The sequence below is a fragment of the Rhizobium sp. YJ-22 genome (assembly GCF_029601685.1).
Lineage (GTDB): Bacteria > Pseudomonadota > Alphaproteobacteria > Rhizobiales > Rhizobiaceae > Metarhizobium.
Genome location: NZ_JARRIR010000007.1, coordinates 1 through 55,157, shown reverse-complemented (window position 1 = coordinate 55,157; position 55,157 = coordinate 1). Strand labels below are relative to the sequence as shown.

The following is a 55,157-nucleotide window of genomic DNA, read 5'->3' as shown; positions in this document are numbered from 1 at the left end:
GGACGCCGCGCACCTCGATCATCGGACGGATATCGTTCATCGCGAAAGCTCCACTTTCCGTTCGATCCCCCTGAGGATCGCTTCGAGGACGAGATTGAGAACGTAATACAGGGCGGCCGCCGTCAGGTAGAATTCGAAGGGCCGGTAGGTCTCGCTGATGACGAGCTGGGCGCTATGCACCAGTTCGGCAATGCCGATCATCGAGACGATCGAGGATTCCTTCAACAGCGCGATCATCATGTTGCCGATGGCCGGCACCGTATTGCGCAGCGCCTGCGGCACGAGGATGTAGACCCGCGTTCGCCAGGCCCCGAAGCCGAGCGAGCGCGCCGCCTCCGTCTGCCCCTTGTCCAGGGAGGCAATGCCGGCGCGAAAAATGTCGGCATTGTAGACGGCGAAATGCAGGCTGAGGCCGATGATCCCCGACCAGAGCGCGGGAATGTCGATGCCGACCTGCACGAGGCCGAAATAGATGAGGAAGAGTTGCAGAAGCAGAGGCGTGCCCATGAACAGCCACATGAAGGCACGAACCGGATAGCGCAGCACCGGCGGGGCATAGAGCACCAGCAGAGCAAAACCGATGCCGGCGACGACGCTGAGCACGGCCGAGGTGGCCGAGATGACGACGGTCCACCACAGGCCCTTGCCGATCAGCGGCCAATATTCCGGGACGATGCTGAAATCGAGACCCTGCATCCTCACGCTTCCCCTGCATAGGCGCGGTCGAGACGGTCGATGACGACGGTCAGCCCGTAAACCATGATCATGTACAGAACCGCCGTCACCGCGAAGATCTCGAAGGGTTTGTAGGTAGAGCCGATGAAGCGTTGCGCCGTATAGGTCAGTTCCACCACCGAAATGGTGGCCACGAGCGCCGTGCCCTTGACCAGCGCCACGGCATTGACGCCGAGCGGGCGGATCATCAGCTTGGCCGCCTGCGGCAGCACGATCCAGCGCAGGGATTGCCCTTCGCCGAAACCGAGCGAGCGCGCCGCCTCCATCTGCCCGCGATCGACCGAACGCACCCCGCCGCGGATCGATTCCGCCATATAGGCCGCGATGTTCAGCCCGAGCGCGATGGCGCCTGCCGCGAAAGGCTCGAGCTGGATGCCGATCTGCGGCCCGCCGAAATAGAGCAAGAAGATCTGGATGAGCGCGGGCGTGCCCCTGAAGACGCTGACATAGGCCGCGCCGATGAAGCGCAACGCCGTGACATGCGACAGGCGGAGCGTCGCGACAAGCGCGGCCATGGCAAGCCCGATGGCGAGCGACAGCAGCGAAAGTTCGACGGTCGTCCAGGCCGCCTGGACGAAGACTGGAAAAATGCGGCCGATGAGAGCGATATCCATTCCCGGATCCCCGGCGATCGATCAGGCGGCCGGCAGAAACCTGCCGGACCGGCCCTTTGCAAGGCAGGGAGAGATCAGCGGATATCCGAACCGACCCACTTCATGGCGATGGCCTCATAGGTGCCGTCGGCCATCATTTCGTCCAGCGCCTTCTGCATGGCGGCCTTCAACGCCGGATTGCCCTTGCGGATGGCGATGCCGATCTTGTCCTCGCTGCCGGCGAATTCCGGCACGTCGAGCTTGACGACCTTCTCGCCGGTCTCCTTGACGGCGATCGCCACCGGAACGGCGTCGACGACCATCGCCTGGATGCGGCCGGCCTTCAGTTCGAGGAAGAGTTCCGGCAGGCCCTTGTAGGTGCGGATGTCCCAGCCGCCGCGTTCGCGCGCCCATTTCTCGTGGGTTTCGCCGAGCGTCACGCCGATGGTCTTGTCCTTGAGATCGTCGATCGACTTGATCGGAGAGCCCTCGGTGACGAAAATACCACGACCGGACTTGTAGTAGGGACCGACGAAATCGACAGCCTTTTCACGCTCCGGCGTGATGGTCATGCTTCCGATGATGGAATCGTATTTGCCGGCCAGCAGGCCGGCGATAATGCCGTCCCAGGCGGTCGAGACGCCCGCACCCTTCACGCCGAGACGCCTGGCGATCTCGTTGCCGATATCGACATCGAAGCCCACGACCTGGTTGCTGTCGTCGACGAAGCTGAAGGGCGGATAGGCGCCGCTGTTGGCGAACTTGAATTCGCCCGCCGCCTTGACGGTGTCGAGATCGTCCGCACTCGCGGAGATCGGCAGGGCAATCGCAGAAAAGGCAAGGCCTGCGGCCACGGCGTAGGAAAGGATGGTCTTCAACATGATCGTTCCCCTTGTTTTACGGCCCCACCACCCGAGCGGTGCGGCCTTCGGGAAGACTATGTCGGCGGCACCATGCATTTCGCAAATAGATATGTAAAATGCCCTGCATAATCTCAGGAAATGAAACCACTGCTGCGACCATTCTCCATGCTCAAGCCTTTTCGTCCGGGTAGCGCCGGACGCGGTCCCGCTTATCACGGCGGTAAAATGCCTTGAATCACCTCTCTTACGATCGCGCGCAGCCAGCGATTGGCGGGATCGGCGTCATGATTGGAACGCCATGCCATCGAAATGGCATATCGCCCGAGATCGAGGGGCGGCGGGGTTAGTTTCAGGGAGGCATACTGCGCGATCCGTATCGCGGCATGGGCCGGAAGCGTGGCGATGGCACGCCTGCCGACGAGAAAGGCCGGCAGCGCGGAGAAATGCGTGAGCGCCGTCTGAACGTGCCGAGCAAGACCATTTGCCCGCAACACCTCGTCGACAATGCCCTCCCGCCCGGAAAAAGAGACGAGAACATGCGGCAGATCGAGATATTTTTCGAACGTCAGCGGGCCGGTGACGCCGCAGGCGTCCGCATCCAGCAGGCAGGCATAACCGCTTTCCGCCACATCCTCATGGAGCAGCACCGAACGCGCCGGCCAGGAGGCGACGATCGCCAGGTCGATCTCGCCACTCTCGAGCATGGCGCCAGCCGTCTGGCGATTGCTCTGGCGAATGCCGATGGATGCGCCCGGCGCTTCGCCTGCCATCCGTCGCGCAATCTCCGGGCCGAATGCGACTTCGAAATCGTCCGACATGCCCAGCGTGAACCGGCGATTGCTGGTTGCTGCCTCGAAGCCCGGCACCGCCAGGAAGGCATCCTTCAGGAGGGCGAGGCCGGTCTCGATCTCCTCCGCGATGCGCTCGGCGCGCGGTGTCGGCTGCATCCTTCCCTGCATGCGTACGAACAGCGGGTCGCCGGCGATCTCGCGCAGACGCGCCAGCGCGGAACTGACCGCCGACTGGCTGAGCGACAGCCGCTGCGCCGCCAAGGAAACGCTTCGTTCGCGCCAGATCGCGACAAAGGTGACCGCCAGATTGAAATCGAGGCGTGCAATATCTTTCAGATCGATTTTCTGCATTCAATCATTCAATTTGATGAATGATGCTCGCGGCGTCAAGATGGCCGGACAACGGAGGAGTCACTATGACAAAGCATCATGTGGGCGTGATCCAGGCCGGATCGAGCCTGTTCGACACGCCGCGCACCCTGGAGCGAATGGCGGCGCATTGCGAAGCGGCGGCCGAGCAGGCGATCGACCTGGTGGTCTTTCCCGAAGCCTATATCGGCGGCTATCCCAAGGGGCTGGATTTCGGAACGCGCGTCGGCATCCGCACGCCAGAAGGCCGCGACGATTTCCTGCGTTATTGGAAATCGGCCATCGAGGTTCCCGGTCCCGAAACCGGGCGGATCGGCTCCTTCGCCGCGATGATGAAGGCCTATCTGGTGGTCGGCGTCATCGAGCGCGACGGCGCGACCCTGTATTGCACCGCGCTGTTCTTCGCACCGGACGGCTCGCTTCTGGCCAAGCATCGCAAGGTGATGCCGACAGCCAGCGAACGCCTCGTATGGGGCCAGGGCGATGGCTCCACCCTTCCGGTTCTCGATACGCCCGTCGGCCGCATCGGCGCCGCCATCTGCTGGGAAAACTACATTCCGGCCCTGCGACAGACCCTGTACGGCAAGGGCATCAATCTCTGGTGCGCGCCGACCGTGGACGAACGCGACATGTGGCAATCCTCCATGCGCCACATCGCCTATGAAGGCCGGACATTCGTGCTGAGCGCCTGCCAGTATCTCACCCGGGCCGATGCGCCAGAGGACTATGACGGGCTTCAGGGCAATGATCCTTCGACGGTGCTCATTCGCGGCGGCAGCGTCATCGTCGGCCCGATGGGCGATGTTCTGGCCGGCCCCGTCTACGGGAAGGAGGCGATCATCACGGCCGAAATCGATCTTTGCGATACGATCCGCGGCAAATACGATCTCGACGTCGCGGGCCATTATGCCCGGCCCGACATCTTCGAACTAGCCGTGAACGAGACGCCACGCCGGCCCCTGGCCTTCAGTGTCGACGGCGGGCGGCGGGAAGCGGTTTCCCAAATGAACGCACTTCCGATCCGGGAACAGGACATGCGGGAAGGATCGATCGAATAGACCAATGGCGGCAAGGCCGTCATACTGGATTTGGGACTTCCGTCCGAGGGTTGGTGGCCGGGTCGGTAATTGTGTATGGACCAACGGCCAAATTGCCATATTTCTGAATAGCATGTGTTTTAGCGATGCCGTTTCCATATTTTTAAAGGGCCGGTACTAAACACTTGATACTCTCTGATCACCTTGAAGCGTGCATGTCGGAGATCTTCCTTCAGGCTGGCAGCCACCAACCGAGGCCGTGACCCATGAGAGAACCTCGAACCAATTGGCCGGCTTCCGGACAGCTGGCCACGCCGACCGAGAGGGGCTCGAACCGGCTTTTCGTTTTCGACCGCAATTTCAAACTGGTCACACCCCCGTCGACCATCGCCGGCGCATCCGCTCCCGATCCCGACATATTCCTCGAACAGGTGCATCCTTACCTGGATAGGACCGTTCTTCTCGACTACATGCAGGCGAGCGATCCCGAACCGCTGCGCCTCCTGCACGACCTCGGCGACGGGCATGTGCGCGATCTCACCGTGTTTGCGATCGGCGACCTGCTTGGCGTGGTGCAGGCGCACCGCATGTCGGACCATGACGAACGCACGACCCTGTTGCACCTGGCGACGCATGATCCGCTGACCGGGCTGCCCAATCGCCGGCAGTTCGGCAGCGACCTTTCCGATGCCCTGCAAGGCCTCGAAGGCAGTGGCGACGTGATTTCGTTGATGCAACTGGATCTCGACGATTTCAAACCGGTCAACGACACGCTCGGTCATCCCGTCGGCGACAAGCTGCTCGAGCTTGCCGCCGATCGCATCAAAAGCTGCTTGACGGACAAGGACCGCGCCTATCGGCTTGCCGGCGACGAGTTCGCGATTATTTCGCGCGGACACGGTCATCCCGCGCGGGGGCGCGAACTTGGCGAGAAGCTGGTTCTCGCCTTCAAGGAGCCGTTCTCGCTGGACGGTATCGCCGTATTCGTCGGGTTGAGCGTGGGCATATCCTTCGCGCCAGAGGACGGCAGGGACCCGGAAACCCTGATGAAGGCATCGGACGTCGCGCTCTATGCGGCAAAGACCGATGGCAGAGGACGCACGAGCACGTTCGATCCCCACATGCTGCGAATCATCGAGCAGCGGGAGCTGCTGCGTCGAAGCTTGCGCATGGCGCTGGAGAAGCAGCAGTTTTCCATCGCATACCAGCCGATCGTGGCGGAGTCACGGGTGGTCGGCTTCGAGGCGCTGCTGCGCTGGGATCATCCGCTCATGGGGGCCATCCCGCCGTCCACCTTCATTCCGATGGCCGAGAGCGACGGATTGATGCCGGAGATCGGCTCCTGGGTTCTGGAGCGCGCCTGCAGGGAAGCGCTCAACTGGCCGGCGGATTTTACCGTCGCGGTCAACGTCTCCCCGGCCGAATTCCTCTCGAACGGATTGACCGACCGCATTTCACAGACGCTTGACGAGGTCGGCCTGCCAGCCGAACGGCTGGAACTGGAAATCACCGAAGGCGTTCTCCTCGAGCGGACCGTGAACAATCTCGATACGCTGAACACGCTGAACGTCCTCGGCATCCGGATTTCGCTGGACGATTTCGGAACCCAGTATTCATCATTGAGCTACCTGAAGAATTTCCCCTTCGATACGATCAAGATCGACAAATATTTCGTCTCGGATCTGGAAACCAACGCGAAGAGCCAGGCCATCGTCCGCTCGATCATCGTCCTCGCTCACGACCTGGACATGCAGGTGACGGCGGAAGGCGTCGAGACGCCTGCCCAGGCACAATGGCTGCGCGAACTGGGATGCGACCGCATTCAGGGGTACCTGATCAGCACGCCGCTCGGGGCGGACGCAATCGAAACCTTTCTCGCGACGCATGACTAAAAGCAGGTCAGCGTGAATGGGCCGCAGCGGGCTTGAAGCCTTCGCTGGCGGCAAGCAGGCCGCGGGTATAATCCTTGGCGACCTTGCGCGCCGCAAGGTCGGCGGCGGCAAGTTGCTCGACTTCCTGCCCGTGCTGCATGATCATCAGCCGGTCGCACATATGGGTGACGACGGCGAGATCGTGGCTGACCATGACGAAGGTGAGGTCGCGCGCGGCGCGCACCTGCTCGAGCAGGTTCAGCACCTCGGCCTGCACAGAGGCGTCAAGCGCCGAGGTCGGCTCGTCGAGCAGCAGGATCGAAGGTTCGAGGATCAGGGCGCGGGCAATCGCCACGCGCTGGCGCTGGCCGCCGGAAAGCTGGTGCGAATAGCGGAAGCGGAAGCCGGCGCCGAGACCGACCTCGTCCAGCGCCCGCACGATGCGGGCCTCGGTATCGTCGAAACCATGAATGGCGAGCGGTTCCAAAAGCAGCCGGTCGACCGTCTGGCGCGGATGCAGCGAGCCGTAGGGATCCTGGAACACCATCTGCACCTGACGGTAGAAGGCCTTGTCGCGTTTTTCGCTGAGCGCCTTGCCGTTCACCGAAATCGTGCCGCCAGACACCGGCGCCAGCCCGGCGACCGCGCGCAGCAGCGTCGACTTGCCGGAACCGGATTCGCCGACCAGTCCGAAGGACTCGCCAGAGGCGACCGCCAGGCTCACATCCTTGAGCGCGTCGTAATCGTCGAAGGTCACGCGCAATCCATCGATGGCGAGAGCCGGGATCATAGCGCCCACTCCGGTCTGCGATCGAGCACGGGGAGCGGGTGCCGGTCCGCGCCGATCTTCGGCATGCAGTCGAGCAGCCCTTGCGTATAGGGATGCTTTGCCTGGGCCAGTTGCGCGGCCAGCAGTTCCTCGACGATACGGCCGGCATACATGACGATCACCCGGTCGCAGAAGGAGGAGACGAGCCTGAGGTCGTGCGAGATGAAGATCAGGCCCATGCCGCGCTCTGCGACCAGCCGGTCCAGAATGCCGAGCACGTCGAGCTGCACCGTCACGTCGAGCGCGGAGGTCGGCTCGTCGGCGATCAGCAGCTCGGGGCCGGCCACCAGCATCATGGCGATCATGGCGCGCTGGCCCATGCCGCCCGAGACTTCGTGCGGATAGAGATCGAAGACCCGTTCGGGATCGCGGATCTGCACGGCGGCGAGCATGTCGAGGGCGCGCCGGCGCGCTTGCGCCCGGCCGAGCGGCTCATGCGTGCGCAGGGTCTCGACGATCTGGCGGCCGATGGTCATCACCGGATTGAGCGAATATTTCGGATCCTGCAGGATCATGGCGATGCGCTTGCCGCGCAACCGCCGCCGCTCGGTCTTCGAGGCCTTGAGCAGGTCGATGCCGTTGAACGCGAGTTTCCTGGCGTCGACGCGGCCGTGCTCCGGCGTCAGGCCCATGATGGCGCGGCCGGTCTGCGACTTGCCGGAGCCCGATTCGCCGACGATGCCGAGCCGCTCGCGGCCGAGCGTGAAGGATACGCCGCGCACCGCCTCCACCAGCCCCGTGCGGGTGGGGAAGGAAACGCTGAGCCCCTCGACCTCCAGCAACGCGCTCATTGGCCGCTCCCGCGCGGATCGAGCGCATCGCGCAAACCGTCGCCCAGCAGGTTGAAGCCGAGGCTGACGACGAGGATGGCGAAGCCGGGCATGGCGGCGACCCACCATTGATCGAGGATGAAGCGGCGGCCGGAGGCGATCATCGCGCCCCATTCCGGCAGGGGCGGCTGCGCGCCGAGACCGAGAAAGCCGAGCCCGGCGGCCGTCAGGATGATGCCCGCCATGTCGAGCGTCACCCGCACGATCAGCGAGGAAACGCAAAGCGGCATGATATGGCGCAGCACGATCCGGAAGGGCGAGGCCCCCATCAGCCGCACGGCTGAAATATAATCGGAATTGCGCACCGTCAGCGTTTCGGCCCGCGCAATGCGGGCGTAAGGCGGCCAGGAGGTGATGGCGATGGCGATGATGGCATTGCCGATGCCCGGCCCAAGCGCTGCGACGAAGGCGAGCGCCAGCACCAGCTTCGGAAACGCCAGGAAGATATCGGTGATGCGCATCAAGACCGCATCCACCCAGCCGCCGGCATAGCCGGCGACGGTGCCGACCAGCAGACCGATGGGCGCGGCGATGACGGCGACCAGAAGCACCACCTGCAGCGTCAGCCGCGAGCCGTAGATGAGCCGCGACAGGATATCGCGGCCCTGGTCGTCGGTGCCGAGCCAATGCCCCTGCCCCGGCGGCAGCAAGCGCGCCCCGGCGAGATCGCCGACATAGGGCGAGGCCGGCGCCAGCAGCGGCGCGAAGATGGCGAGCGCCACCAGCCCGATGATGATCAGCATGCCGAGCAGGGCGAGACGGTTGGCGGCGAACCGCCCCCAGGCGACATAGGCGCGGCCGAGCCGGGCCTGCAGGCGCGATTGCGGCCGATCGGTCAAAAGCCATTCGCGGCGGGTCATGGCGGTCTCGCTCATCTTGCCCTCGTGCGTGGATCGAGCATGCGGTAAAGCACGTCGGACAACAGGTTGATGGCGATGAAGACGGAACCGATGACCACGGTGCCGCCGAGCACAGCGTTCATGTCGGCATTCTGCAGCGAATTGGTGATGTAGAGGCCGAGTCCCGGCCAGGCGAAGACGGTTTCGGTCAGCACCGAGCCCTCCAGCAGGCCGGCATAAGCGAGCGCGATCACCGTCACCAGCGGCACCGCCGCATTGCGCAGCGCATGGCCCCAGATGATGCGGGTTTCCGACAATCCCTTGGCGCGGGCCGCGACGATGTATTCCTGGCCGAGTTCGTTCAGCATGAAGGAGCGCGTCATGCGGCTGATATAGGCCATCGAGAAATAGCCGAGCAGCGATGCCGGCAGAACGATATGCGAGAAGACGTCGCGAAAGATCGCCCAATCGCGGGCGAGGATCGCGTCGAGCAGATAGAAGCCGGTGATCGGCGTGAAGGTATATTCGTAGACCACGTCGATGCGGCCGGGGCCGGAAGCCCAGCCGAGGCGGGCATAAAACACCAGCAATGCCAGCAGGCCGAGCCAGAAGATCGGCACCGAATAACCGATGAGGCCGACGATGCGCACGACCTGATCGGCGACGCTGCCGCGCCTGACAGCAGCGAGAACGCCGAGCGGAATGCCGAAGGCCGCGCCGATGATCGTCCCGACCGTGGCCAGTTCCATGGTGGCGGGGAAGACACGGCGGATATCGGTCATCACCGGATTGGTGGTGAGCACCGAGGTGCCGAAATCGCCGTGCAGCACGCCTTTCACATAGAGAATGAACTGCTGGTAATAGGGCAGATCGAAACCCATTTCCTGCCGCACGCGCTCGACGACCCGCGCGGGCGCACGGTCACCGACGATCGCCAGCACCGGATCGATCGGCACGACGCGGCCGATGAAGAAGGTGACGGCGAGAAGCCCGAGATAGGTGGTGGCGACGATCACCACGAAGCCGGCGATCGATTTCAAGGCCGCAGAGGCGCGCCGCCTGGCGCGCCTTGCCGGCATCCGTGGGTCAGACTGGGTCAAGGAACCGGTCCTTCCGGCTCATTCCTTGGAAATGGGCGCGAGGAAGTTCGAATCGAAGCTCGGCCCCAGCTTGTAGCCCTTGACGCTGCCGCGCATCCCGGCCACTTCGGTCTGCTGGAAGATCATGACGAAGGGGCTGGTATCCAGCGCCTCCTGCTGCAGCTTCTTGTACATGTCGGCGCGCTTGTCGTTGTCGCGCTCCAGAAGGGCGGCCTTGACCTGTTCGGTTAGTTGCGGAATGTCCCAGGCATTGCGCCAGGCGAGTGTCTTGACCGCGGCGTCGTCGGCATTGTTCGGGTTGGAGGTGAAGGCTTCCGCATTCGAGTTCGGATCCCAGTAATCCATGCCCCACTGGCCGATATACATATCGTGGTTGCGGGCGCGATACTTGGTCAGCGTCTGCTTGCCATCGCCGGGAATGATCTCGACCTTGACGCCGGCCTGGCCGGCGGTCTGCTGGAAGGATTCGGCAATGCCGGTTACCGGCTGGGTGTTGCGCACGTCGAAGGTGACGGAGAAACCGTCCTTCAGGCCGGCCTTTTCAAGCAATTCCTTGGCCTTGGCGACGTCGAACTTGTAGGGGCTGGCATCGAGTGCGCCGAGCACGCCCTTGGCCTGATAGGTCTGTCGGATCTCGCCGATGCCCTTGATCAGCGTCGCGCCGATCGCATCGTAATCGACGAGATATTTCATTGCCTCGCGCACTTCCGGCTTGGCGAGTTTCTCGTTCTTCTGGTTGAGGCTGATGTAATAGACGGTGCCCTTCGGCGCGCTGGTGACGGCGAGATCGGCATTCTTGGTCACCGCTTCGAGATCGCCCGGATCGAGATTGCGGGCGACATCGACATCACCGGCTTCCAGCATCAGCCGCTGGGTCGCGCTTTCCTTGACATGGCGATAGATGACGCGGGCCAGCTTCGGCTTTTCCCCGTAATAATTGTCGTTGCGCTCCATCGCGAGGATTTCGTTGGCGCGCCAGTCGCGGATCTTGAACGGGCCGGAGCCGGCATAATTGGTCTTCATCCACGCATAGCCGAAGTCGGTATCGTATTTATAGTCGGCATTCGGCGTCTTGGCCTCTGCATGCTCCATCACCAGCTTCTTGTCGAGCACGGCGCCCACCGTCGCGGTGAGGCAGTTGAGGACGAAGCTCGGCGCATAAGCCTTGTCGACGGTCAGCACGAAGGTGCCCGCGTCCACCGCCTTGGCCTTCTCGGTGACATTGTCGCCGGTGAGCCCGAACTGGGTGAGAATGAAGGCCGGGCTCTTGTCCAGCTTGACGACGCGCTCGAACGACCAGGCGACATCCTCGGCGGTCAGCGGGTTGCCGGAGGCGAACTTGATGCCCGGCTTCAGCTTGAACGTATAGGTCAGGCCATCGTCGGATACGGTCCAGCTATCGGCGACACCGCCCTTGACCTTGGTCGTGTCGTCGATGTCGAGCCGAACCAGCATGTCGTAGCCGTTGCCGATGAATTCGGCCGGGCTCAGTTCGAAGGATTCGGCGGGATCCAGGGTGATCGTGTCGTCGATCGCCCAGGCCTGAACGAGCGTATCGGCCGGGGTGCCGGCATAGGCCGGGGCGATGCCCGCCGCGACGGACAGCAGCGAGAAAGCAGCGCTGACGAGCAGCGGACGAATGCGCATCGTGGTCTTTTCCCTGTTCATTCCAGTTCCCCGTTTCACACAATTGCCTTCGGTATCCGGCATGATGATTGTTATTGTGAAAATTCAATCACACTTCCGGACGTAAAAACAGCCCCTTTAACGTGGATTTGCGTTTCGAAGGAAACAGCTGGTTGTGGCCGTGATACGGATGCGTTTTCAGCGCGCCGGAAGGCCGGCCGCTATTTCCCCTGCTTTTCCCATCCGAAGACGCTGCGGCCGCCAAGCAGGGGCGACTGGTCGAATTCGCCGGCGACGATTTCCTTCAGGTCGGGGCCGGTGACGTAGCGTTCGACCCGGCGGGCCTGGTCGTCCAGGCGCTTCAGCGCCTGCAATTCCTCGTCGCGGCCGAGACGGCCCTTGCGCACGGCAGACTTCATGACGCCGATGGTTTCGTCATAGACCTTGAGCGGTACAGGAAACGGATGACGATCCTTGCCGCCATGGGCCAACGAGAAGCGGGCGGGATCGGAAAAGCGATAGGGAGCGCCATGCACGACTTCGGCGACCATCGCCAGCGCCTTCACCGTCCTTGCGCCGACGCCCGGCGTCAACAACAGGTTCTCGAAATCGACGGGGCCGCGTTCGGCGGCGGCGGCGATGTTGCCATGCAGGCGGCGCATGTCGACATCGGTCTCGCGGACATCGTGATGGGCGGGCATGACGAGATGCGGAAGCAGGGGCTGCGGGTCCGCTTCCCGCGGCGCTGCGGCTTTCTCCAGCGCGCAGACTTCGCGCACGATTCTGTCCGGTCCAAGCGTTGCCAGGAGATCCAGTTGGCCCTTGCGGGAGGCGTCGGCGCGGCAATCGGCAAGGTTGACGATCCGGCCCTGGTCGCGTCCTTCGATCGCGGCATGGGGCGAATCGAGAAAGCTGGTCAGGCCTTCCGACAGCCAGTGATATCGCCGCGCCTGGCGGCGGTCGCCGTTCATCCCCTGCTGCACCACGACCCATTTGCCGTCGTCGGTGACTATGAAGCCGTGCAGGTAGAGATCGAAGCCGTCCTGCAGCGCGGCGCTGTCGACCTTGGCGACCAGCCGGCTGGTGGTCGCAAGCGCCAGCCCGTCGATGCCGGCGCGCTCGCCGACCGCCGTCAGCTCGTCCGGCGTCTTGCGCGACTGGCTGCCGCGCCCGCCGCAGACATGGATGCCAAGCTCGCCGGTGAGCGGCGCCAGCCCGCGCTTCAGCGCGCCGATGACGCTGGTGGTGATGCCGGAGGAATGCCAGTCCATGCCCATGACCGCACCGAAGGACTGGAACCAGAAGGGACTGGCCAGCCGGCGCAGGAATTCGTCGCGGCCGTAATGCTGGACGATCGCCTCGGCGATCACGGCGCCAAGCCGCGTCATCCGCTGGCCGAGCCAGGGTGGAACCCGCCCGCCATGAAGCGGTAGATCAGCGCTGCCTGCCCGTCGTGCCACTCTTTTTCTCTGCGTGCCGATCGATCCGACGATCATTTCCCATGCTAAGGCCCCATATGGCGTTTTCGCGCCTCATCGGCAAGTGCCGGCTCCGCGCGCTGTTTCCAAGTCCGCCGCGATCCGCTAGGCAAGCGTGACGAGAGGAGAAAACATGGCGCAGAAAATCATCGGCCTGATCGGCGGCATGAGCTGGGAAAGTTCGGCCGAATACTACCGCATCATCAATGAACTGGTGCGGGACCGCCTCGGCGGCCTGCGCTCGGCGAAATGCCTGATGTGGTCGTTCGATTTCGGCGAGATCGAGGCTTTGCAACATGCCGGGCGCTGGGACGACGCCACCGCCGAGATGATCGCGGCCGCCCGGCGGCTGGAGCGCGGCGGCGCGGATTTCGTGCTGATCTGCACCAACACCATGCACCGGATGGCCGAGGAGGTCGAGGCGGCGATCGGCCTGCCGCTGCTTCACATCGCCGATCCGACCGCCGAACGCATCAAGGCGGCGGGCCTGACGCGGGTCGGCCTGCTGGGCACGGCCTTCACGATGGAGCAGGATTTCTACAAGGGACGGCTTGCCGAACGCCACGGCCTCGAGGTGCTGGTTCCCGAGGAGGAAGACCGTCGCACGGTCCACCGGGTGATCTACGACGAATTGGTGCAGGGCCGGATCGAGCCCGCGTCGCGTCAGGCCTATCGCGCGGTCATCGCCAGGCTTGCCGAACGCGGCGCGCAGGCGGTGATCCTCGGCTGCACGGAAATCATGCTGCTGGTCCGCCCGGAAGACAGCGCCGTTCCGCTTTACGATACCACCGCCATCCATGCCGAGGCCGCCGTCGAAATGGCGATTGCCTGAGAGGCGGGCGAAGGTGTCTGCTTCATCGGATAGCTGCATCCGCCTCTCGAGCGATATGCGGCAGATGGAGCATGGTCGCGTGAAGCCTTCTCCTCCAGCGCGCAAGCAAGCTCGCCGAGCCCTTGGAGGAAGGCCACGCCCTACCGGCCTGAACGGCGCTGGCGGCGAAAATCGACGCGGACGACGTTACCGCAATCAGGCCGCGCGTCCGCGGCAATCGTCCGCGTCTTCGGTTCGGGATTGCCAGCTTGGGCGACGGGTGCGGCGTCCTCCCGTTCGGCCTGCAAAGCCCGCAACTTCTGATAGACGTGAACCACCAGCTTCTTGTAATAGGTCACGATCTGCTGGTGTTCGCGCCGTGGAATGTAGAGTTCGTCAAACCGCTGGGTCATCTCTGTCACCTCCTGCTGGCTCGACAACTCTCCCACGAATTCGCAAGTTCCGGCGTCTTAACCAGCATGGCTAACAGTTTCTGAATCGCATGACGGCAGCGGCGACTTACGCCGATCAGGAACATTTGCGTTTCCCGCGCATTCCCTCGACGGACGCGGGCCGTACAAAGCGGTTCGGCGCGCCGAATCCGCAACCCTGTTTCTGAAGGTGCCTGTTCATGCCCTCGCTGACACTCGCCGACATCGCCCACAAGCTGAAGAAAATAGATTTCTGCATGATGTCCACGCTCGGAGGGTCGGGGATTTCGAACCGTCCAATGAGCAACAACGGCGATGTCGATTATGATGGCGACTCCTGGTTCTTCTCATATGAAAACACCGGAAAGGTTACAGACATCGGGCGTGACCCGCAGGTCTCGCTTTCCTTTACGGAGCCGCCGAGCCTTCTCGGCAAGCCTGGCATTTTCATTTCCATCGAAGGCGAGGCCCGCCTCATCCGCGACAAGGCGCAATTCGAACGGCATTGGATGTCCGATCTGGAGCGCTGGTTCCCAGAAGGGATCGATACCCCCGGCCTCGTGCTGATCAATGTGCGTGGCAACCGGGTGCAATACTGGGACGGTGAGGAGAACGGTGTCATCTCCGTTTGAACGTCTTCAACCCTCGCCTGGCATTGGCGGCGTCACCTCGGTGACGTCGCCTTCAACCTTGTCACGATGCGAAGACCGCTCCGAGATTCACAAACGACCGATGCTGCTCATCGGTATAATCGCCCGCCGCAAACACCCGGAATGCCTTGCCTTGCGACTTCAGTTCCTGCGCGGTCTTCAACGCGTCGGGATAAAGCAGCTTCGGCTCGTCGCGGGTATCGCATCCCTCCGGATCGAGCGAACTGAGCGCGATGATTTGAAACGTCGTCGCCATGGAACTCTCCTCCGATGCCCTAACCCTCGTTGCCGTCCGATATGAAGTTGTCCGGCATGGCATTGCGAGCCTCGCGTAGCGCATTGTCCCGATCCAGCCAGCCAGCGTTGACGAGATCGACAATCGCTAGAGCGGTTTCCCTTGCATTATATCCCGCGTTTTCCATCTCGCGCATGATTGCCGTGATTTTCTGGTCAATGATCTCGTGCAGATCGCCGATATCGGAAGAATGATTGTTTTCCATCGCCATCGCCTCTATTCATCACAACGAAACGGATGTACGCAAACGTTGTTCCAGTCCAATGGCATGGAACCGCCATGTCAGGCGGCGTCGAACTTGCACGACGCCCGCGCTTAACTATATTGAGTGTTCGGCGGATTTCGCCGCCGAGTTTCCCAAACGGTGATTGAACACCCAACGCGCGACCTGTTGCGCGGTTTTTGGAAGGAGTAGCGCGTTGACGCTATCCATACGTGAATTCAATGGTTCGAATATCGAGACCGCCGACGTCGGCGGCATCGGGCAGATTCTGAAGAAAGCCCGGGAGAATGTCGGCTATAGCATAGACGATCTGGCTGAAACGACTGGCTTGACGTCAGCCGAAATCGCACAGGTCGAGAACGAAACCGACGTCGACGAGGCGCGGCTTCGCAGGATTGCCGCAGCGCTGCGGTTTGACTTGAGCCATCTCGGGCCGCGATAAATCGCCCCCTCCCCGCACGCCGACATCCGGAACGCCGGAAGCAATTTCCATTGGAGACCTGCTCTCGGACCCACGATCTCCCCCGGCGGGGAGACCGTGGATCATGGCCCGGCCCGCCTCGACCGTTACGACATCGTCGGACGGCACAACCAGCCGATCGCAAAGGAAATCGATGATGGCGACGACACCCCGAAGACCCACAAACCCGAAAGAGGCCGCAGAAGCTCTTTTCAAGCCGGCAAAGAAAGTCGCAGCACCCGCCGTCGAACGACCTGCGATCCCGAACGCCCGGGAAGTTGTTTCGCTGAGGATCGATAGCGATGTGCTGGCATTTTTCCAGGCTGGCGGGCCGGGCTGGCAGGACCGCATCAACGATGCGCTGCGGGCCGCGATGAAGAAAGCCGAATGACGGCTATCAGGCGGCATAGACCGTCTCTTGCGAATTCCTGCGCGAGCGCAAGCCTGTTGCCGGAACATGGCCGGCGAGGAATGGGTTCGCCGAACATGCTCCATCGCTTATTTTCATAGCATTGCCCGACGCCGAAGCGATCCCGCCTCAACTTGGAAATGCTCCAATCGCGATGCCCCGTCCCGCGCTCGTCGCAACACGGGGCACTCTCGTTCCAATCGGCCGTTAGCGGGCGAACTGGATGTGGGTGATCCGATCGCCCTTGGGGTCGTGCGGCTTCATGGACTTGTTGAGCGAATAGACCCCGCCCTTGCCATCGGCAAACACATGATTGGGGAAAGGCGACTGGTCGAGATTGCCGACGATCTTGCCTTCCGCATCCACGGCCGTCACCGTGCCGGCATCGCGGCTGCTGACATAGGCGAGTTTCGACACCGGATCATAGGCGACGCTGAGCGGGCCGCCGCCGATGCTGACATCATGCAGCAGTTTTCCCGTTTTGCCATCGAGGATCATCAGGTCGTCGCTGCCCTGCCCGACCAGGTAGAGATGATCGCGCTCGCCGTCGTAAGCGACCGCCATCAGGCTGCGCGCGTCCGGCACCGGAATGATCTTCTCGACCGTATCGCTGGCCGTATCGATCACCGCCACCTCTGGCGTCGTCATGCTGACGACGAAGAGCTTGCCGGTCTTTGCATCCATGCGCAGGCCGATCGGCGAAAACACCTTGCCGCGCACCGCAGTCTTCAGCGGAATGCGCTTGGCGAGCGTCATCGCCCTGGCGTCGAAGACGACCAGTTCGGGCGCGGAGAAAGGCGAGGCATAGGCCTTGCCGTTCTTCTCGTCGACGGCGACGTCGCGAACGTGATCGACGAGCTGCGGCTCGAACTGCTTGACCAGCGAGAGATCGTCCTGCTTGTAGACGGCGACCGTGTTCTGGCGGGTATTGGTGACCCAGACCGTGCCGCTGGCGTCATCGGCGGCGATGCCGTAGACGGCAAAGACCATACCCTCCTTGGCGGCTTGGCCGCCTTCTTCCTCGTCACCGCCCGCCTGCGGCGGGGCAAGCGCAGGCGTGATCGCGGCGATCGTCCTCAGGTTCTCCGGATCGAGCTTGAGCAATTGCGATTTCATCTCCGGCGGGCGACCTGCCGTCGTCGTCACGAAGACGGCATTGCTCCTGGCGCCATAGGCCGACTGGTAGACGCCCGGCGGCAGCTTCGCCTCGGCGATCTTGAATTTGTCGGCACCCGAAAGCGGTATGACCGGAGAAATCTTGAGGTCGACGACTTCCGCATTGTAGGGCGCGTCGGTGGTCACGACGATCGGATGGGTGCCGATGGCGGCATCGGCCGGCAGAGTGAACGTGCCCTGGATCTTGCCTTCCGCATCGGCGACGAAGGCGCCGTCGGGATTGAGCACGCTCGTGCCGCGCAGCAGCGTCACCTTCTGGCCCGGCTTGAAGCCGCGCCCGGAAACACTGACTTCGCCACCGGCCGTCAGCGGCGCGCCGCGCTTGGCCGAGGACAGGCGAACCTGCCCCTTGTAAGCCGTATCCGGCGCATCGAAAACCGCTGCGGCAAGAGCGCTGCCGGCAACCAGCAGGCCGGCCAGCAGAACGCTCGGCATCAGCCGTTTGGACGTGAAGAAATGAGTCATGATCGTTTCCCGGTTTCTGATAGGGGGAGGTTATAAAAGATGATTTATTTTCTCAAGTTAAAATCGTCGCGGTTTCGGGCTTTCCTCAGGCCCGCAGGGTCGCGCCACCGTCGACATAGAGATCGGACATGGTGATATGCCCGGCCTCGTCGGACAGTAGGAAGACGACGGCATTGGCGATGTCGCGGGGCGTCGCCAGCTTCTTCAGCGGAATGCCGGCCTTGTAGACCTCGGGCACGCCGGCGATGACCCGCTCGGCGCCATTCTCGTCGGCCCACATGCCGGTCTGCATCGGCGTCAGCGTCGAGCCGGGGGCGATGATGTTGCAGCGGATGCCGAGCGGCGCAAGCTCGAGGCCGAGGCAGCGGGTGAACATGGTCGCCGCCGCCTTGGAGGCGGCATAGGCGGCCATGGCGTGGCGCGGCACGCCGGCGGCATTGGAGCTGACGGTGACGATGACGCCGCGCCGGCGCGGACCCATGACGCGCGCCAGCGCCCGCGAGACATGGAAGACGCCGTCGGCATTGACGGCGAAGACGTTGCGCCAGGCGGCATCGTCGGTCTCGGTAACCAGCGTGTTCGACAGCGCGCCGGCGACGTTGACGCCGAAATCGATCGGCCCCCATTCGGCCTCTACCCGCGCCACCAGCCGGTCGACGGCGGCGCTGTCGGTGACGTCGAGGCTTTCGCGGCGCAGCGCCGTCTCCGGCGCGGGCACGATGGCGTCGGCGTCGAGATCGGCGGCGACGACACGGGTTCCCGCCGCCAGCAGCAAGTCGACCAGCACGCCGCCGATGCCGCCGGCCGCCCCCGTCACCAGCGCCGTCCTGCCGGCAAAACCACTCAGTTGCATGGGATCATCCTTTCAGTTCGAAACGGGCCATGCGCTCGGCCAGCAGCGGCGCGACGACGCCGGCGGCGGTCTGCGAGGCCATCTGCGCATGCAGGAAGGGAACCTCGGCGCAATCCAGCGCCGCCGCGTGATCGGCCCAGAGGCCGGGATGCAGCGGCCGGTCCTTGTGGTCGAGCCCGGCGCGGATGTGGGTCAGCGTGCCGTCGTAGCGGGCATGGTCATGCTGGCGCACCAGCCGGTTGGTATCGAGCACGGCGCGCACGACGCCGTCCAGCGCCGCCTCCGGCAGCAGGCCGAGCGGTCCGTCATGGCGCCTGAGGAAATCGACGATGGCCGGGCGGGTGACGAGATCGGGATAGGCGGCCGGATCGTGGCCGCCGATGGTCAGCAGCGCCTTCAGCGCCGCCGTCGCGTCCGGCTCCGGCTCGGCCCGCCAGCATTCGCAAGGATAGGCGTCGAGCAGGGCGGCAAGCCCGACCCGCCGGCCGCGCGCCTTCAGCGCCACGGCCAGCGCCTGCGCCAGAATGCCGCCCACCGACCAGCCGGCCAGATGCACGATGCCCGCCGGATACAGCGCCTCGATCCGCTCCGCATAAAGCCGCGCCATGCTGTCGAGGCTTTCCGGCAGCGGCTGGGCAGGATCGAGGGCGGGCGATTGCAGCCCGTAGACGGTGCGCGCCGGGCTCAGCGCCCGCGCCAGATGCTGATACCCCCAGGCGATGCCGCCGGCCGGGTGGATGAGGAACAGCGGCGGCCGCGCGCTTGACGATGTCGCGAGGCGGATGACCGGGCCGAGCCCGCCATCGGCGGCATCCGCGCCGGCATCGATCAGCGCGGCGAGGCCGCCGAGCGTCGGATGCTCGAACACCGCGCCGAGGCCCAGTTCGCGCCCGAAGGTCTCGCGCACATGCAGGGCGAGATGCACGGCCAGCAGCGAATCGCCGCCGCAGAGGAAGAAATCGCTGTCGGCGCCGATCTCGCCCTCGACGCCGAGAACCTCGCGAAAGATCGTCGCCAGCCGGCGCTCGGTGTCGGTGGCCAGTGCGGCGGCGACCGGGCGGGCCGTCTCGGCCGGGGCCGGCAGGGCGGCGCGGTCGAGCTTGCCGTTGGCGGTCACCGGCAGCGCGTCGAGCGTCACGATATGGGCGGGCACCATGTAGTCCGGCACCAGCGCGGCGACGGCGCGGCGCAGGGTCTCTTCGGTGTAAGTCGGGTTCGGCACCGCATAGGCGACGAGCCGCCGGTCGCCGGGGCGATCCTCGCGGGCGATTACCACGCCCTCGCGCACCAGGCCGGAGGCGAGGATGGCGGCCTCGATCTCGCCGAGCTCGATGCGCAGGCCGCGGATCTTCACCTGATGGTCGGAACGGCCCAGGAATTCCACCGCGCCGTCGGCCCGCCAGCGGGCGACGTCGCCGGTGCGGTAGAGGCGTTCGCCGGGGCGGAAGGGATCGGGCAGGAAGCGCTCGCGCGTCAGGTCGTCGCGGTTCAGGTAGCAGCGCGCCAGCTGCACGCCGCCGAGATAGAGATCGCCGACGACGCCGGCCGGCACCGGGCGCATGGCGGCGTCGAGCACGTAAAGCCGGGTATTCCACACCGGAAAGCCGATCGGCACCGGGGCGGAGCGGTCCTCGCGGCTCGCCGGCCAGTAGCTGACATCGACGGCGGCCTCGGTCGGGCCGTAGAGATTGTGCAATTCGCCGTCGATGCGGGCATGGAAGTGGTCGCGCAGGTCCGCGCCCAGCTCCTCGCCGCTGCAGAAGACGCGGGCAACGCTCAGCCCGGCGCTGGAGGGCGCGGCGAGGAAGGCCGAGAGCATCGAGGGCACGAAATGCAGCGCCGTCACCCGCTCGTCGCGGATCAGCGCCGCGATGGCGTCGGGATCGCGATGGGCGCCGGGCGGGGCGATCACCAGCGTCGCGCCGGAAATCAGCGGCAGGAAGAATTCCCACACCGAAACGTCGAAGGTCGCCGGCGTCTTCTGGAGAATACGGTCGCCGGCCTCGATGCCGTAATGCCGGCGCATCCACTCCAGCCGATTGACGATCGACCGGTGCTCGATGGCGACCCCCTTGGGCTCGCCGGTCGAGCCGGAGGTGTAGATGACATAGGCCAGATGCGCCGGCGACAGGGCCTGCGGCATCCCCCTTATCCCGCCGCCGCAACCTTCTTCCCCGGGGGGAGAAGGAGGCCGGGGGGCGGCGTCTTGCGTGTCGTCGGACCGGGCGGCGGTCGACAGGGTTGTGGTTGGCTCCATTCCCTTCTCCCCGGCGGGGAGACGGTGGCCCGAAGGGCCGGATGCGGGGATGTTCGCCGGGGTTTGGGCTTGCGTCGTATCAGGCCAGTCGCGGACGGGCAGGGTTTCGGCGAGGCCGGTAAACAGGGGGTCGGTTTCGGCGTCGGTCAGCACGCAGACGGGCCGGGCCGAGGCGAGGATGCGCGACAGGCGTTCGCGCGGGTGGGCGGTGTCGAGCGGCAGGTAGGCGCCGCCGGCGCGCAGCACGCCGACCAGCGCCACAAGAAGCGCGACCGAGCGCGGCAGGGCGATGGCGACCAGCCTGTCCGGGCCGGCGCCGAGACGGGTAAGATGGGCGGCAAGGGCCGCGCTTTTCGCATCCAACTCGGCATAGGAGACGCTGTCGCCCCCGAAGCGCAGGGCGCAGGCCCCGGCATGGCGGCCGAAGGCGGCCTCGATCAACGCGGTCAGCGTCGTCTGAGGCACGGGATGGTCGGTGGCGTTCACCGTCTGGGTGAAATGCCGGGCCTCGTCCGGCGTGGCAAGCGGGGCGGCGGCAAGGCTTTCGCCCGTCAGCACCGCGTCGAGGAAGGCGGCCAGCCGGTCGGCATGGCCCCGGGTTTCGGCCTTCGAATACAGGGTCGGATTGGCGTCGACCTCGAAGGGCAGGCCGCTGCGGGCATCTCCCCGGAAGGTGAAGGTGATGTCGTCGACCGCACCGGCCCCGAGGATGTGCAGGCTGGCGTCGAGCCCGGCAAAGCGCGGCGGATTGTCGAAGGGCTGGACGTTGATCATCGGCCCGTAAAGCCGCCGCTGGCCGCCGATCAGCCCGCGTTCGCGGCGAAGCTGCTCGCTGCGATAGCGCCCGTGGCGCCGCGCGCGCAGCATGTCGCGGGAAAGGCCCGCCAGCGTCTCGGCCAGCGGCGCGTCCTCGTCGATGCGCAGGCGCAGCGGCAGCACGTTCATGACCATGCAGGGCACGCGCGCCGTGACGCTGCCGAGCCGGCCCATGAAGGGCACGCCGACGGTGATGTCCTGCGTGCCGGCAAAGCGTTGGCAATAGGCCGCAGTGATGCCGGTCAACACGTCCGGCCAGGTGAGGTTGTGGCGGGTGGCGAAGGCGTTCAGCCGCGCCGTCAGTTCCGGCGGCAGCAGGCCGGTCTCGCGATGGAAATCATAGGCCGTGACCGCACGGCCGGGCTTGAGGCCGGCGGGCTCGGCCCTGGCGGAAAGCGTCTCGTGCCAGAAGGCGCGGTCCTTGTCGCGCTGCGCCGAGGACCGGTAGGCGGCATCCTCCTCGAAGGCGCGGGCGAGCGGCGCCAGCGGCGGCCTCGCCGCCTCGCCGGCGACGCGCTCGTTGTAAAGCTCGGCGACGCGGTTGGTGAGCAGCACCATGCCGTAGCCGTCGATGGCCAGATGATGGATGCGCTCGTACCAGAGGAAATCCCGAGGCCCGACCTTGTAGAGCCGGAGCAGCGCCACCGGCCCGCGCTCCAGATCGACCGGCCGGGCGGTGTCGCGGGCCATGTCGGCCAAGGCTTGCGCGCGCGGGTCTTCCGCGTCGCCGAGGTCGAGATAGTCGGATATCGGCTGCGCCGCCGGCGTCACCGTCTGGCGCGGGCCGTCCGGGGTGTCGAGGAAGGTCAGCCGCAGGCAGTCGGCCTCCCTTATGGTCGTCTCGACGGCGGCGAGGAAGGCCGCGACGTCGAGCGGGCCGGAAATGGCGATATACTGCCCGGTATTGAGGATCGGGTTGGCCGGGTCGATGCGCTGCATGTACCACAGGCCGGACTGGGCCTCGGTCAGCGGATGGGCCTGTCCGGCGGGCGATGCGGCGCGGGCCGGCTTGGCGGCGGTCACCGCGTCAGCCCTCGCCCTGCCGGGCCTCGATGGCCTTCCACCAGGCGGCGAGCGTGAACTGCTCGGCGAGATCGCCGAAATCGAGATCGACGCCGGCCTCCTGCCACAGGAGGATGAGGTTCATCAGCCGCATGGAATCGAGGCCGAGATCCATCAGGTTGTCGTCGAGGCCGACGGCCTCCGGTTCCTCGTGGATCATGCGGGCGATGTCGGCGCGCATCCGTTCCAGCGTGATGGTCATGGGCTTATTCTCCTGCAATTGCTTCGAGCAGCGCATCCGTGCTCAGGACGACGCCGCAGCGACCGGCGACCCAGTTGATCGCCAGATCGTGCTGGTCCCTCGAAAAATCGGCGAGCGCATCGGCGATGAAAAACGGCTCGATATCGCGCTGGAAGGCTTCGCCGGCGGTCATCATGCAGCCGATATGGGCATAGATGCCGGTGACGATCAGCTGGTCGCGGCCGCGCACCCGCATCAGATGCTCCAGATTGGAGCGCTGGAAGGCGCTGTAGCGGTGCTTGACCAGCACGAAATCGGCAGGCTCCGGCGCAAGCTCGGCAACGATGTCCTGATGCTCCGGTGCGCCCGTCATGCCGGGCCCCCAGAGATCGGCCTGAAGGCCGCGGTCGCGGCGGTCCTGGTCGCCGTTCTGGGCGGTGTAGAAGACGGGGATGCCGAGCGCCCGGCAGCGGGCGGCAAGCCTTGCGATATTGGCGGTCGCCGGCGCGATCGGCGTAGCCTCCCGTTCGAAGGGGGCGACGAAATAGCGCTGCATGTCGTGCACCAGAAGCGCAAGGCGATCCCTTTGCGGTTTCCACGGCGCGCGCGAGGCCGGCAGGTCTTCCGCGCCCGGCAGCGGATAGGCGGCAATGGTGGGCAGGCCCATCTTATCGTCCCTGTTCTTTTTCGAGGAATTCGGCGCGCAACCGGGCGCGCAATTCCTTGCGGCTGACCTTGCCGACGGCGGTGGTGCCGAATTCGCTGACGAAGACGATCTGGTCCGGCACCTTGAATTCGGCGAGGTTGCGCGCGCGCATATAGGCCTTCAGCGCCGCGCCCTTCGGCGGCTCGCCGTTGGCGATGACGAAGGCGCAGCTTCGCTCGCCGAGATAGGGATCGGGGATCGAGACCACGGCGGCGTCGAAGACGCCGGGATGGCCGAGCAGGTGATCCTCGATCTCCTCGGCGGAGATCTTTTCGCCGGCGCGGTTGATATGGTCGGTCGCCCGGCCCTGCACCGAGAGATAGCCCTCCGGCGTGCGGCGCACCATGTCGCCGGTGCGATAAAAGCCGTCCGGCGTGAAGGAGCGGCGATTGGCCGCCTCGTCGTTGTGATAGGCCCGGATGGTATAGGGACCGCGTGTCAGAAGGTTGCCGATCTCGCCCTCGGCGACGGGATGGCCGTCGTCGTCGACGATCAGCACCTCGTCGTCGGGGCTGATCGGTTTCCCTTGCGTCTCCACCACCAGCGCATCGGGATCGTCGAGGCGGGTATAGTTGACCAGCCCCTCGGCCATGCCGAAGACCTGCTGCAGGGCGCAGCCGAGCGTCGGGGTCACGCGCCGCGCCACCTCCGACATCAGCTTGGCGCCGCCGACCTGCAGGATTTTCAGGCTGGACAGGTCGTATTTCGTCGTCGGCGCCGCCTGCAGCCAGAGAAGCGCCAGCGGCGGCACGAGGCCGGTGATCGTCACCTTTTCGCGCTCGATCAGCGCAAAGGCGGTTTCCGGATCGGGGGCCGGGCTGAACACCACCCGCCCGCCGGCATAGAGCGCCCCGAAATAGCCGGGCGAGCTCATCGGGAAATTATGCGCCGCCGGGAGGGCGACGAGATAGACGCTGTCTTCGTCCAGGCCGCAGATCTCGGCGCTCGCCCGGAAGCTGTAGATGTAATCGTCATGGGTGCGCGGGATGAGCTTCGACAGGCCGGTGCTGCCGCCGGAAATCTGCAGGAAGGCGACGTCGGAGGGTGCGGCGTCGTCGCCGGGCAGCGTTGCCATGCCGGCGGTGAAGGCGGAGAAATCCACATGGCCCGGCTTCGCGCCGCCGACCGAGATGCCGTGGCGCAGGGCGGGCGAGACGGCGCGCACCTCGTCGGCGAGGCCGGCATAGTCGAAGCCTTCGCCGCCGAAGAAGAGATAGGCGGCGGCTTGCGATTTCCCGGCGAAATGCACCAGCTCCGTGCGGCGATGCGCCGGCAGCACATAGACCGGGATCAGCCGCGCCAGGAACAGGCCGATGACGGCGGCGAGGAAATCGGGAATGTTGGGCAGTTGCACCAGCACCCGCTCGCCGGGTTGCAGGCCGAGCGCGACATAGCCGGCGGCGGCGCGCTCGGCGCGGGCCAGAAGCTCGCCATAAGTCCAGCGCTCGGCGCCGCCGATCACCGCCAGCCGCTCGGGGTGCGCCTGCGCCCGCTGGCGCAGCATGGCGGAGAAGGTTTCGCCGCGCCAATAGCCGGCCTGGCGATAGCGCTCGGCAAACTCCTCGGGCCAGATCTGCACCGGCTTCATGCTGCATCCTCCGAAAGGGCGCGGCCGTTCTCGTCCATGCCGAGCGCGGCGAGAATCGCCTGGAATTTCGCCGAGGTCTCGTCGGTCTCGGCCGCCGGATCGGAGCCCGGAACGATGCCCGCGCCGGCGAAAAGGCGCATGGTCCGGCCCGCCACCTCGGCGCAGCGCAGCGACACATACCAGTCGCCGTCGCCGCCGGCGTCCATCCAGCCGACCGCGCCGGCATAAAAGCCGCGGTCGTAGCCTTCGAGCGCGGCGATCACTTGCGCCGCGCGCTCGCGCGGCAGGCCGCAGACGGCCGGCGTCGGATGCAGGCGGGCGAGCAGCTCGGCGACCGGCGTGTCGCGATCCCTTAAGCGCCCGCGAATGCGGGTGCCGAGATGCCACATGCTGGCCGTCTGGCTGAGCGTCATGCCCTCCGGGGCCGAGAGTTCGGCGCAGAGTGGGGCTAAGACGTCGAGGATGGTTTCGGCCACCATCCGGTGCTCGCGGCGGTCCTTGTCGGAGGCGAGCAGCGCCTCGCCCGACTGGCGGTCGCGCTGCGGATCGACGTCGCGGCGGGCCGAGCCGGCGAGCGGGTGCGACAGAACCTCCTCGCCGCGCTTCGAGACCAGAAGCTCCGGCGTCGCCCCGACCAGCCAGCGATTGCCGACGGCGCAAAGCGGCGTCAGGAAGGTCGTCACCAGAGGGTCGGCGCCGAGCCGCCGCATCAGTGCGAAGAGATCGACCGAGGCCGCTTCCAGCCGCAGGCTGCGCGACAGCACCACCTTTGCAAGCGCCATCCCGTCTTCGGCCATGAGCGCAAGGCTCGCCGAGACGGCCCGCGCATAGGCGTCGGCGGGGGGCTCGGCGATCAGCCGGCCCTTGACGCCGGCCGTCGTGGCGCCATTCCCAAGCTTCGGAAGGCCGTAAACGCGCGTGAATTCGGCCGGTTGGTAGAGAAAGTCCGCAGCCCTGCGGTCGAAGGGCAGCGCGCCGACCAGAATGGCCGGGCCGTCGCGATGGTCGCGAAAGAAGGAGACGCAGCGCGCGCTGAGCGTGTCGATGGCGCCGGACACCAAGGCCTTGCGAAGACCGGCGGCAACGACCGGCATCGCCTTGTTCGCCAAGCGAAACTCGATCCGGTTTCCGCCGTTCGCGCTCTTTTCCCTGTCGTTCATCGCCGCTCTCTTGCCTATTTTTCCGCTTGGCTTTATTCGCGGCATAACTACTAACATGAGTTAATATGTCAACTTAAGAAATGGAAAGGGCGCCGTTGTGTCCACCCGAGATTTTCCGACCGCAGGCGCTGCCGTGCTGCGGCTGCTGACGGCCCTTCTGGTGTCGCTCCTGTCTTTGGCGACGGCGGCGCTGGCCGAAATTTCCGTTACCGACGTCACCGGCCGCACGGTGAAACTGGAAAAGCCGGCGCATCGGCTGCTGGTCGATGACGGCCGCTACCTCATCGCCCTGTCGCTGATCCATCCCGATCCCGTCAGCCTGCTGACGGCCTGGCCGAAGGACATCAATCGCATCGGCCCGGCGGTCTATCGCCGCTACGTGGAAAAATTCCCGCAGATCGAAAAGCTAGGCCAGGTGGCAAGCTCCGCCCAGCAATTCTCGGTCGAGCAGGTCTTGGCGGCCGAGCCGGATCTGGCGGTGTTCTCGCTGTCGTCGAAACCGTCGGATGCGCAGATCGCCACGCTGGAGGCGGCCGGCATTCCGGTCGTGGTCATCGATTTCTTCAACGATCCGCTCGACAATCTCGAACCCGGCCTGCGCCTGCTCGCCGCCGTGACCGGCCGCTCCGCGCAGGCCGAAGCCTTCATCGCCTTCCGCCGTGAGCGCATGGAGGCGGTCAAGGCGAAAATCGCCTCGACCTCGACCCGTCCGAAAGTGTTCTTCGAGGCCCATGCCGCCCGCACCAGCGAATGCTGCGCCTCGCCCGGCAACGGCAATATCGGCAAATACATCGCCTTTGCCGGCGGCGAGAATATCGGCAACGCGGTCATCAAGGGGCCGGTCGGCGCGCTGAACCTCGAATATGTCATCGAGACCAATCCGGATGTCTATATCGTCAGCGGCGGGCCGCAGATGGAAGGCACGAACGGGCTGCTGATCGGTCCCGGCTATGACGAAAGCACCATCCGCGAGACGCTGGCGCGGGTGGTGGCGCGACCGGGCATTTCCGGGCTGAAGGCGGTAACGGACGGCCGTGTGCATGGCCTGGCGCACCAGCTTCTCAACTCGCCGCTGGATATTCTGACGGTGCAGGCGCTGGCCCGCTGGATTCATCCGGAACTGTTCGGCGATCTCGATCTCGACGCGACGCGACGCGAGATCAACGAACGATTCCTCGCGGTGCCGCTCGACGGCATGTCGTGGGTGGATCTGAAGTAGCCTATCCATCTTCCACGAGGCCGTCCGTGTCGATGCGCAGGCGGCCATTGGAATCGAGGCTGGTGCGGGCGTCGAGGCCGTAGACCTCGGCCAGCGTCGCCCGCGTGATCGCCTGCTCCGGCGTGCCGGCGGCGGCAATGCGGCCGTTCGACAGCACGACGATGCGGTCGCACCAGCGGCAGGCGAGCGCCAGGTCGTGCAGCACCAGCACGGTGACGATATTGCGCTCGCGCGTCAGCTTCGCCACCGTATCCATGACGCGGAATTGGTGGGCGGGGTCGAGGGCGCTGGTCGGCTCGTCGAGCAGCAGCACCGCCGGCTGGCGGGCGATGGCCTGCGCGAGGCTGGCAAGCTGGCGCTGGCCGCCGGAAAGCTGGTCGAGCCGGCGATGGGCAAGATCGGCGATGCGCAGCCGCTGCAGCGTCGCCAGCGCCGTCTTTTCCGCCTCCATGCGTGCCGGCCGCGTTCCTGGCGACGCCATCAGCGCCGCCAGCACACCTTCGAACACGGTGAGGCTGGCGCGCTGCGGCAGGGATTGCGGCATGTAGGTGACGTGGCGGGCATGCTCGGCCGGATCGGTGCCGAGCAATTCCCGGTCGATCAGCCGGATCGAGCCTGTTGCCGGCGCAAGGCCCGCCAACGCGCGCAGGAATGTGGTCTTGCCGGCGGCATTCGGGCCGATCAGCGCCGCCATGCAGCCGTTTTCGAGCGGCGGCAGGGTGATGCCGTGCAGCACGGGGCGGCGATCGTAGCCGGCGGAAAGATCGGTGACGGTCAGCATCGGGCCTTCCTCACATGCGCTCGCGCCGGACGAAGATCAGGCTGACGAAGAAGGGAACGCCGATCAGCGCCGTGACGATGCCGACCGGCATGATCGCGCCCGGCACGATGACCTTGCTCAACACCGAGGACAGGGACAGCACGACCGCCCCCGTCGCCATGCTGGTCGGCAGGAAGAAGCGGTGATCCTCACCCACCAGCCGCCGCGCAATATGCGGTCCGACCAGACCGATGAAACCGATGGTGCCGACAAAGGCGACGGAGATGGCCGCCAGCAGGCTGACGCGCAGCAGCGAGGCGAAGCGCAGCCGCCCGACATGAATGCCGAAGCTGCGCGCCCGGTCCTCCCCAAGGCTCAGAGCCGTCATGCTCCAGGCGACGCGGAAGGAGAGGATCGAAACGAGGCAGAGCACGGCGCAAAGCACCGAAAGATTGGCCGGCGTCGCCCGCGACAGGCTGCCCATGCTCCAGAAGACCAGTTGCTGCAGCGCATCCTGCGAGGCGACGAACTGGATGAGCGCCACCAGCGCATTGAAGGTGAAGACCATGGCGATGCCGAACAGCACCAGCGCATCGCCGCCATTGCCGCGCAGCCGGCTCAGCATCTGCAGGAGCAGCACGGAGGCGAAGGCGAACACGAAGGCGTTCAGCGCCACCGTCCATTCCGTCCTTACCCCCGGCAGACCGATATGCAGCACGATCGCAAGCGCCGCGCCGAAGGAGGCAGCCGAGGACACGCCGAGCGTGAACGGGCTGGCGAGCGGATTGTCGAGGATCGTCTGCATCTCGGCGCCGGCCAGAGCCAGCGAGGCGCCGACGCAGATCGCCATCAGCGCCTGCGGCAGGCGCACATCGAAGACCACGACCCGCATCGGCGCCGACAGGGTGTCGGGCCACATCAGCCCGCGCAGCACATCGGCCGCCGAAAGGCTGGAAGGCCCGGTCACCAGGTCGGTGGCGAAGGCGCAGACAAGCGCGATGCACAGCGCCGCAACGACGAGCGAGCGCCGCCGCAAACTTCTGCGGTAAACCAGAATTTCGCTCTGCACCTCGATGTCCGTCACGGCGGTTTCCACTCTTCGTCGTGTGGACATATGCTGGACTTGACTGTAGGCGTCAAGTTATTGACAGGCGAACGACGAGGCCGGCATGGCGGAAAACCCATATCCGCGGCAAAGCAGTTTTCCCACACAGATGGCGATTTTCGAGACGGCGCCAGACAGCCATGCGCTGTTCCGGATGCCGACGACCACGGCGGACGGCGCCGAATACCGCCTGTTCATCGCCCGCCCGCGCAGCACACCCGGCCCTGCCGGCCACCCGATCCTCTACATGCTCGACGGCAACGCCGCCTTCGACCTCCTGACGCCCGACCTGCTGGCATCGGTCCCGGATCTCTGCATCGTCGGCATCGGCTACGATACGCCGTTCCGCTTCGACGCCACGCGCCGCAGCCTCGATTTCACCCCGCCGCGCAACGGCGCGGGACCGATCGACGATCCCGTCCATCCCGGCCGGCGGATCGGCGGCGCGGATGCCTTTCTCGACCGGCTGTGCGATGCGATCCGCAAAACCGCCGAGAACGGATTTCGCGTCGATGCGACACGGCGCTCGCTCTGGGGCCATTCGCTCGGCGGCTTGCTGACGCTCTATGCGCTCCTGTCGCGGCCCGGCCGGTTCGATCGTTATATCGCCGCCAGCCCGTCCATCTGGTGGGGCGATGAATACCTGCTCAGTTTCAAGCCCCCCTCGCCACCACCGGCGCACCGCGCCGAGGTCGCGATCATGCTCGGCGAAGCGGAGCGCCGCTCCAGCCCGGCGGCGCCGACCTGGAACGGACCGGCCCCGGCAACGCTGGAACTCGCCCGCCACCTTGCGAAACGCGCAGATCTGGACGTCTCGCTGCAACTCTTTCCCGGCGCGGTTCACGTCGCCAGCCTGTTTCAATCCGTACCGATCGCGCTTGTCCGGGCCGCCGCGCCATAAAACATGTATCTTTTTATCAAGATTATTAACCGGAGATATTGACTCCACTTTTTGCCATGCGCTATCTCGCGTTGGGGACGTTCATATCGAAAACGTAATTCGCCTTACCTCACCTCAGGCGGATTGCCTTTGTTTGATCCGAGAGAGGGGCCAATGTCCAATCAGAAACCGCATCTTACTCTTCGGCCGCTGCTGTCCGGCGCGGCTGCCACGGCAGGCCTTGCCTTGACGAGCGCCGCGCATGCGCAATCGCCGACGGTGGCGAACGGCGACCGCGAGGAAGCGCAAAGCGACGCGACCGTGCTGAAAAAGATCACGATCGAAGGGAAAGGCGCAGGCACACCCAACACCAACGACGCCTCGACCGGCATTTCCCGCCTGCCGGCGACGATCAAGGAAACACCGAAGATCGTCAACGTCGTGCCGAAGGAGATCATCCAGCAGCAGCGCGCCACCACCATCGAACAGGTGCTGCGCAACGTGCCGGGCATCACCCTGGCGACCGGCGAGGGCAATGGCGGCCAGAACGGCAGCCAGTTCCGCATTCGCGGCATGCAGGCCCGCTCCGACGTCTATATCGATGGCCTGAAGGATTTCGGCGTCTATACGCGTGACACCTTCAACGTCGAGGACGTGCAGGTGTTCAAGGGTCCGGCGGGCGACAATTTCGGCGCGGGCAATACCGGCGGCCTCATCAACCAGTCCGCCAAGAAGGCGCGGCTCGGCACCTCGACCTCCATCGACCAGGCGATCGGCTCCGGCCTTACGGCGCGCACGACGCTCGACAGCAACATCCAGGTCAACGACACCACCGCCATCCGTTTCAACGGTCTCTACCATCGCCAGGACGTCGCAGACCGCGACAATATCGAGGCCGACCGCCGGGGCTTCGCGGTCGACCTCGGCATGGGCCTGGGGACAAGCACCGAATGGCATCTGAACTACAGCTTCCTGCATGGCGACGGCACGCCGGATTACGGCCAGCCGATGGTGCAGGGCGCCGACGGCATCTTCCTGCCGGCGGCCGAATTCGGCTTCGATCCGTCGATTTCCTATGCCCGCTCGACCAATACCGACATCACCAACAATCATGCGCTGAGTTCCTATCTGAATTCGGAAGTCAACGACTGGCTGACGCTGAGCAACGACACGCGTCTGACCTTCTACGACCGCGATTTCGGCGGCACGCCGCCGGGCGGTTGCTCGGGCGCCTGCGCGGCGAATTTCCTGTCGATTCTCAACGGCGGTGGAAATCCGGACGCCACCTATACGCTCGGCGCCGGGGGCGGCCTCACCTACCTGCAGGACGGCTGGGCTTTCCAGAACGTCAGCACTGCCAAGATGGATTTCGAAACCGGCGGGCTGCGCCACAAGCTGAATGTCGGCCTCGACGTCAGCTACCAGAACGACAAGCGCACCAACGGCGCCTGGCCGACCTGGGCGAACCGCAACATCGAATCGCTGTTCCGGCCGCGCTACACCTATAACTTCACCCCGACCTATGACTATCCCGGCGAACGGACATTCAAGACGACGGATATCGGCGTCTTCGTCAACGACCGTGTCTATTTCACCGACCAGATCTCGGTGCAGGGCGGCCTGCGCTTCGACCGGTTCCGTACCGAGCAGGAGCAGTCCGGCGTCAACCTCGCCCGCACCGATACGGCCTGGAACCCATCGCTGGCGCTGATCTGGGAGCCCGCGCCGGAATATTCGATCTATGCTTCCTATGCCCGCACCAGCAAGCCCAACACGGCCGACGTCGCCGCCCTGGTCGGCCCCGAAAACCTGACCGCGCCGATCTCGCCCGAGAAGAGCGATGTCTGGGAAATCGGCGCCAAGGCGGACCTGATGGATGGCCGCATCGGGCTGACCGGTGCGATCTTCCAGGTCGACAAGAAGAACTCGGTCAACGAGGATACGCAGCTTCCGGCCGGCTCCGGCGACGGACCGACCGGCCGACGCGTGCGCGGCATCGAACTCGGCGTCAGCGGCAAGGTTACCGACGCATGGTCCATCTTCGCCAACTACGCTTATCTGCATGGTGAAATCACCGAATCCGCCACCGCTGCGCAGATCGGCATGGACGCACCCTATGTCCCGCCGCACAATTTCAACGTCTGGACGACCTATACCGTCGCTGAAGAGCTTGCCGCGCAGCTTCCGGGCAAGGTGACCGTCGGCGGCGGCTTCCAATATGCCAGCGCCTTCTGGGTGGACAATGCCAATACCTACAAGATCCCGAGCAGCTTTTCGCTCGACGCAATGGCGGCCTATGAGCAGGACAAATTCCGTATCTCGCTCAACGCCTATAACCTGACCGACCACCAGAACTACCAGTCGGGACAGAGCGGCCGCGCCGTGCCTTCCTCCGGCCGAACCTTCATGGTCAACATCGGAACGACGTTCTGATCCCCATGCCGCCCGGCCGTGCGCCGGGCAGTCCATTTCGGGAGTGGACACGGGTCTTGAACGGGCCCGTGCCTTCGGCCGTGAAGACCTGTTCTACGGAGCTGCCATGCTGATCACCATTCCAGACCTTCTCACGCCCCAGGAGCTTGCCCGCTGCCGCGCGGTCTTGACCGCCAACGACTGGGTGGATGGCCGGGTGACGGCCGGCGACCTGGCGGCGCGATCGAAGAACAATCTGCAACTGCCCGTGGACGGCAAAGCGGCGCGGGAGCTGGGCGAACTGGTGCTGAACGCGCTTGGCCGCAACCCGACCTACAATTCGGCAACGCTGCCGCTTCGCGTGCTGCCGCCGATGTTCAACCGCTATGAGATCGGCATGGCCTTCGGCGCCCATGTCGACAACGCCATTCGCAGCGTGCCGGGCACCGGCGGCATGCGCATGCGCGCCGACGTCTCGACCACGATATTTCTCAACGACCCCGAGGACTATGACGGCGGCGACCTTCTTATCGAGGACACCTTCGGTTGCCACAGCGTCAAGCTTCCGGCCGGTCACGCCGTGGTCTATCCCTCCTCCAGCCTGCACCGGGTCGAGCCGGTGACGCGCGGCAGCCGCTGGGGATCGTTCTTTTGGGCGCAATCCATGGTCCGCGACGATGCCATGCGGGCGATGCTCTATGATCTCGACCTGTCGATCATCGAGACCCGCAACCTGCTCGGCGATGACAATCACGCCGTTCTCGGCCTGGTCAACCATTATCACAACCTGCTGCGCCGCTTTGCGGATCTCTGACATGCCGCAGGACAGGCCGAGCCTTCCCGAGGCCCAGCTCGCGCTCGGCCAGATGTTTCTGGATCGCGGTGATTTCGCGCTGGCGACCGACCATTTCGCCGCCGCCGCCCGCGGCGGTGATGCGCGCGGGTTCAACATGCTCGGCCGCATCCACGAACGCGGCTGGGGCGTGCCGGCCGATGCGGCGCAGGCGGCTGCCTATTATCGCCGCGCCGCGGAGATGGGCGATGCCTGGGCCAAATTCAATCTCGCCGATCTCCATTGTCGCGGCGAAGGGGTGGCGCGTGACGATACCGTCGCCTTCGCGCTCTATCTCGATGCCGCGCAAGGCGGGCACCTCAAATCCCTGAACATGCTCGGCCTGCTGTGCGAGGAAGGTCGCGCCGGCCTGCCCGATCTTGCCAAGGCGGCGGAGTTCTACCGGGCCGGAGCCGAGGGCGGTGATTGCTGGGCCTGCCTCAACCATGCCCGGCTGCTGCTCGCCGAAAAGCGGCCGGCGGATGCCGCCGCCTTCCTGTCGCGCGCCATCGAGACCGGCTTTGCCGATGTCTATCGCGCCATTGCGGACACCTATGGCGACCATCCCGACCAACGCCTCGCCGCCGTCGCCGCCGTCGCCGCCGGCATTCTGATGGAGTAAACCGTGATCGTGCCCGCCGATATCGCCTCCGCGGCCGACTACGAACGGTATTTTCGCGACCGTGCCGATCCGGCGCTCTCCGCCTATATCGACGGCGCCGGCGCCGACGGCATCACCGCGCGCTGGAACCGCGAAGCCTTTTCCCGGCTGGCGCTTCACGGCCGGGTGCTGGCCGACATGCGCGGCGCCCATACCCGCACCCGGCTCTGTGGCATCGATCTCGAATGCCCGTTGTTGCTCGCCCCCGTCGCCCATCACCGGCTGGTGCATGAGGAAGGAGAGGTCGCGACCGCGCTCGGGGCATCGGCGGCCGGCGTCGCCATGACGGTCAGCACGCAGGCGAGCCGGACGCTGGAAGACATCGCCGCCGCCGCGACGACGCCGCTGCTGTTCCAGCTCTACCTGCAGCCCGACCGCGCCGACACGCTGCGCCTCGTGCGCCGGGCGGAAGCCGCCGGCTACCGCGCCCTCGTCGTCACCGTCGACGCGCCGGTCACGGGCTTGCGCAACAGCGAACAGCGCGCCGGCTTCCGCCTGCCGGCGGCTGTGCGCGCCGTCAATCTCGACGGCATGGCAACGCTGGACATGGCCGGTGCGCCGGGACGCAGCCCGGTGTTTTCCGGCCTGCTCGATCATGCACCCGGATGGGGCGATATCGAATGGCTCAGGCGCGAAACGCCGCTGCCGATCCTGTTGAAAGGCATCCTCCACCCCGACGACGCCCGGCGTGCGCTCGCCTGCGGCATCGATTGCCTCGTTGTCTCCAATCACGGCGGGCGCACGCTCGACACGCTGCCAGCGACGCTCGACGCCCTGCCCGCCATCGCCACCGCCGTTCAGGGCCGGGTTCCGCTCCTGCTCGACGGCGGCATCCGGCGCGGAACGGATATCGTCAAGGCCCTGGCGCTGGGCGCGAGCGCCGTACTGATTGGCCGCCCGCAACTGCACGCGCTCGCCATCGCCGGTGCAAGCGGCGTCGCCCATCTGCTGACCATCCTGCGCACGGAACTGGAAGTCGCGATGGCGCTGGCCGGCTGCTCAAGGCCCGATGCCATCGACAAGAATCTTGTCTGGCGGCCCTGATCGGCTTCATGGACGCGGCCGAACGCTTTCGACCGCAAGCCTATTGGCGGCTGCGGTTCTCTTTCATACGCATGGATACCGGCACCCGCGACCGCGACGATCCGTGCGGAATGCCGGAACATCGCCCGGCGCCACGGTAAACCAATAGCGCCGTTTCCTTCGTCGTCCGCGCCGCTACTTGTTCAAGGCATCCTTGAGCGCTTTTGCCGGCGTAAAGGTGATCTTCTTCGATGCCGCCACCTTGATCATCGCCCCTGTCGCCGGATTGCGCGCTTCGCGTTCGGGCGCGTCCTTGACCTTGAACTTTCCAAAACCGGGAAGGGAGGTTTCGGCGCCGCCAAGGGCAGCCGAGGTGATCTGCGCGAGCACCGCCTCAACGATAGCCTTACCCTGAGACTTGGACAGTCCATGCTCGGCTGCGATCTTGTCGGCGATTTCATTGGTCGTCGTCATCATGATCCTCCTGATTGGACCGCCAATCTTGGCGCGGGTCGGTGAGTCTGTCATCTGGCGTGCGCACTGGAAATGCGCGCACGCAACCTTGTCCACAGCATTGAGCACCCGGAGGCTGCCGCTGCCCGCCGCCTCGGCCAACGATTCGGGCTATTTTCCGCTTATCGGACCTCCTCCCGTCTCTCACGACGGCGAACACGCTGACACAGATTGTCGATTGCGGCATCGCGACGACCTGGATGCAAGGCAGACGGGTCTCAAGCCACCGCAACTCAACCGTCGCTGTCTCTGCGGCGACTATAAGAGGATCTTCTCTGTGGCCGGCATTTGCCAGCTTGATGCGGAGAAGTGTCATAAATCTGTCATAAAATCCCGAAGCCTATTGATTTGAAATGGGTTTCTTGACAGCCTGCATCGGTCATGAAGTCAAAGAGAAAGGGCGGCAAGTCCCGCCCGGTCACCCCACCTACCCTGTTTCAACAGCTTGCGAAACATCCTGACAAGCTGTTCACCGGTGCATTTCGGAAGCAATACGGCGCTCTCTGCTTCCGGTACAGGAAGAGTGACGAGGAGATCGACATCCTGGTGATCACCTCCCGTGATACCGGGCGATGGATCATTCCGAAGGGCTGGCCGATGAAAAAGAAGAAGCCGCATCAAGCGGCAGCGACCGAGGCCTGGGAGGAAGCGGGTGTCCGCGGCAAGGCCAACAAGACTCCGGTCGGCAGTTATGTCTATCTCAAGGAACTGGACGACGGCGATGTCGCTCCAGTCATCGTCGAGATGTATCAGGTCGAGGTGACGGAGACCCAGGCGGATTTCAAGGAAAAAGGCCAACGCGTCATCGCCTGGGTCAGCCCGGACGAGGCGGCACGGCGCGTACGCGAGATCGAATTGAAGTCGCTGCTGGTGAACTTCAAACCGTTGCCGCGCTGAAGGCAGGCGGCAGGGCAACCGCGCCGGCACCGCTGCCGATGGCTTGAGGAATGGGCCTTTGCCCGACCATGATGTCGTCCTTCTCAACCGAAAGCCATTCGTCGGGAAGCGTGACGACACCGTCCGGCATCGGGCTGACCGTCACCCAGCCTGGCGCTTCCAATTCTTGTAAGGCGCCAGTTTCTGGCCGGGAAACCGTGTTTCGATTTCGGTTTCGACCTGCGCGATCCGGGCGAGAACATCGCTTGTGTCCTGCCCTGCCCGCGAGAGCTCCTCGCTCTTCGTCTCCAGATCACGCATCGCCTCGTACAGCTCTTCCTCGGCCATCGCCGAAAGAACGTCTGCGAAAACGGCAGGATCGCGTTGCATATTCTGCATCATGATTCACCTTGAGAGCGCGGCCATGCAGCCGGATTAGTCCGCCGCCAACACGGAAAGACTTCAGACGCGATGCATCGGCGTTTACACGCGCTCGCTTCGCGCGGTGGCAGATTCCTGCAATCCCATTGTCCTGGCGGAATGTGCATCCCGCCCGCCCGTCAGCTTTCCGAGCGCTTGCGGTCATAGAGATGGGTCACCTTGCGTTCGACATCGCGGTCGCCCTCGCTATCGGCGGCCTGGCGAAGCATTTCCGTCAAACGCGCAATCTCCTCCTCGTTCAGCTTTTCAATGCCGATGAAGCGGTTTTCAGCCGTGGCGGTGGTGAGGATCAGTTCATCGAGCTTGGCTTGCAGAGCCTTGCTGTCACGGTTCTGGGAATTCTGCAGGATGAAAACCATGAGAAATGTGATGATCGTCGTGCCGGTGTTGACGACGAGTTGCCACGTTTCGGAGAAGCCGAAAATCGGGCCTGTGATCGCCCAGACGACGATGGCGATGAAGGCCAGGACAAAGGTTGCGGGCTTGCCGCTCGTTTCCGCCACCAGATTTGAAAATTGGCAGAACGCTTCACTGATACGCATGCACGTCTCTCCGCGCGCGAAATCGATGGAGGCCGGCTCAAGCGCCGGCCTCGGTTTATTCTCACCGATCAACGGCGATAGCGAAGACGCTCCTGTTCGATTTCGGCCGGGCCATAGGGCGGCAGAGTGTCGTCGAAGCGCGTCCAGCCCTGTTCGTTATAGGCGGCGCGGCGCTCGACCGGATCGACCCAGTTGGACTGACGCAGGATGCTTTCGGCTTCGGTATAGAGGTCGTCGGCAACGCGGGCGGTGACCAGCGTACCGCCGCGACGGACGCCTTCAGCATAGACATGGGCATTTTCTTCCGGCACGCCGGAATTGGTCAATGCGCCGATCAGGCCACCGGCAGCGCCGCCGGCAACGGCACCCGCAGCAGCCCCGGCCGCCGTCGCAGCCAGCCAGCCGGCGGCGACGACCGGCCCGACGCCGGGAATAGCCATGATGCCCAGGCCGGTCAGCAGGCCTCCGATGCCGCCGACGGCCGCGCCGATGCCGGCGCCCGTGCCAGCCCCTTCGGCAGCGTTCGACTCGCCTTCATAACGGCCGTCCGCATTGTTGGAAACGATGCTGATGTCGTCGGACGGAATGCCCCGCGCCTCCAGCGCGCTGACTGCAGCGCGGGCATCGGAATAGTCGTCGAACAGTCCGGTAACGGTTTTCATTGGCGTGCTCCTCGTATTGAGTGTCAGTTGGCGACGATATTGCCCTGATAATCCAGGGCGACGTTCATGGACTTGCCGTCCTTCATGGCCGTGCCGCGCCACACGCCTTTGTCATCGAGCTTCAGGCCGGTGACGTCGGCATAGCCGGCTTCGACGATACGATCCTTGGCCTGGGCCTCGGTAAAGCTGTTGGCGCCTTCGACCGGAGCGGTCGGATTGGAACTGTCGGGTGTCGCTACGGCCGGCGTATCGCCGTCGGTTGCCGGAGCGGTCGAGGTCTGCGCAAAGGCAGCAAAAGTCGAAGCGCCGACGAACGCGGCGGCGAGCAGAAGCTTTTTCATAATTGTTTCCTCGTGTTAGCCCTTTTACAGGTGCTGGGGTAACGCGCACTTTTCCTTTTGGTTCCACGCCAGTGGAAGAAGCCGTCAAGGTCGGTGAGATGCGTTTCGGGTTCTGCACGAGTCTCGAAAGTGAATTGGCGCGGCCGCTCGCCCTCCAGTCCGATCCAATCCGTGATCATCCGATTTTGCTGCCTTCACGATGCGGGAAAGGCAGGAACCGCATGGCCGCCGACCGAAGGTCTTGTGTGACAAACAAAAGAGAACCGTCGGCGGAATAGGGCCTGCCCGGTTCTCGCCGGGCAGGCCCAGTGGATCAGCTTCCGAGGATGGCGGCCTTGAGGGTCTTGACGTTGTGACGGAACATATCGATGTAGGTGGACGCAGGACCGTCCTCACCCGAAAGCGCGTCCGAATAGAGCGTGCCGCCGACCTTGATTCCCGTTTCCGCCGAGATCTGCTCGATGAGGCGCGGATTGGTGATGTTCTCCAGGAAGAGCGCCGATGCCTTGTCTTCCTTCACCTGATCGATCAGCTTGGCGACGTCTGCGGCCGATGCCTCCGCTTCGGTGGAGATGCCTTCCGGCGCGATGAACTTGAGACCATAATCGTGTTCGAAATAGCCGAATGCGTCATGGGTCGTGATGATCGTCCGTTTGTCGGCCGGAATCTCCGCGATCGCCGCCTTCACGTCCTTTTCAAGCGCTTCGAGCTTTGCGAGATAAGCCTCGGCATTCGCCGTATAGGTGGCGCAACCTGCCTTGTCGGTCTCGCAGAAGGCGTCTGCGATGTTCTTCACGTAAATCTCGCCATTGTGAATCGACTGCCAGGCATGCGGGTCGAATTCACCGTGATGATGGTGATGGTCTTCGTGACCGGCTTCTTTCTTTTCTCCTCCTTCATGATCATGGTGATGCTCCTCCTCCGCCTTCAGCGGTTCGATACCCTTGGTGACCTCGACGACCGGGGCCTTTGTGCCGCTCGTCTCGATCAGCCGCTTCATGAAGCCTTCGAGTTCGAGACCGTTGACCAGCACGACATTCGCGGCTTCGAGCGCCACGGCGTCGGCCGGGCGCGGTTCGTAGACATGGGCGTCGCCATCGGGGCCGACGAGCGTCTTCACCTCGACACGCTCGCCGCCGACATTCTTGGCGAGATCCGCGATGATGGAGAAGCTCGCCACCACATGGAGCTCGGCAGCCGTCGCGGATGCGGCGAAACCGCCCGAAAGCGCAAGCAGGCTGGCATAGGTTGCGATGCGGAACGTCCTGAACATGAAAATCTCCTTTTGCTGTCAGGCTGTCTTATGGCGGGAGGAGGCGAAGGCGCTGCGAAGAACGCCTCTCGATCCGCCCAGGGTGGAAAGGATGTAGAAGCCGCCGGCGGTAAAGATGATCGCGGGGCCGGACGGCATCGACGCATGGTAGGAAAGCAGGAGCCCGCCCAACGAGGACACGGCCGCGATTGCAACGGCGATGAGACACATCGGCCCCACCCGGTTCGACCAGAACCGGGATGCGGCGGCGGGAAGCATCATCAGGCCAACGGAGAGGAGCGTGCCGAGCGCCTGGAACCCTCCGACGAGATTGAGCACGACAAGCGTCAGGAACAGGAAATGCGCCGGCGCGCCGATGCGGCTGACCGACCGAAGGAAGAGCGGATCGAGGCACTCCGCCACGAGCGCGCGCCAGAAGACGGCGAGCGCCAGGAAGGTGACAGCGGCGATGCTCACGATCAGGATCAGGGCCTCGTTGTTGAGCGCCAGGACGGAGCCGAACAGCACATGCATCAGGTCGACGCTCGATCCGCGCCACGACACCATCAGCACGCCGACGGCAAGCGAGATCAGGTAGAAGGCCGCCATCGAGGCGTCTTCCTTCTGAATGGTCAGGCGCGACACGACCCCCGATCCGAGCGCCACCAGAAGCCCGACGACAAGCCCGCCGATGGTCATCGGGATGATCTCCAGACCGAAGAGAAGGAAACCGATGGCGGCGCCGGGAAGGATCGCATGGGACATGGCGTCGCCGGTCAGGCTCATGCGGCGCAGCATCAGAAAGACGCCGACCGGCGCGCAGCTGGCCGACAGGAACAGCGAGCCGAGCAAGGCGCGCTGCATGAAGCCGTAGCGGATGAAGGGTTCGATCAGATACTCATACATGTAAGCCAACTCTGACGTTATCCGCGCTGGCCACTCCCGGGTTTGCCACGCACAAGCCGGCCTGCTCGTCCCAGGATTCCTGGAAGTCCCGGGCAAGAGCGAGGTTTTTCGCCGTCAGAACCTGTGCCGTTGGCCCGGCGGCAACAAGGGAGCGCGCAAGCAGGAATGCCTGCGGAAAATGTTCGCGGACGAGGTCGAGGTCGTGCAGGACGCAGAGGACGGTCCGTCCTTCGACACTCCAGCGTTTGATGAGGTCGATCAGGTCGCGCACCGTCCGGCTGTCGACGGCGTTGAACGGCTCGTCCAGAAGGATGAGGTCCGCATCCTGCAGCATGGTTCGTGCAAACAGCGCCCGCTGCATCTGACCCCCGGAAAGGCTGTCGAGCGGACGCTTTTCGAAGCCGGTCAATCCGACAGCCTTCAGGGCGGCCGCCAGTTCGGCCCTGTCCTGCGCAGTGATGCGTCCGAGCAGTCCTCTCCTCTGCCAGAAGCCCATCGACACGAGGTCGATTACGCGTGCGGGAAAGCTGCGGTCGAGTTCGGATTGCTGGGGCAGATAGGCAAGACGGTTGCATGAGACCGTGCACCGCCCCTCGATCGGCCTCAGGATGGAGGCGATCCCTTTCATCAGCGTGGATTTGCCAGAGCCGTTGGCGCCGACGATCGCCGTCAATGCACCACGCGCCACCTCACCGTGAATGTGATGTACGGCGGGATGGCCCTGATAGCCGAGGGTCAGATTTTCGAAATGCAGGCTTGTGCCGGTCATGGCCACTCCGGGGTTGACAACGACTGGATAGGTAATGTTATTACGTTCGTCAAATGGAAAGTTATGTAATAACATTATTGAAAGATGACATGCGCGCCGAGTTTGAGCCGTATGCCCTTCGCGATCGTTGCCGTCGGCGGTTCGGGCGCAACGTCCTGAAGGCGAAATTCCAGGATCGGGGGGTTGAGGCCGCGACCTTGGATCGCATTCTCGCCACGCGATGGAGAAGCTGGATGACACAGGCGGCCCAGGCTCACGATCTCAAGCTGACGAAAAACCAGCACCTCGTGCTCTCGGTGCTGGAATCGTCCCGGCAGCCGCTGAGCGCCTACAGCATACTGGACCGTCTTCGTGGACATGGGTTGAAAGCGCCGCTTCAGGTCTATCGCGCCCTGGAGAAACTTCTTGAGGCGGGCCGGGTTCATCGCCTTGAAAGCATGAACGCCTTCGTCGTCTGCTGTCATTCCCGGCATGGGCAAATCCACCCCAGGATCACCGCCTTCGAGATTTGCGAGAGCTGCGGGAAGGTCAACGAGTTCCACGACGAGAAAGTCGAGAGCGCGCTGATACAGCACGCACGCAGCAGCGGCTTCAAGATCAGGGCGAGCGCGATCGAGGTCCACGGCCTGTGCGCTGACTGCCGTTAACTGCTATCCCGCCGAAGCAAGGCTCTCTCTACATGGATTCTGTTACGTTATATCATTAAGAAAGGTATCGAATGGCCAAGAAACTTCCCGTCACGGTCCTCTCCGGCTTTCTCGGAGCCGGCAAGACCACGCTGCTCAACCATATCCTTGCCAATCGCGAGGGCATGCGGGTTGCGCTCATCGTCAACGACATGAGCGAGGTCAACATCGATGCCGCGCTCGTCCGCGACGGCGGCGCCAACCTCTCTCGAACGCAGGAGCAACTCGTCGAAATGACGAACGGCTGCATCTGTTGCACATTGCGCGACGACCTGCTGACGGAGGTGCGCGCGCTCGCCGAGCAGGACCGCTTCGACTATCTGCTGATCGAATCGACCGGCATCGCCGAGCCGCTTCCCGTCGCCGCGACCTTCGATTTCCGGGATGAGAACGGCCGCAGCCTCTCCGACGTCGCCAAGCTCGACACCATGGTCACCGTGGTCGACGCCGCCAATCTTCTCAGGGACTACAGCTCGACGGACTTCCTTGCCGATCGCGGCGAGACGGCGGGAGACGGCGACGAACGGACCCTCGTCGATCTTCTGGTCGAGCAGATCGAGTTCGCCGATGTCGTGGTGCTGAACAAGATCGGCGTGGCGACGCCTGAACAGCGGGACGCCGCGCGCAAGATCATCGCCTCCCTCAATCCCGATGCCAGGCTCATCGAGGTCGATTTCGGGAAAGTCGATCTAAAGGATGTGCTCGGCACCGGCCGCTTCGATTTCGACAAGGCCGAACAGCATCCCCTCTGGTTCAAGGAGTTGCATGGCTTCAAGGACCATGTGCCCGAAACCGAGGAATACGGCATCCGGTCCTTTGTCTATCGTGCGAAGCGCCCCTTCGACCCGGTGCGTTTCCAGACATTCATCGACCGGCCCTGGCCGGGCGTGGTGCGCGCAAAGGGCTTCTTCTGGCTGGCGACACGGCCGCACCATGTCGGGGAGATCAGCCAGGCCGGTGCTTTCGTGCGCACCGGCAAGATGGGCCTGTGGTGGTCCTCCGTGCCGAAGGAGCAATGGCCCCGCGATCCCGCCTTCCTGAACATGATGAAACCCTATCTCGATCCGGTCTGGGGTGATCGGCGGCAGGAGATCGTGTTCATCGGCGCCGATCCGATGGACGAGAGGGAAATCCGGGCCGAACTGGACGCCTGCCTGCTGGACGCCCAGACGTTCAGACCGGATCTCTGGCGCAATCTGCCCGACCCGTTCGCAAGCTGGGACAGAAAGGCAGCCTGAATGCCGGTACAATCGGACTGATCGGCGGTGGAGCAGGGTGCGGGATCGTCACTGAACGCACGGCTCGTGCTTGACAGCCTGTCGGATCGGCTCCTATCTGGGGCGGACGGTTCCCGAGGCAAAGCCGGAGGGATTAATAGGGAACACGGTGAGGATGACCCGAACGGGGCCGAAACCGTGGCTGCCCCCGCAACTGTAAGCGGTGAGGGCTTGTCATCCATGCCACTGGTCCACGGACCGGGAAGGCCGGCAAGCCCTTCGACCCGTGAGCCAGGAGACCTGCCGTCATTCGCCACAGCAACCGGACGGGGTGTACCGGGAAGCGTTGTGACGCCTTCGCGCCTCTTTGCGCGATGGCCGATCATCCTTCACCAGTGCCCGCTCGCCGAAGGATGACATGACCGAAACGCCCGCCTATGCCATTGTCGTCTGCAGCCGCTGCCACGCGGGCGCCGCTGCGCCCGACCTTGTCGCCCGTCTTGCGCACCATACGGCCGCCGGCGGTTTTCGCGTCGACGCCGTGGCCTGCCTTGCGGGTTGCGGGCGGCCGCTCGCCGTCGCCTTCACGGCCCCCGCCAAGGCGTCGTTCCTCTTCGGCGACATCGACCCGGCCCGAGATTTGGAGGCCCTGCTCGCCTTCGGCCGCCAGTACCGCGACCTTGCGGACGGCTGGTGCAACGAGGGTCAACGGCCAGCCGGCCTGCGCGGCAAGACGCTTGCCCACATCCCGCATATCGGGGGACTCGCCCGATGAGCCGCGGCATCCTTTCCGGCCAGGGGCTCGTCTATGAGACCCGCTCCGGCGACCGGCTTCTCGATCATGTCTCGCTCGACGCCGAACCGGGCGACCGCCTTGCCATCATCGGGCCGAACGGCGCCGGAAAGACCACGCTGCTGCGCCTGCTGGCCGGCACGCTGCAACCGACCGCCGGCACGGTGCATCTCTTCGGCGCGTCGCTGGCGGCGATGCGGCCCGTCGAGCGCGCACGCTTCGTCGCCATGGTCGGCCAGACGGACCAGCCGGACCGGCGCATCTGCGTGCGTGACTACGTGGCGCTCGGCCGCATTCCCCACATGGCGCGCCGGCCGGGCGCGGCGGACGCCGCGATCATCCTGGACGCGCTCGAGCGGACGGAGCTGCAATCCCTCGCCGGGCGGGAGATGGGTTCGCTTTCGGGTGGCGAGCGTCAGCGGGCGCAGATCGCCCGGGCGCTTGCCCAGGAACCCCGCATCCTCTTCCTCGACGAACCGACCAACCATCTCGATCCCCGCGCCCGCGGCGCGCTTCTCGCGCTGGTGGCCGATCTCGGCCTCACCATCGTCGCGGTCCTGCACGACCTTCATCTCGTCCCCGGCTTCGCCACGCGGATCGCCGTGCTGAGGCAGGGCACGCTCGTCGCCTGCGGGCCGGCGGAGGAAACGCTCGACCGGCATGTCGTGCGCGACGTCTTCGGCATCGACCTCCTGCGCCTGCCCCACCCGCATGAGGACCGCCAGCTTACCGTCTTCGATATCCCCTTCACCCGCAGCACCGGAGCCTCTCCATGAAACGCCTGATCCTCGCTTCCCTTCTGTCGCTGGCGGCCTCCGCCGCCTTGGCCTTTCCCGTCACGGTCGACAGTTGCGGCACGCCGCTGACCTTCGACGCCGCGCCGAAGCGGGCGGTGATCCACGATATCAACATGGCCAAGATGGCCTTCGCCCTCGGCCTCCAGCCCTCGATCGTCGGCGTCACCGGCATCACCGGCTGGTACAAGACCGACGACGCCTTCAAGAAGGAGCAGGGCTCGATCCCCGAGCTTGCACCCAAATATCCGACGATGGAAAACCTCGTCGCCGCCGATCCCGACTTCTTCTTCGCGGGCTGGTATTACGGCATGAAGCCCGGCGGCGAGGTGACGCCCGACACGCTCGCCCCGCACGGCATCAAGACGCTGGTCCTCACCGAAAGCTGCGTCCACCTGCAAAAGGACCGTCCGGCGGCCTCGATGGACCTGCTCTACGGCGACACGGAAAAGCTCGGCAAGATCTTCGGCAAGGAGGCCGAGGCGAAGGCGCTTGTCGAAGGCTGGAAGGCGCAGCTCGCCGATATCGAGAAGAAGGTGGGCGACAGGAGCGGCACCCGCGTCTTCCTCTACGATTCCGGGGACGACAAGCCGTTCACCGCAGGCAAATACGCCATCACCACGGCGATGATCACGGCGGCCGGCGGCAAGAACATCATGGACGACATGGAGACGAGCTGGGGCAATACGGACTGGGAGACCGTCGCCGCCCGCAATCCCCAGTTCCTCGTCCTGCTCGACTATCAGGACGGCGGCGGCTATGCAAAGCTTCTCGATTTCCTGAAGGCGCACCCCGCCATGAAGGAGACGGACGCCGTGAAGAACGAGCGCTTCGTGGCGCTGCGCTATGAAGAGCTGACGCCAGGCCCCGACAATATCACGGCGATCGACAAGATCGCCAGGGCGCTCCACCCGGAAGCCTTCTGATCGTGCCTGTTCGTTTCGGCATCGGCGTCGCGGCGGCTCTTCTCGCCGTCGCGGCGCTGGCTTCGGCCTCCGTCGTCTATGGGTCGACCGTCATCCCGTTTGCCGATGTCATCGCATCGCTCGCCCGGGCGCTGGGGCTCGCGCCCGGCTCTGCCGGGCCGATCGACCGGATCGTCGTCGACCTGCGCCTGCCGCGGGCGATCCTCGCCATCGCGGTCGGCGCCGGGCTCGGCGTCATCGGTCTCCTGCTCCAGACCGTCACCCGCAACGATCTCGCCGATCCCTTCCTCTTCGGTCTCTCGGCCGGGGCGGCGGCGGGCGCGGTCGCGGTCATCACGCGGATCGGCGACCGCATCGGCATCTTCACCCTGCCGCTCGCCGCCTTCGTCGGCGGCATGTGCGCGACCGCCGTCGTGCTGATCCTCATCCGCCGCACCCACGGCTACGGGCCGGAGCGGCTGATCCTCGCGGGCCTTGCCGTCTCCTTTCTCTTCACGGCGCTCACCAATTACCTCGTTTTTTCCGGCGATCAGCGCGCCGCCCATTCCGTTCTGTTCTGGACGATGGGCGGGCTGGGGCTGGCAAGCTGGCGCAATATCGGCATCGGCATCGCGGGCGCGGCCCTGGTGCTCTGCTACGCGCTCGTCCGCCACCGCCAGCTCGACGCGCTGCTCGGCGGCGAGGAAACGGCGGAAAGCCTCGGCGTCCCGGTCGTGCGCCTGCGCACCGCGACCTTCCTCGTCGCCAGCTTTTCGACGGCGCTCCTCGTTTCCATCGCCGGCGTCATCGGTTTCATCGGCCTCATGATCCCGCATGTCGCCCGGCCCCTCGCCGGCCCGCTGCACGGCCGTCTCGCGCTCACCTGCGCACTCTTCGGCGCAGCGCTTCTGCTCGGCAGCGACCTGATCGCGCGGACCCTGCTGCCGCCCCAGGAACTGCCGGTCGGCGTGGTGACCAGTTCGATCGGCGCCCTGTTCGTGGTGACCACGTTGCTGAGGCAGAAATCATAGCTGCGGGCCATCGCGGCAAAGATCGGCCTCGGCTCGTATGCTCACGCTCAAGAGCACCAAAGTTCGAACACGATCCTGCCATCCCGCCATCATCATAAGCTCACAGTGAGCTCGATTGCCATGTGTCCTGCCGGAAGTTTCCACGCGCGCATCTGCCATGGCCGATCCTTTTCCTGCCCTTGACAGTCGATAGCCGGCGGCTCTCGCATTGTCGTGCAAGCGAAAAGCGGCCGCGTCCAATGGGTGCATGCGGCAAACTGGAATATGACCGCCGGTCAGTCAACAACCGAACCGCTTCTTCGACAATTGAGTTCTTCCGGAAACTGTCCCGCCGCCGCCTGAGCTTGACTTTTCCGGCTTCTTTTCCGACCGCGCCATGCGGTGCACCCTCGTCGTCCGACCGGATTACTCCCTGATCAGGCTACTCCGGCGCAAGAGGCTCAGAAACAGCAGCGGCAGAAGTGTCGTCAGGAAGATGGTGACGAAGGCCATGGCCATGCCGAGACCCACCGGACCCTGTTCGAACTGACGCCAGATGAAGGTGGCGATGGTCTGCATGCCGACCGGCGCGACCACGACGGACGCGACGAGCTCGCGCGAGGCGAGCGCGAAGACGAGGAGCATTGCCGAGGCAAGGCTCGGGAAGACCAGCGGGATCAGGATGCGCCGGAAGGCGACGGCGCCGGTGGCGCCGAAGACGCGGGCGGCCGCCTCGAGATTGTCGCCGATCTGCACGAAGGCGGCCGTGGCATAGCGCGCGGTGTGAGGCACGAGAATGCAGCAATAGGCGAGCATCAGGATGAAACCCGTATTATAGGGCGTGAAGGGCAGGCCCGGCATGTTCCAGGCAAGGATCAGTCCGACGGCGACGACGATGCCGGGCAGCGCATTGGGCAGCACCGTCATGATGTCGATGAGCGCCCGGCCGCGCATGCGCGTCTTGACCACGACATAGGCCGACACGATCCCGATCAGGCCCGTCAGCAGCGCGGTCGCGACGCCGAGCGTCAGGCTGTTGGCGAGTGCGCCCAGCGCACCGGCGGAATTGCCGAAGACGGCGGCGAAATTGTCGAGCGTCAGATTACCGGGGGAAAGCCCGCCGGAAATCGTTCGCGACAAAGCGGTGGCGAGGATCGCCAGCATGGGAACGCCCGTCGACAGGAAGGCGATCGCGCCAAAGAGGGCTAGCACCGGCAACTTGAGATAGCCGAGCGGGCGCTTGTCGGCATTCTGCGGCTTGCCGTTCACGGTCTGGTAGGAACGGCGCGCCAGGATCCAGTGCTGCAGGAGGAAGGCCGCCAGCGACAGGGCGACCAGCAGCAGCGACAGCGTGGCGGCTCCCGGCAGATCGATCGGCCAGTCGCCGACGCGCGTATCGATGCCAGTGACGAGAACGTCGAAGCCGGCGCGGCGGCCGAGCGCCGCGGGCGTGCCGTATTCCTCGATCGCGGCGGCGCGGTCGACTAAGGTCGCTCGGGAGGATCGCTTGCCACGACATGGAGCGCGGCAAGCGCTTCCTAGTCCGGCATCGGTGCCTTAGATGACCTCCGAATGCGAGGTGAGCGGCGGATTTCAGGAAATCGAAGCCGGCGCGGAGGCATCGATCCGCAGGCAGATAACGTTTGGCTGGCGCGTTCATGGCGCGTTGGCGTTACGGGATCGGAGCGCCTTCGGCCCCAGGTGCATCACCAGCCGCGTCTTCCGGCGATCAGCAGCCACAGGAAGAACGGCGCGCCGACCGTTGCCGTCAGGATGCCGAGCGGCACCTCGATATCGGCGATGGAGCGCGCCAGCATGTCGACGACGAGCAGATAGGCCGCGCCGAAAAGCATGGCGGCGGGTAGAAGCCGACGGAAATCCGGGCCGACGAGCATGCGGGCGATGTGGGGAATGACGAGGCCGATCCAGCCGATGATGCCGGTGACGGAGACAGTCGCCGCCGTCACCAGCGTCGCGCCGCCAATCAGCACGAAACGGGTTCTCGTCGTATCGATGCCCAGCGTCCGCGCCTCCTCCTCGCCAAGCGTCAGGAGATTCATGCGCCAGCGCAGCAGCACCAGCGGAGCGAGACCGATGACGACGGCGGGCAGGATGGAGAGCACGTCGAAGCGGGCAATCGCCGTCATGCTGCCAAGCAACCAATAGGTGATGGCCGGAAGCTGGTCATAGGGATCAGCCAGCACCTATCGGTCTTCACGGCCTTCGCAAATTTCGGCGACGACGCGAGGATGAGATCCGGTTTCCACGACAGAACCTGTTCGAGCGAGACTTGGGTGAGACCGCCTTTGCCGGCAGCCGCCGCGACATCGCGCGCGCCGACGGCCTCGAGGATTTCCATGTTGATCGAGCCGGAGAGTCCGGTCTCGAGGCCTTCCGCGCCGCGGCCGTAATAGACCGAAGGGCGCTTTTCGCCAGGGATGCCGGCGAGACCCTTTTCCAGCGCCGCGAGCGTCTGGTCGGCATAGGCAGCGAGCGTTTCGGCCCTTACCTCGACGCCGAGAATGGCACCGGTTTCGCGCAGCGTCGCACCGCTCTTTGCAAAGGCACCATCGATCAGCACACAGGGAATGCCGGTCTGCGCCTGCACCTTGTCGGCCAGCGAGGCATAGGTCGGGTTCACCGTGCCGACATCGATGATGATGTCGGGCTTGGCCGCCAGCACCGCCTCGATATTGGCCGTGCCGCCCTTGCCGGTGAGTTGACCGAAACTGGGAAGATCGCGCACGGCCGGCAGAAGGAATTCCTTTTCCTCCGCCTTCGGCTCCCGCACCCAGCCGGCAAGCTTGTCCGGCGCCAGCACATAGACGAGCACCGAGGCTGGCGGGTCTGCGGCAAGCACCCGCTCGACCCTGTCGGGGATCTCGACCACGCGCCCGGCGGCATCGGTGATGCTGCGGGCGCCAGCCGGCTGGAACGATAAAAGCAGGGCGACCAGGACGACGACGCTACGCAGGGCCGGCATGAGACTCTCCAACGATATATTGCCAGAAATATATCGCTGCTTCGCGTCCGCATGGCAACTGCCGCGCCGCGACTGCTGTTCCTAGTGCCCGAGAAAACCTTGCCAGGCCGGCAGCACCTCGACGGGGTCGCCTGCGCCGATCTCGGGCTGTCCGGGATGCAAGACGATCATGACATCGGCCAGCGCCAGATATCGGAGGCTGGCGGAACCCTGGTCGGGCAAAGGCTCGACAACCGTCATGCCAGTGGCGGGATCCTTGCCGAGGCGGCCCAGGAGAACCTGCGTCCGGCCCGCCGGCCTGGAAAGCGCGCGGGAGACGGGCAGGCAACGAACCTGCGCAGCGTCCACCATCCTGCCCTCAAGCCTGGCGACGATCGAACGCCCGAGCAGGGCGAAACCGGCGGCCGCGGCGAGCGGATTGCCGGGCAGAAGCAGGATCGGGCAACCGTCGACATCGCCGAAGCCGATCGGCTTGCCCGGCCGCATGTCGAGCCGCCAGAATTCGAGATAGCCGCGACGGGCGATGACCTGCGTCAGGTGATCCGCGAACCCGGCGGATGCGCCACCGGACGATATGAGAAGATCATGGCTTCCCGCCGCCTCGACCAGCCTGGCAAGGATCGTTTCGGGATCGTCCCTCGCAATACCGAGGTCGGTCACTTCGGCGCCGGTTGCCTTCAGCATTTGTGCGAGCATCGGCCTGTTGGTGTCGTAGATCTGGCCTGGTTCCAGGAATCCGGGACTGTCGATCAATTCGTCGCCGGTGGAGAGAAGCGCCACCTTCGGGCGCGGCATGACCAGAACGGAGCGGAGGCCGAGCGCCGTCAGCAGTGCCGCCTGGCCCGGGCCGATGCGCGTACCGGTCTCCAGCACCACGGTTCCGCGCGCGACGTCATCGCCGGTCCTGCGGATATGGGGCTTGGCGGTGGGCGTGGCTGTCAGGCAGACCTCGTTGCCGCATAGCTGCGCCGCCTCCTGCACGATCACGCGGTCCGCACCGGGCGGGAGGCGCGCGCCCGTCATGATCCGCGCCGCCTCTCCGGGCTGCAGTTCACGGATGGAAGCTTCGCCAGCGGCGATTGTCTGCGCGAGACGCAAGCGGGTCGTGCCACCCGGGCTAAGGTCCGCTTCCCGAATGGCAAATCCATCCATCGCGGCATTGTCAAACCGCGGCAAGGAGACCGGCGCGCGGATATCCTCGGCCAGCACATGGCCATGGGACATCGAAAGCGCCATCCGTACAGGTAGCGCTGCGGTCTCGATATAGCTTCCGATGAACGCCAGTGCGTCTCGGACCGATTTGGGCGATTGCTCGTTCATCGGGTTCATTTCTAGTCCCGGAACAGCAAGCACATCAAGCGGGGCTCGGCCCCGTCGGAATATCGCGATCGAAACCTGACCTTCACCCCGGAACGAGCGAGACCGGAACGTGGATTGCCAGCCTGTGAATGACAACCGATTCATTTCCCGCCATGGCCACGGCAACGGCGATCCACAGCCGCCCATCCGCAAAACGCCATGGCCGGCGTTTCGGGTAGCCGCTTCCTGGCCGACGCGATCCGGCACCAGAACAGCTCGACACTGTCGAAAGCGGCGGCCTCAAACGGGCCGTTGCCTTGTGCAGGCAACGGCCAGCGGGTCGGCTAATCGTCTATCGTGCAGCGAGTTCAGGCGTGCTTGCGCAGAAAAGCCTTTACCGGCGGGCCGACACGATCCGAAGCTTCGATCAGGATGGCGTGTTTCAGGCCGTCGAGGATGACCAGCTCGGAATTCGGCAGAGCCTCGGCGATCTGCCTGTTGAGGCGCGGATTGCAGCCGCCGTCGAGTTCGCCGGTCAGGACCAGCGACGGCGCGGTGACCTCGTGCAGCCACGGGCTCATCTCCGTCTCGGCATAGATGTCGAAGACGTTGAGGAACACGTCGCCATCGGTATCGACCACCTGCTTCTTGCGCCATTCGATCACATCGGGACGCGCCGCGGCGAAATCGTCGGTGAACCAGCGCGCCGTCAGCGTGTCGAGTACCTGGGGAATGCCCTTTTCACGCATGGCGGCGACGACGGCCTTCACCTTGGCGCTGTCGTCCTCGGTGCGGAAAGCGGCCGTCGACAACAGGCCGAGCGATAGCACACGTTCGGGATAACGATGGGCATAGGCCGGGCCGATCATGCCGCCCAGGGAATGGCCGGCGACATGCGCCGTCTCGATGCCGAGCCTGGCGCGCAGCGCCTCCAGGTCGGCGACGAGGTCTTCGAGGCCGAAGCGCCCCTCGGGCATGGGCGATTCGCCATGGCCGCGCAGGTCATAGGAGATGCAGGTGAAATCGTCCTTGAGTTGCTCGACGAGCTTCGTCCAGCCGGTCTTGCGCGCGCCGATGCCATGTATGAGGAACAGCGCCGGCCCCTGCCCTTCGACGGTATAGGCACAGTCGATTGCCTTGTTCATGCCGGCCGCCCTCACGTCTTGTCCGATTGCGCGGCGGCGGCGGCCCGGTCGGAGCAGAGCTGGCCGGCGACGGCCCAGTCGTCCTGCGCAATCTCGCTGAACAGGATATGCACTGATTGCGGCGTGGCGTTCGCGGCGGCGACGAAGCTGTCGGTCACCGCCTTGGCGATGGCGCGCTTCTGCTCCAGCGTGCGGCCGGGAAACATTTCGATCTTGATGACGGGCATGGTCTTTCCTCCGTTGGTGGGGTTGACTGTCGCCTCAGGCGACGGATTTGCGGCGGATGCCGGAGAGATGCGGCATGACCTCGGCCGAAAGCCGGGCCATCATGTCGAGCGTTTCCGATTGCTCCTGGCCGAAATTCGAGGTGACGATCACCTCGTCGATGCCGGCTTCGGCATAGGCGGCGAGGCGATCGATCATCTCGGCGCGCTCGCAGATGATCAGGCTGCGGCCGAGTTCCTCGATCGTCTGCTTGCGCGGCAGCGGGCGGATGCAGCCATTGTCGACGATGCCGGGGCCGGTATAGACGTTGTCGAAGCGCTGGTAATAGGTGGAGGCAAGCTCCAGCTTGGCGCGCGCATCGGCCGCATCGCGGGCGAGATAAATGCCGCGTTGCAGCGCCAGGCGGTTACCCTTGGCCGCCGCGCCGGCCTCGGCCTTGCCGCGATGGAAGGCGTTGACCTGGTCGAGCAGCACGGCATGCGAGGCTTGCAGCGGCGTCGTCTGCACGTGATAGCCTTTCCGTGCCGTGTGATAGATGCCCTCCGGCACCATGACCGCCAGCATCAGCGGGATCGTGCGCTCCGGGCGCGGCATGACGGTGATCGGGTCGAAGCGGTAATAATCGCCGTCCCAGGAGACCTCTTCCCGCGTCAGCAGCGCTTCCAGCACCGCCAGCGATTCCTCGAATTTCTTCTTGGTCTCCGCCATCGGCAGGCCGAGACGCTCGATCTCATAGGCGAAGGCGCCGCGGCCGACCCCGAGCGTCAGGCGGCCGTCGCAGAGAATGTCCGCCTGCACCACCTCGCCGGCGAAAACCCGCATGTCGCGGATCGGCAGCACCGCGACCGAGGTGACCAGATCGATGCGCGAGGTCAGCGAGGCGATCTTCACAGCCAGCTGCAGCGGCGACGGCACCAGCAGGATATTGATCAGGTGATGCTCGGGAATCGAAACGCCGCGATAGCCGCATTTTTCGGCCTGCACCGCCTGTTCGACCATGTCGCGATAGAGCCGGCGGCCGCCATAACCAGGGTCGGGCATGTAGCTGGACAGGAAGTGATTGAAATCCATGGGTGAAATCCTTGTTTCTTGCGCTTTTCCTCGAAGCGCGAAGACGCTGTGTCTTATCGGTCTCAGGCGATCCGGGTGGCGGTCGGCTTCACGGGGAAGTCAGGGTGCCAATCGGCCCAGGGGCGCGGCTTGCCGTCGAGCGCGGCCACCCGACCGCCTTCGGCCGTGTCGTAATAGATGCCGAAGCAGCCGGCATCGCGTTCGCGGAAAAAGCGCTGCACCATGCCGCGCTTCATCTCACCCTCGATCATCTCCCATGGACGGGCCTCGACGCCGAAACTTTCGACCCGCGTGCCGTCGGCCAGCGTTTTCGATGCGATCTCTGCGTCGGTCTCGACGGAAAAGATCATCGTGGTGCGCCGTTCGCCGTCTTCCTGAAACAGCGAATAGAGAAGCGAGGCTTCGGCGGCGATGCCGAGCCGGGCGAAAAGATCGCGCAGCACGACGCCGTGCCGTTCGCCGCTGGCCAGCGGTCGGCTCGGCAATTCCCAATCGCTCGCGCCCGGCCGGCGGCAAAGCACCACCTTGCCGTCGCGCTCCAGCAGGCCGCCAACGACCAGCGGCGCGCCGAGTTGTTCGAGTTCGCCGACGGCAAGACCGAAGCCGACATAGGCGCCACGGAAATAGCCGAGCGGCTGGCCGCCGGCAGACTGGAAGTGCCCCACGGCCCCGAGCAGGATGACATGGTCGCCGGCATCGATCACCCGCTCGCGGTCGCACAGCATGGTCGCGAGGCAATTTTCCACATAGGGCACCGGCCCATCGGCAAGGCGCGCCAGCGCCGCCGCCTTGACTGCCGGATCGCACGCCGCAAAGCCGTTCGACACATTGCGCTGGCCGGCGCCGAGCACGCTGACGGAAAAGCCTTCCGCCTGCGTGAAGACATCGAGGCTGCCTGAGGATTTCGCAAGGCAGACCAGCACGAGCGGCGGATCGAGCGAGACGGAGGTGAAGGAATTCGCCGTGAAGGCGCGCACCGACCCGTCCGCCGCGCGCGTCGCCACGACGGTGACGCCGGTCATGAACGAACCGAGCATATCCCTGAACAGCCGGCGGTCGCACTTGCTCGCCTCCACCCAGTCCTGCGTCATCGCTGTTCCTCCTTTATTGCGGCATATCGTCGAGTGTATTTGTACATTCGTACGATATGCAAATTTGTACATCTGTACTAATTTCGCTGTCAAGCGGGATTCTCGATACTGGCACAGACGCGCAGGATCGAAACGGCAATGCCAAAGGTTGTGCCGCCAACGAGGCGGCCTGTAGATAGGGGCGGACAGACGAAGGGAATTCGGCGTGACGGAAAACACCAGGAAACCCCGCACCTTCCG

The 55,157-nt window shown here is 64.8% G+C and carries 57 protein-coding genes, 2 pseudogenes and 1 riboswitch (1 of these 60 running past the window's edge); of the genes and pseudogenes, 19 read left to right on the top strand and 40 right to left on the bottom strand.

From position 1 onward, the window contains the following. From P7F60_RS16930 to P7F60_RS16910, 5 genes are all read right to left on the bottom strand, one after another. Positions 1-40, bottom strand: partial view of an amino acid ABC transporter ATP-binding protein gene (locus P7F60_RS16930; protein ID WP_277918920.1) — the beginning only. The gene continues 725 nt to the left of window position 1, outside the view; 40 of the gene's 765 nt are visible here — the first part of the coding sequence; the start codon lies at positions 38-40; its stop codon lies beyond the left edge, outside the window. Continuing rightward, positions 37-696, bottom strand: coding sequence for an amino acid ABC transporter permease (locus tag P7F60_RS16925; RefSeq protein WP_277918919.1), 660 nt, complete (start codon positions 694-696; stop codon positions 37-39). Before P7F60_RS16925 ends, P7F60_RS16930 begins: the two co-directional genes overlap by 4 nt. 2 nt (positions 697-698) lie before the next feature. Continuing rightward, positions 699-1,349: an amino acid ABC transporter permease gene (locus tag P7F60_RS16920; protein WP_277918918.1), complete on the bottom strand. Its 651-nt coding sequence runs from the start codon at positions 1,347-1,349 to the stop codon at positions 699-701. A 74-nt stretch (positions 1,350-1,423) separates the two neighbouring features. Next, positions 1,424-2,206: an ABC transporter substrate-binding protein gene (locus P7F60_RS16915; protein WP_277919189.1), complete on the bottom strand. Its 783-nt coding sequence runs from the start codon at positions 2,204-2,206 to the stop codon at positions 1,424-1,426. A gap of 197 nt (positions 2,207-2,403) precedes the next feature. Then, the gene (locus P7F60_RS16910; RefSeq protein ID WP_277918917.1) at positions 2,404-3,333 is read right to left on the bottom strand and encodes a LysR family transcriptional regulator; all 930 of its coding nucleotides are present in this window, start codon (positions 3,331-3,333) and stop codon (positions 2,404-2,406) included. 65 nt (positions 3,334-3,398) lie between these two features. Here P7F60_RS16910 and P7F60_RS16905 point away from each other — a divergent pair, with 65 nt between their 5' ends. Then, positions 3,399-4,409, top strand: coding sequence for a carbon-nitrogen hydrolase family protein (locus P7F60_RS16905; protein ID WP_277918916.1), 1,011 nt, complete (start codon positions 3,399-3,401; stop codon positions 4,407-4,409). Positions 4,410-4,654: 245 nt separating this feature from the next. Further along, positions 4,655-6,280 (top strand): EAL domain-containing protein, encoded by a 1,626-nt coding sequence (locus P7F60_RS16900; protein WP_277918915.1) that lies wholly within the window; start codon positions 4,655-4,657, stop codon positions 6,278-6,280. 7 nt (positions 6,281-6,287) lie between these two features. Here the strand turns inward: P7F60_RS16900 and P7F60_RS16895 are convergent, their stop codons facing one another. From P7F60_RS16895 to P7F60_RS16870, 6 genes are all read right to left on the bottom strand, one after another. Further along, positions 6,288-7,049, bottom strand: a complete 762-nt coding sequence (locus tag P7F60_RS16895) for an ABC transporter ATP-binding protein (protein ID WP_277918914.1) — start codon at positions 7,047-7,049, stop codon at positions 6,288-6,290. Then, the gene (locus P7F60_RS16890; protein ID WP_277918913.1) at positions 7,046-7,879 is read right to left on the bottom strand and encodes an ABC transporter ATP-binding protein; all 834 of its coding nucleotides are present in this window, start codon (positions 7,877-7,879) and stop codon (positions 7,046-7,048) included. Before P7F60_RS16890 ends, P7F60_RS16895 begins: the two co-directional genes overlap by 4 nt. Then, entirely contained in the window at positions 7,876-8,793 is a 918-nt protein-coding gene (gene nikC, locus P7F60_RS16885; RefSeq protein WP_277918912.1) for a nickel transporter permease, read from the bottom strand. The genes P7F60_RS16890 and nikC overlap by 4 nt, the downstream gene beginning before the upstream one ends. Further along, entirely contained in the window at positions 8,790-9,836 is a 1,047-nt protein-coding gene (locus P7F60_RS16880; protein WP_277919188.1) for an ABC transporter permease, read from the bottom strand. The genes nikC and P7F60_RS16880 overlap by 4 nt, the downstream gene beginning before the upstream one ends. Before the next feature lie 39 nt (positions 9,837-9,875). After that, positions 9,876-11,525 (bottom strand): ABC transporter substrate-binding protein, encoded by a 1,650-nt coding sequence (locus P7F60_RS16875; protein ID WP_277918911.1) that lies wholly within the window; start codon positions 11,523-11,525, stop codon positions 9,876-9,878. Positions 11,526-11,704: 179 nt separating this feature from the next. Continuing rightward, complete coding sequence (locus P7F60_RS16870; RefSeq protein ID WP_277918910.1) at positions 11,705-12,943, bottom strand: DUF763 domain-containing protein; 1,239 nt, start codon at positions 12,941-12,943, stop codon at positions 11,705-11,707. Between the two features lie 151 nt (positions 12,944-13,094). Here P7F60_RS16870 and P7F60_RS16865 point away from each other — a divergent pair, with 151 nt between their 5' ends. Then, positions 13,095-13,793, top strand: a complete 699-nt coding sequence (locus P7F60_RS16865) for an aspartate/glutamate racemase family protein (RefSeq protein ID WP_277918909.1) — start codon at positions 13,095-13,097, stop codon at positions 13,791-13,793. 140 nt (positions 13,794-13,933) lie between these two features. On the opposite strand, the gene P7F60_RS16860 is transcribed toward P7F60_RS16865, so the two are convergent. Next, positions 13,934-14,185 carry a hypothetical protein gene (locus tag P7F60_RS16860; RefSeq protein ID WP_277918908.1) on the bottom strand — a complete coding sequence of 84 codons (252 nt, stop codon included), beginning with the start codon at positions 14,183-14,185 and terminating at the stop codon, positions 13,934-13,936. Between the two features lie 218 nt (positions 14,186-14,403). Between P7F60_RS16860 and P7F60_RS16855 the strand changes: the two genes are divergently transcribed. Further along, positions 14,404-14,835, top strand: coding sequence for a pyridoxamine 5'-phosphate oxidase family protein (locus tag P7F60_RS16855; protein WP_277918907.1), 432 nt, complete (start codon positions 14,404-14,406; stop codon positions 14,833-14,835). Positions 14,836-14,896: 61 nt separating this feature from the next. On the opposite strand, the gene P7F60_RS16850 is transcribed toward P7F60_RS16855, so the two are convergent. After that, positions 14,897-15,109: a hypothetical protein gene (locus P7F60_RS16850; RefSeq protein WP_277918906.1), complete on the bottom strand. Its 213-nt coding sequence runs from the start codon at positions 15,107-15,109 to the stop codon at positions 14,897-14,899. A gap of 19 nt (positions 15,110-15,128) precedes the next feature. Next, positions 15,129-15,353 carry a hypothetical protein gene (locus tag P7F60_RS16845; protein WP_277918905.1) on the bottom strand — a complete coding sequence of 75 codons (225 nt, stop codon included), beginning with the start codon at positions 15,351-15,353 and terminating at the stop codon, positions 15,129-15,131. A 163-nt stretch (positions 15,354-15,516) separates the two neighbouring features. Here P7F60_RS16845 and P7F60_RS16840 point away from each other — a divergent pair, with 163 nt between their 5' ends. Both P7F60_RS16840 and P7F60_RS16835 read left to right on the top strand, forming a co-directional pair. Next, complete coding sequence (locus P7F60_RS16840; RefSeq protein WP_277918904.1) at positions 15,517-15,813, top strand: helix-turn-helix transcriptional regulator; 297 nt, start codon at positions 15,517-15,519, stop codon at positions 15,811-15,813. A gap of 175 nt (positions 15,814-15,988) precedes the next feature. After that, on the top strand, positions 15,989-16,222 hold the full coding sequence (locus P7F60_RS16835) for a BrnA antitoxin family protein (protein WP_277919187.1): 234 nt from the start codon (positions 15,989-15,991) through the stop codon (positions 16,220-16,222). 225 nt (positions 16,223-16,447) lie between these two features. On the opposite strand, the gene P7F60_RS16830 is transcribed toward P7F60_RS16835, so the two are convergent. The 7 genes from P7F60_RS16830 to P7F60_RS16800 form a co-directional block, all read right to left on the bottom strand. Continuing rightward, complete coding sequence (locus P7F60_RS16830; protein WP_277918903.1) at positions 16,448-17,881, bottom strand: YncE family protein; 1,434 nt, start codon at positions 17,879-17,881, stop codon at positions 16,448-16,450. A gap of 85 nt (positions 17,882-17,966) precedes the next feature. After that, on the bottom strand, positions 17,967-18,734 hold the full coding sequence (locus P7F60_RS16825; protein ID WP_277918902.1) for a 2,3-dihydro-2,3-dihydroxybenzoate dehydrogenase: 768 nt from the start codon (positions 18,732-18,734) through the stop codon (positions 17,967-17,969). A 4-nt stretch (positions 18,735-18,738) separates the two neighbouring features. Next, positions 18,739-22,830 carry an amino acid adenylation domain-containing protein gene (locus P7F60_RS16820; RefSeq protein WP_277918901.1) on the bottom strand — a complete coding sequence of 1,364 codons (4,092 nt, stop codon included), beginning with the start codon at positions 22,828-22,830 and terminating at the stop codon, positions 18,739-18,741. Between the two features lie 4 nt (positions 22,831-22,834). Beyond that, a complete protein-coding gene (locus P7F60_RS16815) occupies positions 22,835-23,071 on the bottom strand; it encodes a phosphopantetheine-binding protein (protein WP_277918900.1) in 237 nt (78 codons plus the stop codon). Between the two features lie 4 nt (positions 23,072-23,075). Next, positions 23,076-23,717 carry an isochorismatase family protein gene (locus tag P7F60_RS16810; RefSeq protein ID WP_277918899.1) on the bottom strand — a complete coding sequence of 214 codons (642 nt, stop codon included), beginning with the start codon at positions 23,715-23,717 and terminating at the stop codon, positions 23,076-23,078. 1 nt (position 23,718) lies between these two features. Then, positions 23,719-25,344 carry an AMP-binding protein gene (locus P7F60_RS16805; RefSeq protein ID WP_277918898.1) on the bottom strand — a complete coding sequence of 542 codons (1,626 nt, stop codon included), beginning with the start codon at positions 25,342-25,344 and terminating at the stop codon, positions 23,719-23,721. Further along, complete coding sequence (locus P7F60_RS16800) at positions 25,341-26,504, bottom strand: isochorismate synthase (RefSeq protein WP_277918897.1); 1,164 nt, start codon at positions 26,502-26,504, stop codon at positions 25,341-25,343. Before P7F60_RS16800 ends, P7F60_RS16805 begins: the two co-directional genes overlap by 4 nt. A 97-nt stretch (positions 26,505-26,601) precedes the next feature. Here P7F60_RS16800 and P7F60_RS16795 point away from each other — a divergent pair, with 97 nt between their 5' ends. Further along, the gene (locus P7F60_RS16795) at positions 26,602-27,723 is read left to right on the top strand and encodes an ABC transporter substrate-binding protein (protein ID WP_277918896.1); all 1,122 of its coding nucleotides are present in this window, start codon (positions 26,602-26,604) and stop codon (positions 27,721-27,723) included. 1 nt (position 27,724) lies between these two features. Here the strand turns inward: P7F60_RS16795 and P7F60_RS16790 are convergent, their stop codons facing one another. Further along, positions 27,725-28,504: an ABC transporter ATP-binding protein gene (locus P7F60_RS16790; RefSeq protein ID WP_277918895.1), complete on the bottom strand. Its 780-nt coding sequence runs from the start codon at positions 28,502-28,504 to the stop codon at positions 27,725-27,727. Positions 28,505-28,514: 10 nt separating this feature from the next. Then, positions 28,515-29,567, bottom strand: a complete 1,053-nt coding sequence (locus P7F60_RS16785; RefSeq protein WP_277918894.1) for an iron ABC transporter permease — start codon at positions 29,565-29,567, stop codon at positions 28,515-28,517. Between the two features lie 85 nt (positions 29,568-29,652). Between P7F60_RS16785 and P7F60_RS16780 the strand changes: the two genes are divergently transcribed. The 5 genes from P7F60_RS16780 to P7F60_RS16760 all read left to right on the top strand — a co-directional run bounded on the left by P7F60_RS16780 (position 29,653) and on the right by P7F60_RS16760 (position 35,417). After that, entirely contained in the window at positions 29,653-30,489 is an 837-nt protein-coding gene (locus P7F60_RS16780; protein ID WP_277918893.1) for an alpha/beta hydrolase-fold protein, read from the top strand. Positions 30,490-30,642: 153 nt separating this feature from the next. After that, positions 30,643-32,901 (top strand): TonB-dependent siderophore receptor, encoded by a 2,259-nt coding sequence (locus P7F60_RS16775; RefSeq protein ID WP_277918892.1) that lies wholly within the window; start codon positions 30,643-30,645, stop codon positions 32,899-32,901. Between the two features lie 106 nt (positions 32,902-33,007). Next, on the top strand, positions 33,008-33,694 hold the full coding sequence (locus P7F60_RS16770) for a Fe2+-dependent dioxygenase (RefSeq protein WP_277918891.1): 687 nt from the start codon (positions 33,008-33,010) through the stop codon (positions 33,692-33,694). 1 nt (position 33,695) lies between these two features. Then, on the top strand, positions 33,696-34,334 hold the full coding sequence (locus tag P7F60_RS16765) for a tetratricopeptide repeat protein (protein WP_277918890.1): 639 nt from the start codon (positions 33,696-33,698) through the stop codon (positions 34,332-34,334). 3 nt (positions 34,335-34,337) lie between these two features. Continuing rightward, positions 34,338-35,417 carry an alpha-hydroxy acid oxidase gene (locus tag P7F60_RS16760; RefSeq protein WP_277918889.1) on the top strand — a complete coding sequence of 360 codons (1,080 nt, stop codon included), beginning with the start codon at positions 34,338-34,340 and terminating at the stop codon, positions 35,415-35,417. A gap of 174 nt (positions 35,418-35,591) precedes the next feature. On the opposite strand, the gene P7F60_RS16755 is transcribed toward P7F60_RS16760, so the two are convergent. Further along, positions 35,592-35,870 carry an HU family DNA-binding protein gene (locus P7F60_RS16755; RefSeq protein ID WP_277919186.1) on the bottom strand — a complete coding sequence of 93 codons (279 nt, stop codon included), beginning with the start codon at positions 35,868-35,870 and terminating at the stop codon, positions 35,592-35,594. A gap of 420 nt (positions 35,871-36,290) precedes the next feature. Between P7F60_RS16755 and P7F60_RS16750 the strand changes: the two genes are divergently transcribed. Then, on the top strand, positions 36,291-36,806 hold the full coding sequence (locus P7F60_RS16750; protein ID WP_277918888.1) for an NUDIX hydrolase: 516 nt from the start codon (positions 36,291-36,293) through the stop codon (positions 36,804-36,806). Here the strand turns inward: P7F60_RS16750 and P7F60_RS16745 are convergent. The 8 genes from P7F60_RS16745 to aztA all read right to left on the bottom strand — a co-directional run bounded on the left by P7F60_RS16745 (position 36,787) and on the right by aztA (position 41,698). After that, positions 36,787-36,936, bottom strand: coding sequence for a hypothetical protein (locus tag P7F60_RS16745; RefSeq protein ID WP_277918887.1), 150 nt, complete (start codon positions 36,934-36,936; stop codon positions 36,787-36,789). The two genes, P7F60_RS16750 and P7F60_RS16745, sit on opposite strands and share 20 nt — an antisense overlap. 11 nt (positions 36,937-36,947) lie before the next feature. Next, positions 36,948-37,187 carry a hypothetical protein gene (locus P7F60_RS16740; protein ID WP_347276873.1) on the bottom strand — a complete coding sequence of 80 codons (240 nt, stop codon included), beginning with the start codon at positions 37,185-37,187 and terminating at the stop codon, positions 36,948-36,950. A gap of 158 nt (positions 37,188-37,345) precedes the next feature. Then, on the bottom strand, positions 37,346-37,768 hold the full coding sequence (locus P7F60_RS16735) for a low affinity iron permease family protein (RefSeq protein WP_277918886.1): 423 nt from the start codon (positions 37,766-37,768) through the stop codon (positions 37,346-37,348). Between the two features lie 68 nt (positions 37,769-37,836). Beyond that, positions 37,837-38,430 (bottom strand): general stress protein, encoded by a 594-nt coding sequence (locus tag P7F60_RS16730; protein ID WP_277918885.1) that lies wholly within the window; start codon positions 38,428-38,430, stop codon positions 37,837-37,839. Positions 38,431-38,453: 23 nt separating this feature from the next. After that, positions 38,454-38,771, bottom strand: a complete 318-nt coding sequence (locus P7F60_RS16725; protein WP_277918884.1) for a PepSY domain-containing protein — start codon at positions 38,769-38,771, stop codon at positions 38,454-38,456. Positions 38,772-39,084: 313 nt separating this feature from the next. Next, complete coding sequence (gene aztC, locus P7F60_RS16720) at positions 39,085-40,044, bottom strand: zinc ABC transporter substrate-binding protein AztC (RefSeq protein WP_277918883.1); 960 nt, start codon at positions 40,042-40,044, stop codon at positions 39,085-39,087. An 18-nt stretch (positions 40,045-40,062) separates the two neighbouring features. Further along, positions 40,063-40,929 (bottom strand): zinc ABC transporter permease AztB, encoded by an 867-nt coding sequence (aztB, locus tag P7F60_RS16715; protein WP_277918882.1) that lies wholly within the window; start codon positions 40,927-40,929, stop codon positions 40,063-40,065. Further along, a complete protein-coding gene (gene aztA, locus P7F60_RS16710; RefSeq protein WP_277918881.1) occupies positions 40,922-41,698 on the bottom strand; it encodes a zinc ABC transporter ATP-binding protein AztA in 777 nt (258 codons plus the stop codon). Before aztA ends, aztB begins: the two co-directional genes overlap by 8 nt. 233 nt (positions 41,699-41,931) lie before the next feature. Between aztA and P7F60_RS16705 the strand changes: the two genes are divergently transcribed. From P7F60_RS16705 to P7F60_RS16680, 6 genes are all read left to right on the top strand, one after another. Further along, the gene (locus P7F60_RS16705) at positions 41,932-42,345 is read left to right on the top strand and encodes a Fur family transcriptional regulator (RefSeq protein ID WP_277919184.1); all 414 of its coding nucleotides are present in this window, start codon (positions 41,932-41,934) and stop codon (positions 42,343-42,345) included. A 71-nt stretch (positions 42,346-42,416) separates the two neighbouring features. Further along, on the top strand, positions 42,417-43,622 hold the full coding sequence (zigA, locus tag P7F60_RS16700) for a zinc metallochaperone GTPase ZigA (RefSeq protein ID WP_277918880.1): 1,206 nt from the start codon (positions 42,417-42,419) through the stop codon (positions 43,620-43,622). 90 nt (positions 43,623-43,712) lie between these two features. Next, positions 43,713-43,924, top strand: a riboswitch (cobalamin riboswitch). A 95-nt stretch (positions 43,925-44,019) separates the two neighbouring features. Next, a complete protein-coding gene (locus tag P7F60_RS16695; protein ID WP_277918879.1) occupies positions 44,020-44,376 on the top strand; it encodes a DUF1636 domain-containing protein in 357 nt (118 codons plus the stop codon). Then, a complete protein-coding gene (locus P7F60_RS16690; protein WP_277918878.1) occupies positions 44,373-45,170 on the top strand; it encodes an ABC transporter ATP-binding protein in 798 nt (265 codons plus the stop codon). The genes P7F60_RS16695 and P7F60_RS16690 overlap by 4 nt, the downstream gene beginning before the upstream one ends. Continuing rightward, positions 45,167-46,114, top strand: a complete 948-nt coding sequence (locus P7F60_RS16685; protein ID WP_277918877.1) for an ABC transporter substrate-binding protein — start codon at positions 45,167-45,169, stop codon at positions 46,112-46,114. Before P7F60_RS16690 ends, P7F60_RS16685 begins: the two co-directional genes overlap by 4 nt. Before the next feature lie 2 nt (positions 46,115-46,116). Continuing rightward, the gene (locus tag P7F60_RS16680; protein WP_277918876.1) at positions 46,117-47,124 is read left to right on the top strand and encodes an iron ABC transporter permease; all 1,008 of its coding nucleotides are present in this window, start codon (positions 46,117-46,119) and stop codon (positions 47,122-47,124) included. Between the two features lie 405 nt (positions 47,125-47,529). On the opposite strand, the pseudogene P7F60_RS16675 reads toward P7F60_RS16680, so the two are convergent. The 8 genes and pseudogenes from P7F60_RS16675 to P7F60_RS16635 all read right to left on the bottom strand — a co-directional run. Then, positions 47,530-48,603, bottom strand: a pseudogene (locus tag P7F60_RS16675) (ABC transporter permease subunit); the annotation flags it as partial. 206 nt (positions 48,604-48,809) lie between these two features. Beyond that, positions 48,810-49,307 (bottom strand): annotated as a pseudogene (locus tag P7F60_RS16665) (iron ABC transporter permease); the annotation flags it as partial. Continuing rightward, positions 49,247-50,086, bottom strand: a complete 840-nt coding sequence (locus P7F60_RS16660; protein ID WP_277918873.1) for an ABC transporter substrate-binding protein — start codon at positions 50,084-50,086, stop codon at positions 49,247-49,249. The pseudogene P7F60_RS16665 and the gene P7F60_RS16660, both read right to left, overlap by 61 nt. Positions 50,087-50,167: 81 nt before the next feature. After that, the gene (gene glp / locus P7F60_RS16655) at positions 50,168-51,652 is read right to left on the bottom strand and encodes a gephyrin-like molybdotransferase Glp (RefSeq protein WP_277918872.1); all 1,485 of its coding nucleotides are present in this window, start codon (positions 51,650-51,652) and stop codon (positions 50,168-50,170) included. Between the two features lie 101 nt (positions 51,653-51,753). Next, a complete protein-coding gene (locus P7F60_RS16650; RefSeq protein WP_277918871.1) occupies positions 51,754-52,530 on the bottom strand; it encodes an alpha/beta hydrolase in 777 nt (258 codons plus the stop codon). A gap of 11 nt (positions 52,531-52,541) precedes the next feature. Further along, positions 52,542-52,757, bottom strand: a complete 216-nt coding sequence (locus P7F60_RS16645; RefSeq protein WP_277918870.1) for a tautomerase family protein — start codon at positions 52,755-52,757, stop codon at positions 52,542-52,544. Between the two features lie 34 nt (positions 52,758-52,791). After that, positions 52,792-53,826 (bottom strand): LLM class flavin-dependent oxidoreductase, encoded by a 1,035-nt coding sequence (locus P7F60_RS16640; protein ID WP_277918869.1) that lies wholly within the window; start codon positions 53,824-53,826, stop codon positions 52,792-52,794. A gap of 62 nt (positions 53,827-53,888) precedes the next feature. Continuing rightward, positions 53,889-54,917: a flavin reductase family protein gene (locus P7F60_RS16635; protein WP_277918868.1), complete on the bottom strand. Its 1,029-nt coding sequence runs from the start codon at positions 54,915-54,917 to the stop codon at positions 53,889-53,891. Positions 54,918-55,157: the final 240 nt, after the last annotated feature.

Excerpts from the sequence above, each read along its gene's own strand:
- P7F60_RS16925 (WP_277918919.1), bottom strand. The coding sequence starts at position 696 with ATGCAGGGTCTCGATTTCAGCATCGTCCCGGAATATTGGCCGCTGATC.
- P7F60_RS16920 (WP_277918918.1), bottom strand. The coding sequence starts at position 1,349 with ATGGATATCGCTCTCATCGGCCGCATTTTTCCAGTCTTCGTCCAGGCG.
- P7F60_RS16910 (WP_277918917.1), bottom strand. The coding sequence starts at position 3,333 with ATGCAGAAAATCGATCTGAAAGATATTGCACGCCTCGATTTCAATCTG.
- P7F60_RS16905 (WP_277918916.1), top strand. The coding sequence starts at position 3,399 with ATGACAAAGCATCATGTGGGCGTGATCCAGGCCGGATCGAGCCTGTTC.
- P7F60_RS16900 (WP_277918915.1), top strand. The coding sequence starts at position 4,655 with ATGAGAGAACCTCGAACCAATTGGCCGGCTTCCGGACAGCTGGCCACG.
- P7F60_RS16895 (WP_277918914.1), bottom strand. The coding sequence starts at position 7,049 with ATGATCCCGGCTCTCGCCATCGATGGATTGCGCGTGACCTTCGACGAT.
- P7F60_RS16890 (WP_277918913.1), bottom strand. The coding sequence starts at position 7,879 with ATGAGCGCGTTGCTGGAGGTCGAGGGGCTCAGCGTTTCCTTCCCCACC.
- nikC (WP_277918912.1), bottom strand. The coding sequence starts at position 8,793 with ATGAGCGAGACCGCCATGACCCGCCGCGAATGGCTTTTGACCGATCGG.
- P7F60_RS16880 (WP_277919188.1), bottom strand. The coding sequence starts at position 9,836 with ATGCCGGCAAGGCGCGCCAGGCGGCGCGCCTCTGCGGCCTTGAAATCG.
- P7F60_RS16875 (WP_277918911.1), bottom strand. The coding sequence starts at position 11,525 with ATGAACAGGGAAAAGACCACGATGCGCATTCGTCCGCTGCTCGTCAGC.
- P7F60_RS16865 (WP_277918909.1), top strand. The coding sequence starts at position 13,095 with ATGGCGCAGAAAATCATCGGCCTGATCGGCGGCATGAGCTGGGAAAGT.
- P7F60_RS16860 (WP_277918908.1), bottom strand. The coding sequence starts at position 14,185 with ATGACCCAGCGGTTTGACGAACTCTACATTCCACGGCGCGAACACCAG.
- P7F60_RS16855 (WP_277918907.1), top strand. The coding sequence starts at position 14,404 with ATGCCCTCGCTGACACTCGCCGACATCGCCCACAAGCTGAAGAAAATA.
- P7F60_RS16850 (WP_277918906.1), bottom strand. The coding sequence starts at position 15,109 with ATGGCGACGACGTTTCAAATCATCGCGCTCAGTTCGCTCGATCCGGAG.
- P7F60_RS16845 (WP_277918905.1), bottom strand. The coding sequence starts at position 15,353 with ATGGAAAACAATCATTCTTCCGATATCGGCGATCTGCACGAGATCATT.
- P7F60_RS16835 (WP_277919187.1), top strand. The coding sequence starts at position 15,989 with ATGGCGACGACACCCCGAAGACCCACAAACCCGAAAGAGGCCGCAGAA.
- P7F60_RS16830 (WP_277918903.1), bottom strand. The coding sequence starts at position 17,881 with ATGACTCATTTCTTCACGTCCAAACGGCTGATGCCGAGCGTTCTGCTG.
- P7F60_RS16825 (WP_277918902.1), bottom strand. The coding sequence starts at position 18,734 with ATGCAACTGAGTGGTTTTGCCGGCAGGACGGCGCTGGTGACGGGGGCG.
- P7F60_RS16815 (WP_277918900.1), bottom strand. The coding sequence starts at position 23,071 with ATGACCATCACGCTGGAACGGATGCGCGCCGACATCGCCCGCATGATC.
- P7F60_RS16810 (WP_277918899.1), bottom strand. The coding sequence starts at position 23,717 with ATGGGCCTGCCCACCATTGCCGCCTATCCGCTGCCGGGCGCGGAAGAC.
- P7F60_RS16805 (WP_277918898.1), bottom strand. The coding sequence starts at position 25,344 with ATGAAGCCGGTGCAGATCTGGCCCGAGGAGTTTGCCGAGCGCTATCGC.
- P7F60_RS16800 (WP_277918897.1), bottom strand. The coding sequence starts at position 26,504 with ATGAACGACAGGGAAAAGAGCGCGAACGGCGGAAACCGGATCGAGTTT.
- P7F60_RS16790 (WP_277918895.1), bottom strand. The coding sequence starts at position 28,504 with ATGCTGACCGTCACCGATCTTTCCGCCGGCTACGATCGCCGCCCCGTG.
- P7F60_RS16780 (WP_277918893.1), top strand. The coding sequence starts at position 29,653 with ATGGCGGAAAACCCATATCCGCGGCAAAGCAGTTTTCCCACACAGATG.
- P7F60_RS16775 (WP_277918892.1), top strand. The coding sequence starts at position 30,643 with ATGTCCAATCAGAAACCGCATCTTACTCTTCGGCCGCTGCTGTCCGGC.
- P7F60_RS16770 (WP_277918891.1), top strand. The coding sequence starts at position 33,008 with ATGCTGATCACCATTCCAGACCTTCTCACGCCCCAGGAGCTTGCCCGC.
- P7F60_RS16765 (WP_277918890.1), top strand. The coding sequence starts at position 33,696 with ATGCCGCAGGACAGGCCGAGCCTTCCCGAGGCCCAGCTCGCGCTCGGC.
- P7F60_RS16755 (WP_277919186.1), bottom strand. The coding sequence starts at position 35,870 with ATGACGACGACCAATGAAATCGCCGACAAGATCGCAGCCGAGCATGGA.
- P7F60_RS16750 (WP_277918888.1), top strand. The coding sequence starts at position 36,291 with ATGAAGTCAAAGAGAAAGGGCGGCAAGTCCCGCCCGGTCACCCCACCT.
- P7F60_RS16745 (WP_277918887.1), bottom strand. The coding sequence starts at position 36,936 with ATGCCGGACGGTGTCGTCACGCTTCCCGACGAATGGCTTTCGGTTGAG.
- P7F60_RS16740 (WP_347276873.1), bottom strand. The coding sequence starts at position 37,187 with ATGATGCAGAATATGCAACGCGATCCTGCCGTTTTCGCAGACGTTCTT.
- P7F60_RS16735 (WP_277918886.1), bottom strand. The coding sequence starts at position 37,768 with ATGCGTATCAGTGAAGCGTTCTGCCAATTTTCAAATCTGGTGGCGGAA.
- P7F60_RS16730 (WP_277918885.1), bottom strand. The coding sequence starts at position 38,430 with ATGAAAACCGTTACCGGACTGTTCGACGACTATTCCGATGCCCGCGCT.
- P7F60_RS16725 (WP_277918884.1), bottom strand. The coding sequence starts at position 38,771 with ATGAAAAAGCTTCTGCTCGCCGCCGCGTTCGTCGGCGCTTCGACTTTT.
- aztC (WP_277918883.1), bottom strand. The coding sequence starts at position 40,044 with ATGTTCAGGACGTTCCGCATCGCAACCTATGCCAGCCTGCTTGCGCTT.
- aztB (WP_277918882.1), bottom strand. The coding sequence starts at position 40,929 with ATGTATGAGTATCTGATCGAACCCTTCATCCGCTACGGCTTCATGCAG.
- aztA (WP_277918881.1), bottom strand. The coding sequence starts at position 41,698 with ATGACCGGCACAAGCCTGCATTTCGAAAATCTGACCCTCGGCTATCAG.
- P7F60_RS16705 (WP_277919184.1), top strand. The coding sequence starts at position 41,932 with ATGACACAGGCGGCCCAGGCTCACGATCTCAAGCTGACGAAAAACCAG.
- zigA (WP_277918880.1), top strand. The coding sequence starts at position 42,417 with ATGGCCAAGAAACTTCCCGTCACGGTCCTCTCCGGCTTTCTCGGAGCC.
- P7F60_RS16695 (WP_277918879.1), top strand. The coding sequence starts at position 44,020 with ATGACCGAAACGCCCGCCTATGCCATTGTCGTCTGCAGCCGCTGCCAC.
- P7F60_RS16690 (WP_277918878.1), top strand. The coding sequence starts at position 44,373 with ATGAGCCGCGGCATCCTTTCCGGCCAGGGGCTCGTCTATGAGACCCGC.
- P7F60_RS16685 (WP_277918877.1), top strand. The coding sequence starts at position 45,167 with ATGAAACGCCTGATCCTCGCTTCCCTTCTGTCGCTGGCGGCCTCCGCC.
- P7F60_RS16660 (WP_277918873.1), bottom strand. The coding sequence starts at position 50,086 with ATGCCGGCCCTGCGTAGCGTCGTCGTCCTGGTCGCCCTGCTTTTATCG.
- P7F60_RS16650 (WP_277918871.1), bottom strand. The coding sequence starts at position 52,530 with ATGAACAAGGCAATCGACTGTGCCTATACCGTCGAAGGGCAGGGGCCG.
- P7F60_RS16645 (WP_277918870.1), bottom strand. The coding sequence starts at position 52,757 with ATGCCCGTCATCAAGATCGAAATGTTTCCCGGCCGCACGCTGGAGCAG.
- P7F60_RS16640 (WP_277918869.1), bottom strand. The coding sequence starts at position 53,826 with ATGGATTTCAATCACTTCCTGTCCAGCTACATGCCCGACCCTGGTTAT.
- P7F60_RS16635 (WP_277918868.1), bottom strand. The coding sequence starts at position 54,917 with ATGACGCAGGACTGGGTGGAGGCGAGCAAGTGCGACCGCCGGCTGTTC.